The sequence below is a fragment of the Parabacteroides sp. PM6-13 genome, assembly GCF_029892605.1.
In the GTDB taxonomy this organism is placed as follows: Bacteria; Bacteroidota; Bacteroidia; order Bacteroidales; family Tannerellaceae; genus QVMG01.
Genome location: NZ_JARXWF010000012.1, coordinates 57,672 through 112,512, shown reverse-complemented (window position 1 = coordinate 112,512; position 54,841 = coordinate 57,672). Strand labels below are relative to the sequence as shown.

Sequence of the window (54,841 nt, the reverse complement as noted above, 5' to 3'; positions counted from 1 at the left end):
ATATATTGTAGGCAAGGCGTGGATCATCTGGAAAGCGAAAGATCCGTATACGGGGAAGGTGAGGTGGAAGCGAACGGGGAAATTAATTGATAATTGATATTCCCCTACTGCCTGAGGAGGGGTGCCCGTAGGGCGGGGTGGTGGGAGAGTGAGGGCGTAAAGCAATGAATAATAAAAAAACTTGGTGCGACTTCGTGTTACTTGGTGGCTAATATATATATATCTTAAGGAGGTTTTCACCACCAAGTAACACAAAGGCGCACAAAGTAAAGAAATAGAGAGAATGAAAGAGTTAATAGAAGAACAAATAGAGACAAAGAAAGGGGAGAAACATTTCATAATACGCGGAAGTATTGCTGTTTGAGCAGCGAATGATGTTTCTCCCCGGACTTGTCCTCCAAAAGGAAGGAGGTGTCAGGCAAAGATAAGTAAATATTATGTACAATCTGCAGAAGAAGAGTAGGTGGCTTGTAGAGAGAAAAAGAATTAACAATATAAATAAAAAATTAGACATATAAAAATATGAAAAAGAAAATCATAGGATTTGTAATGTTTGCAGCGATAGCGGTTGCTGCAGGATGGAATGTGTATCAGTGTGAGAAGAAAATCACACTATCGGATCTGGGACTGGCTAATGTGGAAGCGTTGGCAGGAGGCGAAGGAAAAACACCCAAATTAGTTAATTGTCGTGAGGGTAAAATTACGGGGGATCCTTATATAGGTAATATGCATTGGATTTGTGGGGCATGTGAATATAGGCTTTCGTACGATTTAGGAAATAGAGCAACATGTACTTATTATTATTAAATTAATCGACAAAATGAGTTGCGTTCGAGCACGATCGTCAGAAAATATTGCGGTTCAACAACAAGACGCAACTCATTTTATTACAATTCAAAAAGAATATGACTTCTATCACTAAGTTACATATTTTTCTGTTATTCATGTTTGCAGCGTCTTCCTGCAAGCAATATAATAAGCACAATAGATTAATAGATGTTATTGAGAACAATAAGGGTGATGTGCGGAATGGCCAATTAGTTTTAGACGAAGACCTATGCCAGTTCTATGATTTATTAATCGTTGATTCTCTCGTGTTTTTCACATCATCAAGAGGAGAGTCTGCTTTTAAAGTGTATTCAACAACTGATTTTAACTTGTTGTATGAATTTGGTTATAAAAATGCAGGACCGGAAAATGTGAATTATCCGATGTTTATGAGAACAAAGTACGACTCTGACTCGATCTGGCTATATGACATAAACACAAGAAGTATCATAAATATATCTTTAAATAAAGACAAGAACTCTTATGATATGAAAAAAGAGTTAATGGATGAGGATCTATGGCCACCAATGAGTCTTAACAAAGTTTCAGAAAATACTTATTTCGCGAATAGTCTTCCTCCTTTCAACAAAGGATTATTTTTCAGGTATAACAAAAGTTCATTAGAAAAGCTATGGATCCCTTTCCTTGAAAACATCAATGGTGACAACGAGGATAATATGAGTGTTTTGAACAGAAATGTTATCTACGCTAACAAAAATGATTCACTGGTTGTTTGCGCTATGAAACATTACAATAAAATATTTGTATTCGATTTTAATGGCAAAATGTTAAAAGAAATCCAAATAGGAAAAAAAACAATTTCGCCTGCTCTTGAAATATCAGAAATTGAAAGATTTACAGACAAAACGGAGGTGTTCTTTACGAGTGTTGTGGGAACCAACAATTACTTTTATTGCTTATGGAATAACAAAAAAGCTAATTCAGGAAAAGAAAATATGGAAAATTCTAAAATATTCGTCTTTGACTGGAATTTCAATCATATAAAAACAATACAAACAGACAAAATTATCAGTGTGATTGATGTTCATCACAGTGACTCTTACCTGTTAGGTATTGTTTTTGACGAAGAAGAAGATACTAAAATTTATAGATATAACATTAACTAACATACAAATCGGCTATTACAGAATATAAGCGACAGGGATCCGCTCACCTATTATGGCTTCAGAACCATACGCGAGGAAAAGAGGAACAGGTGTTCTATATGGATGGAGAGGAGCAGGTGTTTACGGGAAAGAAGAGAGTGGTTAATTATTAATTGTTAATTGAAGATCGTTTAGCGAGCATAATAACAGATAAAAAAACTTGGTGCGCCTTCGTGTTACTTGGTGGCTAAAAAATATATATCTTAAGGAGGTTTTCACCACGAAGTGACACAAAGGCGCACTAAGTAAAGAAATAGAGAGAATGAAAGAAATAATAGAAGTACAAAAAGAGGCAAAGAAAGGGGAGAAACACTTTGCCTTGTCTGACCTGGTATTAGAGAATATCGAAGCGTTAGCTGATAAGGAAACTACAGAAGGTTTTTTTGAAAAAACTGGATGCCATGCCACAATATGCCAATCATTTTGCTATAAAAATGGGGTAAATCATGGCCCTGGTGCTGCAAGTAACAAATGTGCCTGTGACCTTTGTACGGGAAAATAATAAAGAAAATATTAATTATGGCCTGTTATTATGCAATGCATAATAACAGGTTTAATATTCATCAACATGAAAATACATATCATATTAACTCTTCTCTGTGTCGTATTGTTAAATAGCTGCCATAAAGCTATTGATCGCATGGATGTAGAAGCTACTGTTTTAACGGAAGGTCTCTATATGACAATGGTAGGTAATTTCTTATGTTCAGATCAACACCTGATTTTAACACCAAGAAATCTCTCTGAGGAAGGTTTTTTACATATTTTTGATCAGAATGGAGAACTTATTGAGACTATTGGAAATATAGGCAATGGTCCCAATGAATTTATAACGCCCATGAGTATTTTATATAAAGAAAATGCTATATTCACCTGGGATTTGAACAAAAAGATGCAAGCAATTTATTCCATTGACAATAATACCGGATCTTTTCACCAAGAGTTGATATCCGTTCCTTTCTTGGAAGGAAAAACATTAACTGCTATTCAATCTGATATAAATGGAAATTTTATAACCTACGATCCTTGTGCTACAGATATCTTAACCGTTTACAATGCTGAAGGAGAGATTTTAGCTTCATCGGGGAAACTTCCTTTTCCTACAGGTGTTGCTAATGCTATAAGTGCATACCAGGGAAGGATTTATTATAATAGATTCAATAATCTATTGCTCTTATGTTTAAGCAGTTTGCCTTATGTGGCATTGTATGAGATAAAAGGTTCTTCCATAACGTTCTTGCAGGAGAAAATGCTACGTAAAAAAGAATACAGTGTTTCTGATAATATGATTCATTTTGATGAATATGGTAAAGATTGTATGGTTGAGTGTTGTTTAACAAAAGACTACATTGTGAGTGTAAAGAATGATCCCGACTACAAAGGGTCAGTCCACTCACGTACTTCTCCCAAGCGAAATACTGTAGCATTATATGATTTCGAATTAAACTTAGTCAAAATAGTAAATATACATATGTCGCGCTATAATTTAACCTCAAAAGGGGATGACAATTCATTCTATGCAATAGTTCAAAACCCAGAGAACAGCATAGTCAAGGTGTCTTTGTAGAGCCCGGTGAGACTTAGTGGTAAAAAACTCATTATAGCATTATTAACCACGAAGTAACACAAAATCACACCAAGTAAAGAAATAGAGAAAATGAAGGGAAAAGTTTTGATATTAAATCATATCGTCTTTGCAGTCTGCGCTGCACTGATTCTCTTGGGTGTATTCCGGACGGATGCGACGATGGTGAATGGGATGGTGATGGGGAAGGTGGGCTGGTTTCATCAGACCATACCTTTCTTGGCGGGCTGCGTGGCTCTTTCATTGCTGTTTCCCAAAAGGGCGGTGTTCGATCCGCATGCCGCGGATATATGTCTATGGCTGGTGGGCAGTGTTTTTCTACTTACCTATCGCTGGATTTGGAATCCCGAGCCGGAGAAAATTTTCTTTGTCATACAAGTATTGCTGTTATGGTTTCTTCTTCGTTATATCCTACAATGCTACCCCCGCCTGGCGACGGTCTTTATACTCTTGTTGATGGCAACCGCCCTCGGTGAGGCCTTGATCGGTATGCGGCAGTTATATGGGTATGCCTCCTCCGCCCACGCGATGTTTCGCCTGACCGGCACCTTCTATAACCCGGGACCCTACTCCGGCTATCTGGCAACACTATTCCCTGTCTGCATAGGGGTAGTATTGGCTACAAAGGATTTCAAATCCGTGTTGAGAATCATCCATTACTTTGCCTGGGTTTGCCTGGTCGCGATCGTGGTGGTATTGCCCGCGGGCATGAGCCGTTCGGCTTGGATCGCAGCGGCGGTGTCGGGCGCCTGGGTGTGGTGGCGGTATGCCATCGGATGGGGAAGAACGAAAGCGATATGGCAAAAGTATAGTCGTTGGCGATATGCCGTTCTTGCCGGGGTATTACTCTTGTGTGTCGCCGGGGGCGTCGGCCTCTATTCGCTGAAGAAAGAGTCGGCCGACGGCAGACTACTGATGTGGAAAATCACGGCGCGCACCATCGCGCACCATCCGCTGATCGGCCACGGCCCGGGAGGTTTCCCGGCGGCTTATGCCGAGGCACAGGCGGCCTATTTTGCTTCGGGCAAGGCAACCGATCAGGAGAAGCGGGTCGCCGGATGTCCGGAATATGCCTTTAACGAATACCTGCAGATTGCCTCCGAATCGGGGCTACCGACATTGATAGCCTTCCTGGGGTGGATGGGATTCTCTGTCTATGCCGGCATCAGGAACCGCCGGTATGGTGTGGTGGGTGGCCTGATGGCGTTAGGCATCTTTGCTTTCTCCTCCTATCCGCTTCAACTGCCCTCGTTTTGGATCGTATTGGTGTTTCTCTCGGCCTTGACGCAGGTGCCGGGGAGTAGGAGGTTGGAGACAGAGTCGTGGGATAGCGATGAAGAAGAGGATGTGCCCGGTAGTATCAATATGGTAAATAAATTTTTCTTTTTCACGATATTAGCCACCTCCTGTATGCTCTATTGGCACCAAAGGGAGACGGGTGATACCTATCGCCAGTGGAGCAACGTGCGGATGTTCTACCAGACGAAAGCCTACGAGGCGGCTCTTCCGGGGTATAAAGCGTTGTATCAGCAACTAAAACACAAACCGGAGTTTCTGTTTGAATATGGGCAATGCCTGCATAAAACCAACGATTATATCGAGGCGAACTGGATGTTTAAACTGGCGACCCGCTTGAGTGCGGATCCCATGATTCATTATATGAAGGCAAAGAACAAACAGGCACAACAGAAATACGAAGAGGCGGAAGCGATCTATCTGCATGCCCTGGATATCTTGCCGGATCGGATCTATCCCTATTACCTCTTGGTCAAGTTGTATGATGAACCCTGGTTTCTGCAACCGGAGAAACGACAGGCTGCCGCCGACTCGGTTCTCCTGAAAGAACCGAAGGTGATGACAACCGCGATTCGGGAGATGCGGGAGGAGGTGGAGAGAATTGTTAATGATTAATTGTTAATGATGAATTATTTCCTATTCCGGTTCCCCTCCTGCCCGAGGAGGGGGTGGACCGTTGCTTGCAACGGTGGGGTGGTGGGAGAGCGAAGGCGCAGAGCAATGAAGAAATAATATAAAAGAGGACAAAGAAAGGGGATAATTGCTCCATGCGCTTGAAACAGTGAAGCAATCTCCCCGGACTTGTCCTCCTAAAAAAGAAGGAGGCTGCCTATGGGTCAAAAGTAAGAAGAATTAATGAAAATGCAATCTGCAGAAGAAAAGTAGGTGGATTGTAAAAAAAAGCAATGAATTAAAAAATAAAAATTATTATCATGAAGAAAAAAAAAGTAAGTTTGGTTATGGTAGCAGCAATTGCTGTTGCAGCAGGGTGGGGAATCTACCTGAATGAGAAAGAAGTAAACTTGTCAGATTTGGTGTTGGCTAATGTTGAGGCGTTAGCAACTCCTGAATGGATAGATGATTGGGCAAGAGGATACATAACAGGAGAAGATATAAGAGAAGGTGTAAGAATGCCATGTTGTGTCCCATCAGTATATACTGATGCGTGTGATTATAAAAGATTAGGATGTATAAAATATTAAAAATAAAATTATTATCATGAAGAAAAAAATAGTAAGTTTGGTTATGGTAGCAGCAATTGCTGTTGCAGCAGGGTGGGGAATCTATCTGAATGAAAAGGACGTAAGTATGTCAGATCTGGCATTGGCGAATATTGAGGCATTGGCTACTCCTGAAGGACCAGAGTCTTGGGATAAAGGATACAAAACAGGAAAAATTACAGTAGAAGGTATAGAAATACCCTGTTGTGTTCCGGCTTCAGACACTGATGCATGTAACTTCACTGAGATTGGATGCATAAGACTTTAGGGTTTGTAATACAATTTAAAAATTAACTAACCACCTCTTTGTCTGTTTTTATGAGAACAGGCAAAGAGGTTAAAAAAACATTATGAAACAAACATCTATCTTTTTATTGTTTGCCCTGTTATCACTGTTTGCGTGCCAAACAGACAAAAATAAAACAGACAAGAAAGATTCATCCACTGTTACTGTCAACGAAAACGATCAGCAACAGGTTTCTCTTTCCGACTATGTGGATTCTTTTGAATATATCGAGTTAGAGACAACGGATGATAATTTGATCAATCATTTAACAAAAGTGTTCTTTGTGGATGACAAGATCGTTTTGGCAGACAGGTTAGAGCAGCAAATCCTGTTTTTCGATGCGAAAGGAAGGTATTTATACAAAATACACAAACAAGGACAAGGGCCGGATGAATACTTATCGCTGGAGACAGTTCTGATGGATGACGAGGATAGGATAATCGTACATGATTTTCGTGGCCGCAAGTTGAACTATTACACAATGGAGGGGAAATACCTGAAGTCGATCACCGGTTTTTCAGATAATGCGCTGATCCGGTATATGACGAATTTACCCAATGGGAATTTTTTGTGTTATGTGCATGATTTTGTCGTGGAAAAGGTTGGCGAACGGGCTTCTGGTTTATGGGAGGTTGACTCAATGGGAACCTTTGTTCATAGTTATTTTGCATATGAGACGATGTATCCGATACTATATAATGAAGATAATTCTTATTTCCAGACTGTTTCTGACGGAGATATTAAAATATTAGATATTGTGAATCAGAAAATATGCCGGGTCGATGAAGAGGGAGTATCGGATTTTATCTCTTTTGATATAAAAAATGATACCCGGAAAGACTATGCGGGTGAATCATACACAGCTGATGATTATATTATATGTGCCAGTTTCCAGGAAAAGAAGGATTTCTTAATAGCAGATTGGTTTGGCATAGAGGGAAAGTTCTATAGCCTGTTCTCAAAAAAAGATAATAGCACTGTGTTGACCTCTGCCAAAAATTTCTGGAGCAGAAAAAGTGGCCTTCCTCTTGGAAGGAAATTATTTATCGACAGTAATCGCAACGATGTCTTACTTACCTCTTTCTCCGGTCCTGATATTTTAGACATGTTGAAGGAAGACTATATGTCCCCACAGGATAAAAAGAAGATAGAGAAAATAACCCAAGGGAAAACGGAGAATGAGATCTTGGATATGAATCCTGTTTTGCTGTTGCTACGGTTGAAATAAACAATAAACGATGCGAAAAAATCGTAAAATCTCAAACAATATCGGGGTTACGACAACATCGTATTCCTATTTTACTATTTTTGTGCATGGAAAACAAAGTTGATACACTGGGTTATAACTGAAAAATATACTGAATATGAATCACTACAAAATGGTAACCGCCCTATTGGTTCTTGGGCTACTGGCGGGTTGCGGCGATAAGAAAGGGTCGGACACGACAGAGATGACGGTGGAAACGGCCTTGCCGGAAGAGAGAAATCAAGTGACCGTGATGACGCTCGAAGAGGGTGACTTCTATCATGAGTTGGTGAGTAACGGGAAACTGTCTGCCCAGCGAAATGTCGATCTGCGTTTTGAATCGGCTGAACCGATCGAAGCCATCTATGTGAAGAATGGCGACCGGGTGACCAAAGGGCAAAAGCTGGCCACCTTATCGACTTTCCGCCTCAGCAATAAACTGACACAGGCAAAAGCAACGATGGAAAGGGGCAAATTAGATCTTCAGGATGTATTGATCGGACAGGGGTATATGATCGACGATCAGGACAAAGTGCCCGAAGCGACCATGGAACTGGCGAAGGTGAAGAGCGGCTACGACCAGGCGTTGGTGCAATACGAACTGGCCTTGTATGAATATGAGAAGGCTGTGTTGACCGCTCCTTTCGACGGGGTGGTGGCTAATCTGTTTGCCAAACCCTATAACACCGCCTCCGTCTCCGAGGTGTTCTGCACGATTATCGACCCGCGCAGCCTGGAAGCCTCTTTCACCGTACTGGAAAGCGAGTTGCCGCTGATCCGGAAGGGCGACAAGGTAGAGGTTACGCCTTACGCCGCGGCCGACACGCAGGTGGAAGGACGTATCACGGAGATCAATCCGATCGTAGAAGCCAATGGCATGGTGCAGGTGAAAGCCGCCGTAGCCGACAAAGCGAATCTCTTTGAAGGGATGAACGTACGGGTAAAGATCCAGCGCTCGGTGCCCAACCAGTTGGTGGTACCCAAAGAGGCGGTGGTGCTTCGTTCGGGCAGACAGGTGGTATTCACCTTAGTGAAGGGCAAGGCCTATTGGAACTACACCACTACAGGACTGGAGAACGCGGGGCATTACACACTCACAGAGAACCTCAAACCGGGCGATATTGTGATAACCAGCGGAAATATCAACCTGGCGAATGATACGCCGGTGACGGTATTAACAAATGGAGAATTGACAAATGATAATTGATAATGTAACTATTCAGCGAAAGTCCGCAAGGACTTGTATGTGGATAACCCCGTGCAAGCCGTCAGGCGCAGCTCGGGGTGGCTGGCTGTCCCACACAAAACAACCCCGTAGCGGGTTGAACCCACTTCGGGGTTCAGAGATAGTAGCGATCAACTACCCCGGGTTGACACCCGGGGTTATCCAAATGAAACTCCTTGCGGACTTTTGCGGAACCGAAGGTCATCGCTTACGGCAATAGTTGTAGGTTAATTATCAATTATCCATTATCAATTATCAATTATCCATTATCAATTTGAATAATTATGTTGAAATTTTTACTTCAGCGTCCCATAGCCGTCTTAATGGCATTCACCGCCTGTTTTATACTGGGGTTGGTGACCTATTTTACCCTGCCGGTATCGCTTCTGCCTGATATTGCTATTCCGGAGATCACCGTACAGGTGTCGGGGCAGAACACGTCGGCCCGCGAATTGGAGAATACGGTGATCAAGCCTATTCGCCAACAACTGATGCAGGTAGCCCGTTTGCGTGACATACAGAGTGAGACACGCGACGGCGCCGGTATTATACGCCTCAGCTTCGACTTCGGCACCAATACCGACCTGGCTTTTATCGAGGTGAACGAAAAGATCGACGTGGCCATGAACTACCTCCCCCGTGAGTTTGAACGCCCGCGGGTCGTAAAAGCCAGCGCGACCGATATTCCGGTGTTTTGCATGAACCTCACGCTCAAGGAAATGGAAAATGGAAAATGGAAAATGGAAAATGGTAAAGAGAATCATTCTCAACTTTCACCTTTCAATTTTCAATTAGACAACGAAGTCGCCTTCCTCGAGCTGTGCGAGTTTGCCGAGAACGTGATCAAGCGGCGTATCGAGCAATTGCCGGAGGTGGCGATGGTCGATATCACCGGGATACAGAAACGACAGTTACAGATCATCCCCGACCTGGATAAGATGGAGATAGCCGGTCTCTCGTTGAGCGATCTGGAGTCGTCGCTTGCCTCCAACAATATCGAACCGGGCAGCATGACCGTACGCGATGGTTATTACGAATACAACATCAAGTTTTCCACCCTATTGCGCACCCCCGAAGATGTGGAGAATATCTATATCCGGAAAAACGACCGTATCTTCCAGATGAAAGAACTGGCCAAGGTGGCGATTGCCCCGGAGAAGGAGACAGGCCTCTCGATGGCCAACGGGAAACGGGCGGTTACGCTGGCGATCATCAAGCAGGCCGACGAGAATATGGATAATATGAAGGAGGCATTGGCAGAGCTGACGGAGCATTTTGAAAAAATATACCCCGATATCGATATCAATATCACACGCAACCAGACCGAGCTACTCGATTATACGATCTCGAACCTCAAACAGAACCTGGGACTCGGTTTTCTGTTTATCTGCATCGTAGCCATCCTGTTCCTGGGAGATGTGAAGAGCCCGTTAGTGATTGGGCTGAGTATGGTGGTGAGCATCGTGATCAGCTTCTTTTTCTTCTATATCTTTGATATGTCGCTCAATATTATCTCTCTCTCGGGATTGATCCTGGCGTTGGGGATGATGATCGACAGTTCTATTATCGTGACGGAGAATATTGCCCAGTACCGGGCAAAAGGGCATAATCTGAATGAGGCATGCGAGAAAGGAACGAGCGAGGTGGTCACGCCGATGCTGAGCTCTACCTTTACGACGATTGCCGTGTTTGTGCCCCTGGTGTTTATGAGCGGGATCGCCGGCGCGATCTTCTTCGACCAGGCTTTCGCGGTAACGGTGGGGCTGTTGGTCTCCTATTTCACGGGTATTATGCTGTTGCCGGTGCTTTATAAACTGGTGTACAGCATTCCTCCGATGAAGAAGAGCTGGATCAACCGCTCGATCAATAACCCGATCAAAGCGCATACGATGGACAAATGGTATGATGGCGGGATAGACTTTATCTTCCGTTATCGCAAAGTGACCCTGTTTGTCGTAGCCCTGACGATTCCGCTTTGTGTGCTTCTTTTTATGGTGATCCCGACCAGCCGCATGCCGGAAATCGACCAAAATGAACTGATTGCCCATGTGGAATGGAATGAGAATATCCATATCGATGAGAATAGGACGCGCACAAGCCGGTTGTTTGACCAAACAGATGGGCTGGGCGCGCAACACACCGCCTACATCGGGCAGCAGCAGTTTATCCTGAATCGTGACCAGGAGCTGTCGGTATCTGAAGCCGAGCTTTACTTCAAAACGGAGAAGACCTCTGAGATCGCTCCCTTGCAACAGCATATCGAACAATGGATCAAGACACATTATCCGTTGGCGGTGATCTCTTTCTCGCCGCCGGAAACGGTTTTTGAGAAGTTGTTCGTCACGGGCGAAGCCGATGTGGTCGCGGAGTTCTATTCGCGCAACCGGGCAGAGATCCCCGATCCGGTAACGCTTCGTACTATAGAACAGACCCTGACAGAGGTAACGGGCCATGCACCGGTCGGCATAGCGTTTGAAAACCAGTTGAACGTATCGGTCGATCGCCAGAAATTATTATTGTATAACGTCGATTACAACGAGGTCTACCGCGTATTGCGCACCGCGTTCAAAGAGAATGAGGTGGCTACATTGCGTTCCTATCAGCAATACCTCCCGATCGCCCTTACAGGCAACGAACGCACGATCCAGGATATCATGCAGACCACCTTGATCCGCACCTTGCCCGACAAGGCGGGGGCGATCGATTATATGCCGCTGCAATCGCTTGTCCGGGTGACACCGGGTGAAGACCTGAAGAATATCACCGCCGGAAAGAATGGCGAGTTTATCCCTTTCAGCTTCTATCAGGTGAAGAAACCGGCACAGCTGATCGCACATATACGGGAAGCCGCCGACCGACAGCTGCTCAACGGCACGGTGGCGGGAGCGCCCAACGAAGCGAAGTGGGACATTGACTATGCCGGGAGCTTCTTCTCCAACAAGAAAATGCTCAACGAACTGGTGATCATCCTGATGATCTCTGTCCTGTTGATGTATTTCATCCTGGCGGCACAGTTCGAGAGCTTCCTGCAACCGTTTATTGTGTTATTGGAACTGCCGATCGACGTGGCAGCTTCGCTATTGGTGCTTTGGTTGATGGGACATACGTTGAACCTGATGAGTGCTATCGGTATCGTGGTGACCTGCGGTATTATCATCAACGACTCCATCCTCAAGCTCGATGTGATCAATGAATTGCGTAAAGAGGGCATGCCGTTGATGGAAGCGATCCACGAAGGGGGCCGTCGTCGTCTGCGCCCGATCATTATGACCTCGCTGACGACCATCTTCGCCATGGTGCCACTATTGTTCTCGTTCGATATGGGTAGCGAATTGCAAAAGCCGCTCTCTATCGCGATGATCTCGGCGATGTTTATAGGAACCTTAGTCAGTCTCTTTATTATTCCGCTGATTTATTGGTTCATCTATCGGAAAGAGGAGGTTCATAATTGATAATTGACAATTGATAATTGATAAGACACACTATATGAAAACAGGTAAAATACGATTAATAGGCCTATTGCTTGCCATGGCAGGTATGGCGGGGGCGCAATCACTGACACTCACCTTAGACCGGACGATCGCGCTGGCCACCGATAGTTCGCTGGAGGCCTTCCGCAGTAAGAATATGTTTCTGAGGGGGTATTGGGAATACCGCACCTTCAAGGCCGAACGTTTGCCCAGCCTGACGTTGAACCTTACGCCCGCGCAATACTACCGTGACATTACACGCCGGTATGATTCGGGTAACAATATCGATGTGTATCGCAATCAGCAATCGTTCTACGCCGGAGGGAATCTGACTATTGAGCAGAACTTCGATCTGTTGGGCGGTAGCTTCTTTATCGATTCCGACCTGGGGTATATCCGTAACTTCGGCGACGACACCTATAGCCAGTTTACCTCCGTACCCGTTCGGGTGGGCTATTCCCAAAGTCTTTTGGGGTATAACCCGTTTAAGTGGGCACGCAAACTGGAACCGTTGAAGTATGAGAAAGCCAAGAAGGATCTCTTATACGACCTGGAAGAGATCGGTGAAATGGCCACGAATTACTTCTTCACCCTGGCCATGGCACAAACAGAATATGAGATTGCCCGGGAGAAGGTTGCCTCTTCCGATACCCTCTATCGTGTGGGACAGGAGAAGCACAAGATTGCTTCGATCAGCCAGGGCGACCTGCTCACCCTGAAGCTCGATGCGGTGAACGCGCGCAACAGCCTGCAAAATGCGGAGCTCTCGCTCAAACGCGCCATGTTCAACCTGGCCTCTTACCTCAACTTCGATCAGAACACGGAGATACGCGCGGCCCTGCCCAACCGTCCTCGCCATATCATGATACCTGTCGACGCAGCCCTGCAATATGCCCGCGCCAACAACCCCACGTTCTTAGGGTCACAGCAGAATATATTAAGCGCCGAACAGGAGGTCGATCGAACCAAAAAGGAATCGATGTTTAACGCGTCCATCCGGGCGAGTGTCGGTTTCAACCAGGTGGGCGACAGCTTTAAGGATGCCTACCGTAACCTGTTGCAACAGGATATCGTCTCGCTGTCGGTCTCTATCCCGCTGGTTGACTGGGGCGTACGCCGTGGTAAACACAATATGGCGCGCAACAACCTGAATGTGATTCAGATCTCTTCCAAGCAGGAGGAGTTGAAGGTGGAGGAAGATGTGATCATGACCGTCAGCGAATTCAATATCCAGCAGGATATGATTGCCAGTGCCGAGGAGGCGCTCGACCTGGCAGTAACCGCCTATGAAGAGACCGTGCAGCGCTTTATGATCGGTAAGGCGGATATTAACAGCCTCACCCTCTCCCAGAACCGGCAGGAATCGGCTCAACGCAATTATATCTCAGCTTTGCAGAACTATTGGGTCAGCTATTATAAAATAAGAAGACTCACCCTGCATGATTTCGATCTGAACGTGTCACTCGGTGATAAGTTCGATTATGATCATCATCTCTATCAATAAGCGGGAATGGATAAGAAGAAACAGCCCATATCGTCGTTCACTATTATTGTCGCCTTTGTCTGCATTGCCTTGGCGGGGATCGCTTTTGTGCCTTTATTGCCCATTAAGCTCTCGCCCTCGCGCGTATTGCCTCAGTTGACAGTCAGCTATAACTTCCCGAACAATTCCGCCCGTGTCATCGAGATGGAGGTCACCTCGCGTCTGGAGGCTATGCTGGCGCGTATCAAAGGGATCCGTAATATCAACTCCACCTCCGGCAACGGCTGGGGATATATCACCCTGGAGCTCGACAAACATACCGATATCGACGCCGCCCGCTTCGAGGCCTCCACCATTGTGCGGCAGACCTGGCCCAGCCTGCCCGACGGACTGAGCTATCCGGTGCTCGAGATGCGCCGTCCCGATGAGAACGACTCCCGCCCGTTTATCAGTTATACACTGAATGCCGCGGCCACTCCGATCTTTATCCAGCGCTTTGCCGAGGAGCAGATCAAACCCCGGCTGGCCAGCATCCCCGGCATCTATCGCGTGGATGTGAGCGGAGCCACACCGATGGAATGGCGCCTGGAATACGATAGCCGCCAGCTTACCGAGGTAGGCGTTTCCCTGAATGATATTCAACAGGCTATCTCACAATATTATCAGAAAGAATTCCTGGGCATCGCCCTGACCGAAGGTAGCGAATCGTCGGAGGAATGGATACGCCTGGCGTTGGTGCCTGAATACAGCGACAACGGATTTGACGCTACCCGCATCACCCTCACCTCCCAGACGGGTCAGCTGATCCGGCTCGACCAGCTCGTGAAGGTCACTCGCCAGGAAGAGGCACCGCGCAACTATTTCCGTATCAACGGACTCAACTCCATTTACCTCTCGATCCGGGCCGACGACATGGCCAATCAGCTGGATCTGGCCAAGAAAGTGAAAGCGGAGATGGATCATATCCGCACCATCCTTCCGGCCGGTTATGAGGTGCATACCAGCTATGACGCCACGGAATATATCCAGAAAGAGCTGGATAAGATATACCTCCGCTCCGGCTTGACCTTGCTGATCCTCTTACTGTTCGTCCTATTGATCACGCGCAACTTCAAATACCTCTTATTGATCGCCATCAGCATAGCGGTCAATCTGGGCATCGCCGTTATCCTCTACTATCTCCTGAAGCTGGAGATACAGCTCTATTCACTGGCCGGTATCACGATCTCGCTCAGTCTGATCATCGACAACACCATTGTCATGACCGACCATATCCGCAACCGCCATGACCGGGGGGCTTTCCTGGCGATCCTGGCGGCTACGCTTACCACCATGGGGGCCTTGTGTATGATCTTCTTCCTCGACGAACGGTTGCGGTTGAACCTGCAGGACTTCGCGGCGGTGGTGATCATCAACCTGGGTGTTTCCCTCTTTATTGCCCTCTTCCTCGTACCGGCGTTGATCGACAAGATGGGACTATTGCGGAAAAAGAAAAAAACGAAGCAGCCTCGTCGGCGTTTTGCCCGCGCGCGCCGTTTTATGAAACGTTTCCCGGTCTACTTCACCCGCTATTACCAGATACAGATACGTTTCCTGGTGCGTCATCGTGTGATTGCCATCATCGCCATTATCCTATTGTTCGGACTGCCGGTCTTTATGCTGCCCGAAAAGATCGAACTCGATGAGGCGAAGCGGGAAACCATGTCGCCCTGGCAGCTCTCTCTGGCAGAGAAATACAATACGATCGTTGCCAAAGAGACCTATAAAGAGAAGATCAAACCTATCATTGAAAAATCATTGGGAGGCACGCTCCGCCTGTTTGTGCAGAAGGTGTACAACGGCAGCTATTTCACCCGCAGCGAAGAGGTGGTACTAAGCATTACGGCCTCGATGCCCAACGGGACCACGCTCGATCAGATGAATCATTTGGTCAAGCAAATGGAGTCCTACCTGAGTACCCACAAAGAGATCCGCCAGTTCCAGACCAATATAAACAGTCCCCGCCAGGCACGGATACAGGTCTATTTCACCCGCGAAAGCGAACGCACCGGGTTCCCGTACACCCTGAAGAGCCAGGTGATCAGCCGGGCACTCGAACTGGGTGGTGGTAGCTGGAGCGTGTATGGGTTACAGGATCAGGGATTCAATAACGATGTGCGTGAGAGTGCCGGGAGCTATCGCATCGTGATGTACGGATACAATTACGACGAACTGTTTGAATGGGCAGAAAAGCTGAAAGCAAACCTTCTCGGCAACCGTCGTATCAAAGAGGTGATAATCAATTCGGAGTTTTCCTGGTACAAAGATGATTACCAGGAGTTCTCTTTCAACCTGAACAAAGCACGCATGGCGCAGGAGAATATCCTGCCGATCCAGCTTTTTGCCTCCATCCGTCCGGTGTTTGGCAAAGACATAGCCACGGGAAGTGTGATTGTGGATAACGAGACCGAACGATTGAAGCTCAACTCGCGTCAATCCCGGGAGTTCGATATATGGAATATGCAATATGTCCCTCAGCTTGTTAATGGGAAGTATTATAAACTAGCCGAACTGGCCGAGGTCGAAAAGGGGCAGATGCCTCAACAGGTAGCCAAGGTGAACCAGCAATACCGTCTCTGTCTGCAATACGAATATATTGGCGCATCAAACCAGGGCACCCGTATCCAGGAACGGACACTCAAAGAGTTTAACGCCGACCTGCCCATGGGGTATACGGCCGAAAGGGAGGGGTATTCCTATTCTTGGGGGAAGAAAGACAATAAGCAATACCTGCTTCTGTTGTTGATCATTGTGATCATCTTCTTTACGACAAGTATCCTTTTCAACTCCTTCAAGCAGCCGCTGGCGGTTATCTTTGTGATACCCATCTCTTATATCGGGGTGTTCCTCACCTTCTATTGGTTTAAGCTCAATTTCGACCAGGGAGGATTTGCCTCTTTCGTTTTGCTTTGCGGGATCACGGTGAATGCCAGTATCTACATCATCAACGAATACAACCAGCTCCGGGAGCGCCATCCGCAGATGTCATCCCTCAGGCTCTACCTGAAAGCGTGGAATGCGAAGGTGACTCCAATCTTCCTGACGGTGGTCTCCACCGTCCTGGGTTTTATTCCTTTTATGGTGGGAAGCACCAAAGAAGCCTTCTGGTTCCCCCTGGCAGCCGGAACAATCGGTGGACTCATCATGTCGGTCATCGCCATCTTCTTCTTCCTGCCCATCTTCTCGCTCAACAAAAAGGTGGCAGGCGTAAAAGTAAAAAAGAAGAGAGGGAAAGGAGTTAGGAGAAAAGAATCGAAGAATTGAAAATATTGTTATTGTGAAAAATACATCTCCCTTATTGTTTATGTGTCTACTCTCTTTTGCTATCTCCTGCGGGGAGAAAGAAAAAGAGATCGTTTCCGTTGTTTCCCTGGCAGAAAGTGAGCCGCTGGTGACCCATGTGTGGAAGGAAAACTCCTTGGCAAGTTATTCTAAAGACCTATTTGTGACAGACTCTCATCACTTCTTCCTCGATGCCTTGGGGGATACCCTGTTACGGGTGTACCCCAAAGACGATCCGATGACTCTTACTTCGTATGCGTTGAAAGAAGAGGGGGCTTCCATGTTGCAATCCCTTGAATTTGTTAAAGGCAATAGCCGCTATCCGAATAGTGATAAGGGGCTTTGGCTTGTCAATGGTAAGAGAGAATTTGTAGAACTCTCTTACGAGGCATCTCCCGTTGAAATATTGAACCGGATCCCGCTACCGGCCAGGGCTGGTCGTAGCTTTGACTATCACCTGGCAGAAGAGGAGATGTATAGCGTCCCCAGCTTTGGGGATGAAAAGACGGCCTTCTACTTTTTTCATCCCGATTCGGGCTATTACCGGGTGGGGATGGACGATTCCACAAACCAACAATACCAACGTACACGGAATGCCTACCTGAATAATATGAAAGTGAACGAATCGGAAGCGACAATCGTGTGTGCGTTTCGTTTTTTCAACCGCGTGGTTTTCTATGATATGCGGGGAACAATCAAACAGCGTATCACGGTGGGAGAGGAGGCTATCATGCCGGATAACCCGAATAATACAATCAATATGAAGGAGGCGACGAAATGCTTTATCCATCTGGCAGCGACCGATCAATATGTGTATTGTCTCTATGACGGATCCACAGATTACAGCGCCCCGTCCCGGATCGTTATCTTCGACTGGAAAGGCAATCACCACAAGACACTTCAAACAGATCGCTCACTTAAGAAAATAGCCGTCGACCCAACAGATCAATATATCTTAGCCCTGACTCCTTCGGAGAATAACGAAGGACAGGAGGTTGTGAGGTATGAGTTGTAGCAACAACAGATAAAAACTTTGTGCGCCTTTGTGTTACTTGGTGGCTAAAATATATATCTTAGGGAAGTTTTTACCACGAAGTAACTTTTATAATAAAAAAGTATGAAAAATATAATTTTGTTTTTTCTTCTCACTATGACATCGTGTGTTTTTAATAATAAAAAAAACGAAATTGATACGATGGAGTCAAATGTGGATATGTACATTGTGGATATAGACAATGCAAAAAGAGGTGGACTTGTAAAAACATCTTCTATTTTTAAGTCTGTATCCGCAATCCCTTTAGAAACAAGGGAGGATTGCTTGATTGGAAAGATAAACAATGTGCAAGTGACTGATGAATATATATTTATATTGGACGGGGAACATGCTAAATCGTTGTATGGATTTTACAAAAATGGCGCTTTTTTTATGAAATATGGAAATTTGGGGAATGGTCCAGGTGAATATCATTCGACATCTGATTTTACAATAGATAAAAACAGCCATGAGATTCTCATATTTGATAATCACTCTATGAAGGTGCTGTTTTATGATATTAATACTGGCGACTATATTCGAACTGTGGCTGTAGGTGGAGAAGGGTTGACTCGGTTTAATGTGCAATATTATGAAAATAAGATATATATGGACAATTTCTCGTTTGAGTATTTCGATGACGAATCATATTTGATGAATTGTCTTGACTTAAACAACCCGAAAAAAGAATATCAAATTTTAAAATCTGCAGATTACAACAAGGGTTTCAGCGGAGTTATACTTACAGATGGATCCTTTTATTCCCGAACATATGGGAGTCCTAAGTATATCCCTTATTGGGGAGATACTGTTATTTCATTAAATACAAACTCTGTTACTCCATATTTAGTATTAAAAAGTCGTAAGTTTATATCCGTAGATGACCTAAAAGGTTTAGACTTTAAATATGATGATGAGGTATGGGATAAAGTGTTTAAAAAGAATAAAATATATAATATAAGCAATTACTTGGAGACGGATCGATACATATATTTTAAATTCTTAGAAGGTCTTGTAAGTAATACTGTTTTATTCGACAAAAAAGATGGTTTTACTATGCTGTTTGATATAATCATCGACGATATGGTGTATGCAGATCCGGAGAGAGCAGCATTGTACCACAATTTTATTTGTTCGGACTCAAAAGGTTTTTATGCCTATATTTATCCAAGTAAAATGCATGAGTTTTATGAAATAGCTCAAAACGGGTTTTTGTCCAAAAAAATGCAAGAAGAAAATTTCATATCAAATTTAAAGGAAGATTCTAATCCGATAATATTTTTCTATTCGATAGATCAATAAAATGAGCAGGTTACAACACTTAATAACAATAGGGGTATTTGTTTGTTTTCTATATAGTTGCGAAAGCAAGTCTTCAAGAGAGTCTGCCGAAGGAGGGAGTGTCGTCAAATTTGATTTTCAGAAAGAGCTGAAAAGTATACATGATATTGACTTGATACGAGATGTCGATATAATCAGTTTAGACTGCGAAGATGTTATAATCGGCCGTATTGACAAGGTTATAAAATTCGATACGATCATTTATCTTATGGATAAAACTCAGAATAGAAGTGTCTATTTGTTTAGCGATAAGGGTAATTTTATTCGATCTATAGATCACTATGGTAATGGACCTAACGAATACATCCAGCTTACCGATATGTTTATTAACCCGACTGATTCTACGCTAAATATAGTAAGTAGAGCCGATCAAAAAATACTCAAACTCAATTTGGCCGGAAACATATTGTATGAAGTAAAGAAAACAGCTAAATCATTTACGTCCATCTCAAAGACTAATGAAGGATATGTAGCTTATATGGGTAATTATTCCCAAGATAAAGAATATCCATACAATTTATGGAGGTTGAATGAGCATTTCGACCCGATAGAATATCATTTTGAAATAGAGAGTTGGCAGGAAGGGCACTACTCTTCCAATGGATATGCTTTCTCCTCCTATAAAGGCAATAACTATTATATTACTCCAGGGGATTTTAATATCTATTCTTTATCTGACGGACAAATAAAAGTAGCTTATTCGTATGATTTAGGTCGCTTGCACTGGCCGAAGCTAAGTGAACAAGAATGGAGTGACGATAAGAAATTGTTTGAGATGAAAAACAAATACATCTATCATTTCTACCATTTTCAAGAAACAGACAGTCACTTGATAGTAAACTTTTTGTATCAAGGACAATACATTCTGGGGGTATGTGATAAAAAGAAGCGAGAAGCTGACTTGGTAAAGTTAGATCCTTACGAAGGGAAATACTTTTTCTCTTTTGGAGCCATTGTCGGTTTGGATGAAAACACGATTTATACGGTTGTCGAGTCATCGACAATCAAAAGAATTTGGGACGGAAAGGATGAATACAACAACTATGAGGAGAAATTTCCTTCTCAAGTGAAGAACCTGAAAGATAAATTTGATATCGTAAGAGATGATGGCAATCCCTTTTTAATCATGTATACCATTGATTGATATGCTCTTCATAAGATCAGACTTTCCAATCAGCCACAGAAGATCTTATCATTGCCAGGTGGGTGTTTACTAGGAAAATCGTTTAAACTGCTCAACTTTTTTTATCTTTGCGAAAAGTCGTACTTATTAATCTAAACAGAAGATGAAGAGATCATGTATGGGTAGCCTGATTTGTTTGCTGCTCGCCACGTTATCGTTGACCGCGCAGGAGTCGGTTGTGAATAAAATTATTGAGATCGGTCAGACCGACAACCGTACCATGCATCATATCGATGTGTTGACCAACCGTTTCGGCGGGCGCCCGATCGGCTCGGATGCCTATGCGAACGCGGCTGACTGGATGGTGCGCGAGTTTAAAAGCTGGGGGCTTGATGTCGCCTTGGAAGAGGCGGGCACGATGCCTGTCGGCTTCAATCGGGGTCCCTGGTTCGGACGTATGCTGAGCGATGACGGCATGATTCTTCATTTTGCTACTCCCTCTTATACCTCCGGTACGAAAGGGTTGCAGCGGGGGCATGTGTTGATCGAACCGCGCACACAGGAGGAGTTCGACCGCATGAAAACCCGTCTTAACGGCGCCTGGGTGCTTATTTCTGGAAAAAATGAGGGGTGGCCTGTCGACCGCTCGCCTATGGGTGATTCCATTCGCGCGGCTATCAAAAAGGAAAACCAGGAGATCCTGGAAGAAAACCGCCAACGGATGCGTCAGCCCAACTCCGGCACTTCGCCGATGGCGCCCCGAACACTGCGGGAATTCCCGGCTCTTTTTTATAAGGAGATGTGCGAAGCCGGCGTCTTGGGCTTTATTCAGTCTTCGTCTGTGCCTATCCGCGCGCTTTATGATCGTAAGATGATCGATGCCAACCTGATCGATTTCGACCATCTGCCCGAGGTGCCCGATATCAAACTCGATGAACATCAGTTTGCCGTGATCGAACGCATGGTGAAAGAACGGCGCGAGTTTTTGTTGGAATTCGATATCCGCAACCATTTTAAGATTGGCCCGGTGCCCTATCACAATGTGGTGGGATCGATTAAAGGCAGTAAATACCCCGATGAATATGTGATTATCAGCGGACACCTGGATGCTTTTGATGTGGCTACCGGTGGCATCGACTGCGCAACCGGCATCGGTCCTATGATGGAGGCGGCTCGTATGCTTGCCCTTTCGGGAGCCAAACCCAAACGTACGATTCTCTTTGTGGCTTTTGCTGGTGAAGAGTTCGGGTTGCTCGGTGCCCAGGCTTGGGTGAAGTCTCATCCGAAGAAACTGCCGAAAATAGCCAACCTCTTCAACCGCGACGGCGGGCCGACGCCTCCGGTGGGCATCAGCGTGCCCAAAACCTGGTATAAAGATATTGTCAAGATATGCGAACCGATCAAGCGGATCCGACCGGATTATCCGTTTGAGGTGAAAGAGATTGAGCAACCACGCCGTAAACCGATAGCAATAGGCGGTACCGATGCCTCTGTTTTTGCGGTGCAAGGCGTGCCGACCATTGGGTTTAGTACGCAGGATTTCAAGGGCTATGACTTCAATTATGGAGAAATATGGCATACAGAGCGCGACCTGTACACCAAAAACATTCCGGAATACCAGGAGCATACGGCCACCGTTACGGCGATTGTCGCCTTGGGCATTGCCAACCTCGATAAACAGCTGACGCGCGAAGGTGTTTACCAGCCGGAAGAGTGATCGGACGATCACTTTTTCCCGGTATATGGAAAATTTCCTGTACTTTTGTTCTAAAAGAAACCCTGTATGCAACCTGCTCTCTATCTGATCCCGGTGACGCTGGGAGAAACGTCGCATGAACAAGTGCTTCCCGCCTACAACCGGGAGGTGATCATCACGTTGCGCCATTTCATTGTGGAAAATATACGGACGGCTCGTCGCTTTCTGAAGAAAACAGCTCCGGCGATCGTTATCGACGACCTCACTTTCTATGAATTGAATAAACATACGACGCCGGAAGAGGTGACCGGCTACCTGGCGCCTTTGGCTAAGGGGGAATCGGTAGGGATTATTTCCGAAGCCGGTTGTCCGGCTATTGCCGATCCGGGAGCCGATGTGGTGGCGATGGCGCAGCGACAAGGATACCGGGTGGTTCCCTTGGTGGGACCCTCTTCTATCCTGATGGCTTTGATGGCCTCCGGCTTCAATGGACAGAGCTTTGCTTTTCATGGCTATCTGCCGATCGACGGCAACGAGCGGACGCAGATGATCAAGAAACTCGAAGGACGTGTCTATGGTGAGAATCAAACGCAGTTGTTTATCGAAACGCCTTACCGGAACAATAAACTGGCCGAGGAACTGCTTCGCACCTGCCGTCCGGGCAGCCGACTTTGCATCGCCAGCAATATCACCTGCGAAGATGAATCGATCCGCACCCGTACCATCAAAGAGTGGCAGGGGAAACTGCCCGATATGAATAAAAAACCGACCATCTTTTTACTTTATAAATAAGCTATCGTATGGATACTCCCCTCTATTTCGCACATGAGACCGCGGTGGTCGATGCCGGATGCCGCATCGGCGACGGCACACGGATCTGGCATTTCTCCCATATCATGGAAGGCTGCGTGATTGGTAACTTCTGCAATATCGGACAGAATGTGGTGGTCTCTCCGCAGGTGATCCTGGGCGATCATGTGAAGGTGCAGAACAATGTGTCGATTTATACGGGGGTGATTTGCGAAAACGATGTATTTCTTGGGCCGAGCTGTGTGTTTACCAATGTGGTGAATCCGCGTAGTGCCATCGATCGTCGTGGCCAGTATCAGCAAACACTGGTGCGAAGAGGGGCTACGATTGGGGCGAATGCGACGGTCATCTGTGGGCATATGATTGGTGAATATGCCATGGTGGGCGCAGGCAGTGTGGTGACCAAAGATGTTCCTCCATACGCCTTGGTGGTAGGTAACCCGGCCCGTCAGATCGGTTGGGTCAGCGAAGCAGGCGAACGATTGAGCTTCAATGAAGAGGGTATCGCCGTATGCCCGTATGACGGCAGCCGCTATCGCCTGGAAGACAACAGTCTAATCCGCCTGTACGAATAGGCATTTCCTATATATATTGTTGTAAAAGCGTAGTCAATTGGCGGACACCTTCCGAGGCGCCGCTACGGATCACCTGTATGTCTTTGCGGTGGGTCGTCACCTCTTTCGGGTCGATCAGGTAGACCGGAATACCGCTTGGCGCATAACTGAGCAGCCCGGCAGCCGGATAGACATTCAAGGAGGTGCCAATGACCACGAAGATATCGGCCTGTTGTGTAAGCACTATGGCCGGTTCGATCATCGGTACCGGCTCACCAAACCAGACGACAAAGGGACGAAGCTGATGCCCTTTCGCGTCGCGGTCGCCCAGGTGAATATCCGGATTCTCCGGCGGAAGATCGTATGTTGTATGGAAATCCTCCATGGTGCAGGCTTTCATCAGTTCGCCATGCAGGTGTAAGACCCGCGAGCTTCCCGCCCGTTCATGCAGGTTGTCGATGTTTTGTGTGATAATCTCCACCTCGAAATCTTTTTCGAGTGCCGCCAGCCCCTTATGTCCGGCGTTAGGGAAGGTCTTCAATAACTCCCGGCGACGATAATTATAAAACTCCAACACCAGTTTCGGATCGCGCCGAAAAGCCTCCGGCGTAGCCACATCCTCCACCCGGTAACGGTTCCAAAGCCCGTCTGAATCACGAAACGTCGCAATCCCACTCTCCGCACTCATCCCGGCTCCTGTCAATACAACCAGTTTTTTCTTCATAAAGAAATCATTTACGCTATCTGACAAATGTATGAAAAATAATGAGACGAAGTGATATTTGGAGAAGGGAGTGGTTAGTGAGTAGTGAGTAGTGGTTAGTTGAGGGAAGAGGATATTAAATTGTGTAAGATGTGAGTTTTTAGTATCATAAAAATAGTATCAAAATTTCTCCTCCTTAGCAAAGGAGGAGAAATTTTATCACTACTTTTATACTACTTTTGGGATCCTGAATTCCATCCCCTTTTTCTGATGCAAATATGTTCTTTTAAATAATCCTTCACTACCTTTTCACCAAGGTAGGCTCAGGCCCCAGGTAGGAACGTTTCATTCCTCCGAAATCGATCACTACTTTCTGGATCACCATGCCGGGATCACCGCAGAGTAGTTTCAGGGTATGTTTACCGGGTTTTGTTATATTCATGTTAATCGCATGAATAGAACTGTTGCGGGCTACATTGATGGTCCACAGGCTGGAGTATTCTTTCGACGCTGTAGTCATCCAATGCAGCATGCCATTGTCTATCATCACACCATAACGTGTATCCCGTTGAGAATTCACTGGGAAGAGGGGTAAAGCATAGACGTAGACGGTAGCTGTACCGGCGCTGAAACTATAGAAATCATATTCTGCTTTGGGCGCTCGAGCTATATTCCCCGATCGTTGGGAGGGTTTTACCGCTTCGCCCAACTGCACGCACTCTCCTTCATATCCCAACCCTTTGATAGTTCTGATCGTAATATCTTTGTTTTCCTGTTTGCGATGGAATAGGCCGGCCTGGATGGATACATAGCCGTTTTCTTCTACATATAATCCTTCCAAATCGCTTACAGTGGGCGAGGTCGGGTTGAATATCGGCAGATAGACTGTTTCTTTCTTATCGCCGGAAACGATCTCTATCTCACCTGTGATATTTGCGCCTATCGGAGCTTTTTGCCAATCGACATGGACAAGAATGCGATCCTGGTATTGTGTTTTTCCTGACTTTTTATCTAATTGGATCCAGTCGGAAGCGGTTGAGGCTTTCCAATGAAAAGCTTTATCTCCTTTGTTGTAGAGCTCGATAAAAGATCCTTTGTTTGTATAAGGATTTAAACAGGGTAACACATGGATGTTGTCGACCCCATAATCGGTTTGTTTGCCCGGGGTGAAGATACGCATATCTTCGCCGGAAGCTATCGTGATCGTATCGAGGGGAGGCATCTTCTGGTAAGTGGCTGTCCAACCCGGAGCCAGGCTCATCATGCGATTCCATTTGCCATTCAATAATTTATTATAGCGATCGGTATATATCTGGATACTGTCGTGGTAGCTCCGTGCCAGATCCGCGTATGATTGAGTCGCGGCGCGTCCCTGCCGTGCATACCAGCGATTTTGCTGTGCCGTCAGCATCTTCTTATTCATAAGCGTTGCTCCTTTCACCGGATAGAATACTAATTCATAAAAGGCCGGCTTATAGGCTTCGGGCAAGGCATTTAGTATTTCTTGTGCTTTTCCGGCTATGCGATCGTATTCCGCCATCCGTTTTTCTGCTTCGTTGTAGTTGATAAAGGAGAAATCGGTATTAAGAAGTTGGGCCTGCCCATTGGAATGATTCCATTCGAATCCCCAACCCATCGCTTCCGGTTTGCGTTGGAAGCCTAACTGAAAATAGCTATTAAAGATATCCTGCAGATCCTGTTGGTATTTCTCACCAAATAGCGAAGCCAGATACTCGGCGTTGAAAGTATAAGCCTTATCGAAGTCGAAGCGGTCGATGTCCCAGGCCATATCCAGGAAAAACTTCATGCCGATCTCTCCCGGTTTGATATCGCCTACGTTCAATAGCCAGTATCGGTCGGCGCCTGTGTCATAGGCTTTTTTCATCTCTTCATAGATAAGAGTTGGGGGTGTCGTGTTCAACCACAGATAATCATGCGGTTCACCCAAATACGAAATGTGGTAGTAGACACCGGAGCCTCCTTTTCGTTTTTGCTCATTCTCGTCACTTAATCTTTTTATGTATCCATAGTTATCATCCGGCCATACGATCGTGACCTCTTCGGGCAGTTTAAGTCCTTTTTCATAAATGTCTAATACCTCTTTATAGGGAACAAATATTTGTGGTATCTCCTCTATCGGTTTGTCGATGTGTTTGCTAAGGATACTGCGTTGGTCGTGCATGGCTTGTTCCGTTACACTGACTTTCTGGCTGTCGGGTACACCGATCATTCCTCCGTCGTGTATGCCTCTCATGGCCAATACATAGGCATTTTCATACGGGGCTACTTCGGAAACCCGGTTGTCGAGCACCCGGTTGATCCCCTCTTTATTCCGAAGGTAGTTCCATTCGCCGTTTACCTTATTGTCCCACTCGGTTGTATTATTATACAATAGCGGTTCGCAGTGTGACGAGGTGACGACGATAGCATATTTGTCGGCAATCACTTTATTTTCAGGGATCAGGTTAAACGCCGTAGTCTGGGGGTGCATAGCAGGAGCCAACATATTTCCTTTCATACGAAGGATAAGCTCACATACTTTTGCATAGGTTTTAGGACCGGCATTCCCCACTTCGGGTTCCCATGTTTCGGCCGCCCAGGGGCGGAATCCCCAGCCTTCGTCGTTGATGAAAATCCCCCGGTACTTAACCGTTGGCGCTTTTGATGCATAGCTTACCGGCGATATATATAAGGCGTTCTGTTGTTTTACCAGCACATCGGCCCACCAATACAGGGGAGAAACACCGATTGCTTCCGAGACGGCAAATGTGCCGTAAGCTGTTCCCCGTCGATCGCATCCGACAATGACCAATAGCTTATCTATTCCTTTGGCCGGATTGTCTACGGTTTGAATCAGGTATTGTTCCCAGCCATTCTCAATAGACGAAACATCTACTTTCTTTTCTTCAATCAATTTATCAATAAAAGAACTTTTCCCCCATGTGCCGATGACAACGGCTACGTTGGATTTTACTTTTGCAGAAGCGATCACCCGGCTTTTCTTCCCTGTTACCTGCCGGATATCATCAGCAAACAGAGATGCCGTCAGTTTGACTACTTCGTGATCAGCCGGGTCGATATAGATATCCGCGGCCGCCTCTTTATTGACCAAAGGAAAATCACTCCCGGATTGTTGCTGCTTATTGACTTTTACCTGTGAGAACAGAGCTGTCGCATTCATCAACAGGAGGCATATCAATAGAATATTTACTAGTGTTTTCTTTCTCATCGTGCTTAAAAAATTATTGATTGAAGATCCTAAAAAGAACCCATTAGCCGATTGAAACTCGGCTAATGGGTTGATACAATCTTTTAGCCTGTAATTAACTTAACTGTCTTATTCATAACCAGGGTTCTGTTCGAGCACCGCTCCGATATTCGCTTCTATCGCAGAATGCGGTATCGGCCATACATTATATTTCTCCAACATACCCACACCATCACCGTTCGTTGCCGGATTAGCATAATAGGGATTGAAGCGTTTTACGCGATCGTAGAGTTTGCCTGTTCGCATAAGTGTTATTCTTCGTTTTTCTTCGATGCCCAGTTCACGAATGCGTTCATCCAAGATATAATCCAGATCTACTTGCTCGGCGGTAACAGGGGTTGCGTTCGCTCTGTTTCTGACTTCATTTATATCTGCTGCCGCTTTTGCTTTATCGTTTAGAGCCAGATAGGCTTCTGCTCTCAATAAATAGGTCTCTGCCAGACGGAACATATACTGATCGGTGTAGGTTGCTCCTGCACTCGATTTCAGATCACCCCTTTCTTTATTTGAATAGAGCGGATCGGGATGGTTAAATGGAGTGGTTATCTTACTTTGATAAGCATAAAGGAAACGTCCCGGGACTGTCATGCTTCCTCCCTGGCCGACGATTAAGTTGGCGGGTGGATTGTCTACGTCGATGCTATCGATGCCAAATTGCTGTTTAAAGCTTTCGTTATGTACGGCAAATTTGCGTACAAAATTGTGATTCGCATTGCGTATGTCATTATGGAAATCGCTTTCCCAAACGGTGTTGCTGTAATGGTGGGTTGAAATACCCCAACCAATACCACGTCCGCCGGTATAGTCACTCACCGGCCATCGGAAAGGGGTATAATCTTTCCCGTCGACACGCAATTTCACATCTCTGACCATAGGAGCAAAGTTTCTTTCGAAGCAATAGTTGCCGGTTGTTTTAGCTGTTACGGTAGAGCTACCGCCACCGGGTAAATCTGTTTCGTATTGGATCACCCAAATAGCTTCAGTATTTCCTGAACCACGATTCTGATTATTCATGCGGAACAGGTCCCAATAGACATCACCGGGTGTCTCGTTCGCTCGTGAACCGAAACGGTTTTGCATCAGCTTCATGGCTGAGTTATCAATGACTTTACTGGCTGCCGCCGCCGCTTCGCTGTATTTCCCTGTTGCCAGGTATAATTCAGCCAAGAGATGATAAGCAGCAGTTGAAGATACTTCACCATCTTTTACGGCTGTAATATCTTTCAGGTTTTCGGCTGCAAACTTCACGTCAGTGATGGCTTGTTCCAATGTCGCTTCTTTCGTGGCTCTTACGAAGTCGGTCTTCGGAGTACTTATCTCTTCGAGCACCAAAGGCACACCACCATAGAGATAGGCTAATGTTCTGTAAGAAAGTCCCCGAAAAAAAGAGGCTTTGGCTTTGAACAAGGCTCTTGTCTCTGCCGGGAACTCCTCTTTCGTGTCAATACGATCAATCACGACATTGGCGCCGGCGATAATTTTGTATAGGTTATTCCAATGAATTCTGGGGATGGTGGCTGTCGGATGATAAGCCGCAGACATATTGCCATGCTTCTCCGTACCTCCGGGTTCTCCGTCGAATACCAGGTCGGTGCCATAGATATAGTCCATAGGACGATATTCGTCGTATCCGTAAAATTCCCAACGAATCAGGTCGTATAGGTCATTCACCGACATATCGAAATCGGTTTCCGTTTGAAAAGAATTTTCTGTACTCATAAAGTCCAGCGGTTTTTCTCTCAAAAAACTGTCTTCATTGCAACCTGTCAGGCAACAACCCGCCAGAATGCAACATGCGATATATTTTTTCATATGATTCATGCAATTAAAGTGTAATATTTAATCCAAAAGTAAAACTTCTCAATACCGGTCTTCCAAAATAATCGCTACCGGCTTCCGGATCCCATCCTTTCCAGTCGGTGATGGTGATCAGGTTCTTTCCGTTAAGGAATAGGTCCAGGTGTTCAACGCCAATTCTATTGATCCATTTCTTAGGGAAGTTATAAGAGATGTTTACGTCTTGCAGGCGAATAAAGCTTCTGTCCTGGTAGAGCGTAGGAACGAGCGTACCAGACGTAGTTGCCAGTGAATAGGTCGCGTTCGGGTTATTGGGCGACCAATAGGCTGCAGCCATTTCGCTGATCCGGTTCCAACGACGGTCGTTGGCATTACCTCGTGTGATCGCACTGGAGTTGCTCTGCAAATAGCCATCACTACCACCCTGTACGGAGTTGATAAAGAAGCTGAGAGAGAAATCTTTGTAGCGGAACTTATTCATAAGACCAAGCCGATAGGCCGGGTCGCCTTTCCCTACGATGACACGGTCGTCAACCGTAACATCTCCTTCGCCGGTCGTATCTCGGATCTTATAATTCCCCGCATGATATCCTTTGGGTATATCATCGCTCAACTGCCAAATCCCGTCAATGATATAATTGTAGATGGCCGAAGTAGACTGGCCGATAAACAGATTACTTGCAATCAAGTCGTCCTCTTTGCCATCTCCGTCCATATCCTGTCCTAATAAAGAGAGTATTTTGTTCTGGTTCGATGAGATGTTGAAAGTGGTCTCCCATTCAAAGTCTTTCGTTACAATATTTCTGGAGCTAAGTGTCAACTCAATACCGCGGTTCCTTATTTTCCCGATATTCGAACTTACCTGTGAGAATCCGGTCAAGGTCGGAATAGCCATATCATACAACAGGTCTTTTGTTTCTGTTTGGTAGGCCTCGATCGTTCCGTTTAAGCGGTTCTTGAAGAGGTTGAAGTCTACACCCATATTGAAACCGGCTGTTTTCTCCCATTTCAGGTCTTTATTCGCCATGGAGTTGATTTGTTGACGGATTTCAGTAGCTCCTCCGTCTCCGAAAACATATCCCGAAGCTGTTGTTACCTTCGCCTGTGATTTATAACGAGAGGTAAGGTTACCGCTGATACCCCAACCTCCACGGATTTTCAGATAGTCAACCCAGGAAACGCGGAAGAAATCCTCTTCTGATAATAGCCAGGCTAAAGCAACGGAAGGGAAAACCGCGGTTTTATTATTCTCAGCAAAACCGGAGAACCCGTCACGACGCACGGTGGCTGTCATCAGATAACGATCGTTGAATTTATAGTTTACACGGGCCATCTGATACAACAAAGCCTCTTTCCAAGCATCCGAATAGGTGTATTGGTCTTTTCCTAACTCTAAGGCGTTATAGCCCAAGGTGAGTCGTTCAAACTTCTGTGAATCGGCATTCGTATAGCTATACTTACGCTCACTGGCTCCATACAATAACGTGGCAGCAATGCTGTGACGTCCAAATGTGTTATTGTAGTTCAGGATATTATCAATCGTATAGTCGTGGTAGCTGGTATGTCGTTTATAGGCTTGACCTGTCAAGCTTGCTCCATACTCATTTGCCCGGAAACTCTCGTCGATACGGTAATTATTACCAAAATTCACCCGATAGGTCAAGCCTTTTATAGGAAGAGTGATCTCTGCGTAGGTATTGGCAAAGAAGTAATTGTGGCGTTCGCGGTCGCTTACATCCGATCCCATAAACGGATTTGTATCCAATGTTTGGAATGGGTAGGGCACAATATTCCCTTTTTCGTCATACGGTTCAATCAGCGGGTTCTGCGTGATTAATGCCCATACGCCCGGTTCTGCTCCGTCCTGATTGACAAATGAACCAAAAGCCTGCACACCTAATTTGGCCCATGTATACGGTTGGGCATCCAGGTTGATACGGATACTATTTCTTTTGAAGTCATCATTCAGGATATACCCTTCCTGCGTGACGTTTTCAAAAGAGATCAAATAAGAAACATCCTTATTTCCACCCGATACACTCAGGCGATTCTCAAAGATAGACCCGGTACGCGTGCCTTCATCCCACCAGTTATAGTCATAAGGGGAAATGCCATCGCTTTGGCTGTTGTCCAACATCACAATGTCCGGCAAATAGTCTGCCATCTTAAAATCAGGATTAGGCGTTGTGTAATCGGGACCCATATACGCCTTATCATACCATAATTTTTTTGTATAATCAAAATACTCTTCCCGGTTCATGGGGCGAAGGTTTTTTGTCGGATTAGAGATGGAATAGGCTGAAGAAAAAGATACTTTCGCTTTACCCTCTTTTCCTTTTTTGGTGGTGATTAATAGGACACCGTTTGCTGCCTGAGCTCCATATACAGCCGTTGCACTGGCATCTTTCAATATATCGATCGACTCTATGTCGTTCGGGTTAATAGAAGACAACGAGCTGGTATAGATAATACCGTCTAACACGATTAGTACGCTTGTGTTTCCGGACAGCGTATTCTTGCCTCGAATAGAGATAGAAGGTGTTGAACCTGCTGTCGTTGTTTGTCCGATGTTCAATCCCGGCACCGTTCCTTGCAGAGACTGAATGACGTTTGTGTTAGGTGATTTCTCGAAGTCTTTCAGGTTCGCACTTACTACGGCACCGGTCAGGTCCGATTTCTTCATACTGCCATAGCCGATGACTACGACCTCATCGAGTGTTTGGGTGTCTTCCAGTAAACGGATATTCAGGGTGGTTTTTCCATTTATGGCTACCTCTTGTGTTATATAGCCGATATAAGAAAATATCAACACATCGTTGCTTGCGGCCTCTACGTTATAATAGCCATCAAAATCGGTTATTGTACCTGTCGTTTTGTCTTTTATTCTGACATTAACGCCAATAACTGATTCGCCGGAGACATCTGTGACTTGTCCCCTGACTTGTATATCCTGGGCAAACCCCGGGATAGGGAGTGAGAATAGAATTGCTAAAATCCAATAATGAAAATGTTTCATGAATAGTAATGATTTAAAATTGATCACTTTTAGTTAACTCAAATACCCCTCTTGTATAAAGGGGGTTTGGCTGTTGTTTTGTTTTTAATCCGTTGTGTTTCTCATAGGCAGATGAATTTAATTTATAGGGCGAAAATAGAGTAGAATGAGTGAGTCGGTCGTCCTTATTCTATTGAAAGCCGTCGCTATTCTGTCAGTGGAAGAATGGTGGTTGGTTTTTGAAAGAATAGAGTCGGTCGCTGCGATTGCAAATGGTGATTTTTGTAGAATACGATAAACGTGTTAACTTTGATGTAAAGCGACCCGAAAATGATACGACATATTCACTTCAAACTCCTTCTTTTAAGCCTTTCTGTTTTCCTTCAAGCGACTGTTTTCAGCCAGCAGATTCCCACGATTAATCTGGTGGTGAAAGATGGTCTGTCGAGCTATTATGTAACAGATATCACGCAAGATAAAGCCGGTTTTATGTGGTTTGCCACCAAATATGGATTAAGCCGGTATGACGGGGATAAGTTTACGGTTTATATCAAAAAACCGAATGAAGAAATACTGAACAGCAATGATATATACAGAGTCGAGGCAGATACAATCCAAAACAGGGTTTGGATAGGCAACCGATGGTCCGGTATAAACGTGTTCGATTGCGAAACGGAGCTGTTTCTTTCGTTCTTACATGACGCGAATGACCCTGCCTCTTTGATCTCCAATGAAATAAAAGATATATTGGTAACTACGAAGGGTGATGTATGGATTGCCACCGATAAGGGATTGGATAGGTACGATGCTGTGAACGGACAGTTCATTCATTACAATAGTTCAACGTTCGCCGGTTTTCCACCCGAAGGGGTAAACACCCTGGCGGAAGGCACACAAGGACGGTTATATCTTGGACATATCTACGGCGGTTTTTCTATTTTCTCTCCTGAAGAGAAGAACATCAGAAACTTTAAACATATTTCGGGTAACAATAACTCGCTTGCCAATAATATGGTACATTCCATCTTTACGGATGTCGACTCAAGGGTCTGGATCGCAACGGATAGGGGTTTATCTATTTTAGAACCAGCTACAGATACTTTCCGGAATTTTAAAGATGCCAAAGGGCTTCATCATTCGATTGTTGAGACTGTCAATTCTATACATCAGACAAGCGACGGACGTATATGGGCAGGAACGCATTGCGATCTTTGTTATTTCGATGTAAAAGATCTCGAGATGATCTTCTCCGGAGAAAAAGATGTCAACCATATGTTTATACAGGATTTGCATTGGGGTATCTCGAATCCGAGTGTTTACGCTATTTTTGAAGATTCTTATAAAAATCTCTGGATAGGCTCGAACGGAGGAGGCGCCAGCTTTATTAGCCGGACATCCTCTTTTTTTAATAGCTGGCGAATCGACAAAATACCCGGAGTTGTCAACGGATTGAATGATAAAGAGGTATTAACCATCTGTGTCGATAAGGATGAAAATATCTGGATGGGCACCGACGGAGGAGGTATCAATGTAAACCGAAATGGGAGAAATGGAGAGGTACATTCAAGTAAAACCGGCGATGCCTCAAGCGTAGCCTATCATTCTTCTTTGAAAGATTCTAATGATGATTTATGGTTTGGCGGAGTAAACCTTGAAATAGATATTTTTAAAGCCGAAGGAGGAACGGCGCATTACAAACCAAAAGGCGATACTTTTTTTGTCTTTTGTCTTTTCGAAGATGATCAGAAAAATGTTTGGATAGCGACCGACAACGGGCTGGAGATATACAACCTGGAAACAAAAGAGAAGAGATTCCTGCAGAAAGAGAATAGCGATTTACCGACCAATGCGATTCGAGCCGTCTCGCAGGATAAAGCGGGTAATATCTGGATTGGTATGCTAAACAAAGGAATTACGGTTTTTAACCCATCCAGTAAGGAAATGACCCACTTGAATGAGGATACCCCCTTTCATTACAACCAGATCAATCAGATTTTCAGAGATTCGAAAGACAATATGTGGGTAGCCATGACAGAAGGACTGGCTCTTTTCCCCGAAGGGCGACTTGATCAGTATCAACTGTATGACTCGAAGAAGGGATTGGCCAGTAATCAGGTGTGCGCGATAGAAGAAGATGAAGAGGGGAATATCTGGGTGAGTACCAACCAGGGTATTAGCTGTCTCTTGGTGGGAGAGGAACGATTCTTAAACTACGATCATACGGAAGGGGCTTTGTTTGGTACCTATATGGGGCATTCCGTTGCCAAAACCAAAGATGGCACGATCTATTTTGGTAGTATAAACGGCGTCTGTTACTTTAATCCGAAGGATAGACCGGTCAATGTGATTCTCCCTCCGGTGATGTTTACTGAGTTCAGAGTCCATAACAGAAATCCCCACGAAGACGCCATAGACACCTCTTGTCCGATGGGGAAGAATATGGTTTCTCTGACATACGATCAGAATATTTTCAGTGTCTCTTTCAATGTGATGGATAAATCTCTCCAGGGGAAAGTGGAATATGCCTATATGTTGGAAGGGTTGACAGACGCTTGGGTAAATACGGATGGCGACAACCTGGTGACATTCCGCAATATCCCGCCTCATACCTATAAATTGCATATAAAAGCCCGCTATAAGAATCAGGCATGGCAGGAAAACTATTCGACACTCACGATTCTTATTCATCCCCCTTTGTGGCAGACATGGTGGGCGAAGTGTTTCTATATTGTTTGTTTTGTTCTTTTTCTTCTCTTTATCATTCGCTCCTATAAAAGGCGCTTACAACTACGTAACTCATTGATTCTCGAAAAAGAAAAAACAAAAAAGCAGCAGGAGCTGAATGAAGAACGGTTGCGGTTTTACACAAATATAACCCATGAATTGAAGACTCCTCTCACGTTGATCCTGGGTCCTCTCGAGGATTTGCAAAGCGATCCTAAGGTGCAATATGAACACAAAGATCAATTATCGCTTATTCATAAGAACAGCATCCGACTCTTAAATCTGGTCACCCAAATACTGGAATTCCGAAAGACAGAAACACAAAACAAAAAGCTCTGTGTGGCTCAAGGTGATATCTCCGCGAGTATTCTGGAGATGGCGTTGAAGTATAAGGAGCTAAACAGGAATAAGGCGATCGATTTTGAAATCCGAATCGATACAGATAAGACGCAACTCTATTTCGATCAGGAGGTGATCTCCATGATTATCGACAATCTTATTTCCAATGCCTTTAAGTATACCAATAAAGGAGTTATAACGCTTACGTTACGATCTGTGGTGGCTGATGGTATTGATTATACCGAAATCGAGGTGTCCGATACCGGTATCGGCATACCCGAAGAAGACCTCTCGCGCATTTTTGATCGTTATTATCAGGCCAGTAAGAAAAGAAATGTACCTGGCTTCGGCATAGGGTTGGCTTTGGTGAAGAACCTGGTTGAATTGCACGAAGGCAGTATCTCGGTCGATAGCAAGCCGGAGGTAGGTTCTTCTTTTTGTGTTCGCCTGATCACCCATAATTCCTATCCGGACGCCATCCATATAGCCCCGGTTGTCAAAGCAGAGGAGATAGATGAGGAGCAGTTGAACAAGCCGATTGTCCTGGTGGTTGAAGATGAAAATGATATCCGCGACTATATTGCCAATGCGTTGATGAATACCTACGAGATAGTGGTGGCGGAAAACGGAGAACAGGGCTTTCAGATGGCCTTAGAAAGTATTCCGGACCTTATTGTCAGCGATATTATGATGCCGGTCATGGATGGGGTGGAACTATGCCGGCAAGTGAAAGCCCATGTGGCCACCAGTCATATTCCGGTTATTCTGTTGACAGCCAAAGATAGCCTGCAGGATAAAACGGAAGGATACACCGCCGGGGCGGATTCCTATATCATAAAACCATTTAGCGCCTTTCTGTTGAAGAGCCGTATCGCCAACCTGTTGGATGCGCGGAAAAAGATTGCTTCTCAGATCTCATCGAACGCTTCCTTGAAGTTGTCTATCATCAAGGATTCTTTAAACAAGATCGACAATGAGTTTATTGAAAAGATCGTGAAAGTGGTCGAGGATAATCTGACGGAAGAGAAAATAGATATGCCGACAATCGCGCAGGAGTTGTCCATGAGTTATTCGTCCCTATACCGAAAGGTCAAGGCCTTGACAGGGGTGTCGACCGGTGAGTTTGTACGCAAAATACGGATGCGAAAAGCCGAGCAGCTGCTCCTGTCGGGGAAATACAATATCTCTGAAATAGCTTTCCAAGTTGGACTGAACTCGGTATCCTATTTCAGAGAATGTTTTAAAGAAGAATTTGGTCTCTCTCCTTCTGAGTATATCAAAAAGATAAAAGAGGAAAAGGGCTTGGAAGCCGGGAAGTAATACTTACACCGCCTTCAGGCTCATATCCAGGCTCTTGACCGAATGGGTGAGGGCTCCGACGGAGATGTAGTCGACACCGGTTTCAGCGTAGTCGCGCAGCGTGGCGAAGGTGATGCCTCCGGATGATTCCAGTTCATAGCGGCCGGCAACCATCTCAACAGCTTTGCGGGTGTTCTCTACATTGAAATTGTCGAGCATGATGCGGTCGATGCCGCCTACCTGCATGGCCTCCTGCAATTCGTCGAAGTTGCGCACTTCGATCTCTATCTTCAGGTTTTTGCCTTTCTCGCGGAGGTATTCCTGTGCACGGGTGATGGCCTGGGTGATGCCTCCGGCAAAGTCTACGTGATTGTCTTTCAACAGGATCATATCAAATAAGCCAATACGGTGGTTCACGCCGCCGCCAATCTTCACCGCCTCTTTTTCCAACATACGCATGCCGGGCGTTGTCTTGCGGGTATCGAGTACGCGGGTTTTCGTCCCTTCCAAAGCTTTGACATATTTACGGGTGGTGGTGGCTATTCCGCTCATGCGTTGCATCACGTTGAGCACCAAGCGCTCGGTTTGCAACAACGATTGCACTTTTCCTTCCACCGTAAAAGCGATCTCTCCCACTTTTACTTCCGTGCCGTCTTGAATGAAGATGTCGATCTTCAGGTCCGGGTCGAACGCGTGAAAGATACGTTTGGCTATTTCGATGCCTGCCAATACACCCTCTTCTTTGATGATCAACTGGCTTTTCCCCATGGCTGTAGCGGGGATGGATGATAATGTCGTATGGTCGCCATCGCCGATATCTTCGGCAAAGGCCAGTTTGATTAAGTCCTCAATAAAATGATTCATTTGTTATTTTATTCTATTCTGATTGATTGTATAATCGCTTTGTCTCCATCTGCGCGGTAGGTGAGATTGATGCGGAACTCCCCGTTGGCTGTTGGCAATTTGGCCACAAAGAAACCGTTCTCTTTCTTGTCGGCATGATGAAGCAGGTTGAATCCGCTCGGTTTGTTCGCGCCGAAAAAGGTGTTTAGCATCGTTACCGCCTCTGCCGCATTGGCCTTTTTGGAAGATCCCGGCAGGGCTACATCGACCTCCTGATCCATCTGCGCTTGAATGGATGTCGCGTTTCCTTTTTTGAAGGCTTCGGTTATCGGTGTGATGTCGGCGGCAAATACTCCCAATGTGGAGAAGATAAGCACCAGGGTTAAAAGCATTCGTTTCATATTCATGTCCTCCTTTTGCTTTAGGGTGATAGGATGCGTTTCACATTCACTATCTTATGCAAAGGTACGCATTTTTCTTGTACTTTTGCATACTCAATTTCTTTAGAAGAAAACAAATGAAAGTAGCTTTTGTTGTCATTGGAAAGACGGATAGTCCTTATTTCTCGGAGGCGATCCGGGAGTATCAGAGTCGTTTGGGACATTATATCCCCTTTGAAATGCAGGTTCTTCCCGATATAAAAAACGTACGTAACCTCTCCGAGTCTCAACAAAAGGAAAAGGAGGGTGAACTGATTCTGAAAGCGTTACAACCGGGCGATTATTTGGTGTTGTTGGATGAGAAAGGCAAAGAATTCACCTCCATGCAATTTGCTGCTTATATAGAGAAAAAGACCCATACCGTTTCCCGACGCCTGGTCTTTGTGGTGGGTGGTCCCTATGGCTTCAGTGAATCGGTTTATAAAGCAGCTTCCGAAAAGATATCCTTGAGCAAAATGACTTTTTCCCACCAGATGATCCGTGTTATTTTCCTCGAACAGCTCTATCGCGCCATGACCATCCTAAACAACGAACCCTATCATCACGAATAAGAAGCTGTTTTGAATTTTATAAAACTCAAAACAGCTTCTACTTTAGGCGTGAATTATATTTCAAGAAAATCTACTTTGCCATTATCGAGGTGATAAATAGCTCCAACGACCTGTATTTCGCCATTCTCACATTGCTTTTTAAGGATGGGATCGCATTCGCGAAGTTGTTTAACCCCATGAACCACATTGGCTTTCACTGCGTCCATCGGGATATTTTCGCTGGTTCTGAAAACTTCCTGTTCTTCCTCTTCCTCTTTGAGGCAATTCACAATATGAGCGATGTGCCCCGGCACATGTTCATCGTCTTTATGCTCAAGCATGGCATGGATGGCTCCACAGCCGTAATGACCCAGAACAACAACCAGGCGTGTGTGAAGGTGTTCTGTGGCATACTCAATACTACCCAGTTCATAGTCGCTCATGACGTTACCTGCTGTGCGAATAACAAACAGATCACCCATGCCTTGGTCAAAAAGTATTTCAGGTGATACCCGTGAATCAGAACACCCAATAATAACAGCTTTAGGGTTTTGTCCTTCCGTTAGTTGCTTTACATCCTGCATATCCTGATGGATGTGTAAAAGCTGGCCGGATGTAAAACGGTCATTCCCTTCTTTTAATGCCATAAGCGGATTTTCGTTTTCCGTTAAGGTTGTCGCGGTAATACTTGTTTGATCTGAATTTTGAACACTTGCATTTGCAGACTTTGAAGTGCACGAAGAAGTCCCGATTAGCAACCATACCGCAATAAACAGGTATGAAGCGTACAATGAAAATTTGTTCATAATTTGAGACTATTGTTTAAAATAAGGCCGCAAATGTATACACATTTATCTTATTCTCCAAATAAAACAGAAATATGATAGCCAAAACAATGATTTCACTGTCAAAACGACAATTACACAAATATCTGTATTAGAAGGTCAACCCAATTTGTCTCTAAGTGTAAACCGAGTCAACTAAAAACGTGAACCCACATTTTTCTCAGCCCTTAAAAAACCGTGAAAAAAAATTCTCACCCGCGTGAGAAAAAATTCTCATGCGGGTGAGAATAAAAATTGACGCACTGACTTCTTAATCTACATTAAGATTTTTGTCTGTTTCTAAGCTTATTTTTGTCACAAAAGTAGGTTGGGTGTCATTTATCTAATAGGAACCGTATAGAAGCAAATAATCAATACAATTAATTATTCAAAAATAGAAACGTATGAAGCCATGTAAATGTAAGAGGAGCATCTGTATATCAGCCATTGCTCTTGTAGTAGCTCTTGTTCTTCCGGTAACCGCTACGGCACAAAAGAAAAAGCGCAGCTTTCTGGATAAAGTGATCGACGGTGTAGAAAAAACAAGCGAAGTGATCGATGGAGTATTGGGCGAACCCAGCAAAACCAATGCTAAACCGGCTACCAAGTCGCAAACAACCACACGCCGTGTCACCGGCACGAAAGTGGTATCACCCCATCCCGATCTGCAGATTAAGCTGGTTAGTTGCCGGGTGCATGGCACAACCGCTTGGATTGAAATGCTCTTTACCAGCCTGAAGACAGATGCGGAGTTTGCCTTCTCGACCAATTTCCAGACAGACGCCTATGATGACCAGGGCAATCAATACTCAGCACGACAGAAGCAATTTGCCTTTAGCTTTGGCAATCAATCTTTCACGACTAACCAGAGTAAAACCAAATTGCCGCAGGGTGTGGCTGTCAAGTGCAGGGCTCAGATCTACGGTGTGCCCGAAGAGGCCACGGTTTTCAGCCGCATCAACCTCCATGGCTTTAGCCGTGAATTCGGTTCTGTCATTGCCTTGTATAATATCCCCATCGAGCGCCCCGTAGAGGAGGAGATTGAGATGATCGAAACCACTGCCGCACCTGCAACGGGCAGTCAGCTCACAGCCGCCGTTGCCAATGAAGACTTTGAAGCCTTTATGGATGAGTTTATAGGCAATCCGCAGTTTCAGATGTCAAGAATAATCTGGCCATTGGAAGGAGTCGACTGGGAAGATAACGAATGGAGTAAGGAGAATTGGAATATTATGAAAATCAAAGCCTCTTCCTATAAGAACAACACAGAACCCAATCAATATAAGTATGATAAAAAGATGTCTGGTAATATCTGCCGGGAAAAGATTTACCTGGAAGACACGAATACCTGGTTTGAATACACCTACATCCGCAAAGAGGGGAAATGGTATTTGAAGAAGGCGGTGGAGAGCATGTAAAACAATAAAAGGGACTAAACCCCTCTACCCATATAACCCTAATTTGTTGTAAAGGGTATGCGAATTTGTTTCGCATACCCTTTTTCCTTAAAAGAGCTTGAGGATCTCTGCGCCGCCTTTGAGAATGCCTTCTACATCGCGGCCGGAAAGCTGTTGTGACATGGTGACATTGATCTCGCTGTCGGTGATGACGACTTCGTTGTTCTTGTAGTTGACGTCCGTCAATAGGTTACCGCCTGAGAATAGGAGCTTACGGCTTTTGTTTAAGACAGTAATCGAATACTCTCCGAAGTCATCTGTCGTGCCTACATCTTTGAACTCCGTCTTGGGATTGCCCTCCTTGTCCCGTTCGATTCTTCCCTTTTTGTCTATTTTGACATATTCGGCACGGATCCGAACACCGGGGATTGGGTTGCCCGACGCGTCGGTCACTGTCCCGGTAATCGTGCGTGGCATGTTGTCGATGCTCTCCTGGCAGTTGTCGATACGCTCCGCACTGTGCTGGTCGGACTGGTTCAATGCCACAACGCGTTCATAATATCCTTTGGCGGCGACCCAGTCTTGGTTCGTATAGAGATCATCCGCCATCCGCCGGTACTCTCCGCAGTTCATGGCGTCTTCGATTTTCTGTCCGATGATATTCTCCTCGGGCAGATCCGAACACTCGAGCGCATCGAAGTAGGCAATCTGCGCATCGTCGTAGAGGCACTCCTGAAACAGGCGGTTGCCCGCGTTCAGGTTTTGCTGGTAGCAGGTCAGCCCAATCTCTCCGTCGGGGTCGACCACATAAATGCCAACGGGTACCTTGGCTGTCAGTTCCAAGGGGTGGGTATAGGTGTCGAAGCCATAGCTCTTGATCTTCAGCTTTCGTCCCCGGTATTTCGGGAGTGTGCTGAAGCGGATATAGTACTTATTAAAACCACTCTCCTGTTCGGTGTTATAGACTTCCACCGTTTTGTCCATGGTCGACTCAAAGGTTAATTCCAGCGGCGAACGCACGATCACCACTGTTTCGTTCTCTTCTGTTCGTGCTACCGCCAGTCCCAGGTCTTCGTCCTGCACCACCATCTTTTTCTGTGCTGTCGCGCCCAGGGCTGAGCAGAGAAACAATAGAATCACATAAATCATTTTTTTCTTTTCCATCTTGTCTCTATTTATACTATTCGGTTATTATTATGATCAAATCTCGCGATCCGGTTCTCAATTAATGATCTCATCAAAGCTGCCCAGATGGAAGATCTCATCTTTGCTGATATCGCGTCCGTTATATTTTTCCGGTTGCCAGGTACGTACATGAATCAATGGGTTGTTCTCATCGCGGAAGTCGATCATCAGAAAGATATACCCCACATCGCTATAGGTTGAGCTGTTCCATCCCTGCTTGAGGGTCACTCCGTAGATCTCGTCGTAGCGGGGGTGCCGTGCCACTTCGATATCTTCAAAGATAATATTGATGCGTTCGTTGTTTTGGAAGGTCTTACGCAGTGCCGAGATATACTCTTGCTTGGTCTTTATCTGGTATTCGATTTTTTCCTGCGAGAGTCCCCGCATATAGTTGTCTGCCGTAGGTTTGGTACGCACGACGCGTCCGGTAATGATTAAGGCCTCATTGCTATAGATCTGTTCCAGGAAATGAATATCTTTCCGGTTGTAGGCCGTACGGAAGTTCTCCACAAAATCGAGAATCACCTGGCGGCTGCGTAAGTCTTTCACCTCGTTGTTCTCACTGTTGAGGATCGCATAGACCTCATGGGTTGCCAGGGCAAAGAATATATCATAGATATGCCCGTTCTTATCGAAGTTAATGGCGATCTCCTTATACGCCTCATCTTCGGGCAATCCTTTGAGGAAAAGGGGAATGTTGCGTATCTGGTAGCCATTGGGTGTGGGATAGCCTCGCTCAATGATCTCCGTTTCGATACAGCGAAAAGGTGCCATCTCCCACATCGTGAGGATCGATCCTTTTCCATGGTTGTCGAGCCCCTTGATTTGCAAAGAGGGGGTCTTCCCGTCAGAGAAGGAATTATTAAACTCTGTCAGCAATTGTGAAGCCGACTGCTCCATATTCTTTTTCACCGTTGCGTTGGTGATATCGGTAATCGTCACCGAGGTGGCATACTGTGCTTTCGCCTGCCCCCACGGGAGAAGACAAAGGCAGAGACACCAGATCATACATGTTTTCAAACGTTTCATATCGTGTGTGTTTAGTGTAATCAAAGTAATTGGAACCACAGACGCAGGTTCCCTTTATAGATACCCGGCACCGGCATCCGCTCGCCACTGATCAGATCCTGGCGGTCACTGCCTGACCCTCTGTCGAGTAGGGCGATGATCTCTCCATTCGCCTTGTAGACCAGGATATATGCCACCTCGGAGTTGGTAAGCGTGTTCATGCTGCCGAACACCAGTTTGCCTTTCATCTTATTTTCCCGCAATAGCTTATTTATCTCGGTGACCGACCCGGTGCCCACCAGCTCAGCAAGCAAAGCCTGCTGTTCGGTTGTTAGGGCTCCGGTAACCGGATTTGCCTGCTCGGCGGGTGGTGTTGTCGCTTTCTCCGTTATGGTCTCCTTTTGCTCTTCGACGCTTAGGGGTTTCTCTTCCAGCTTAATCGGCTCTTTCTTCGTAGGAGCGGCTGTTGCAAGCGAGGTAAGTAGCGTGGGTAGTTCTGCCTTTTTGAGGAAGGTGATCACGCGTATGCGATTGCCTCGTGGTAGTTCTATTTTCCCGACATGCAGTGATAAGTGCTCTTGAGTGAGCGCAGTCGCGTCGATAGTGCCTTCGCCCTGAATTGTTGCCAACAGTTGTGATAGTGCCATGGTAGCCGCCTGTGTCTTCTCCTTATCGACCGCTTCGGCATAGTGATACAAACCACTTGTTTTAACCTCCCGCTCCAGGGCACGTTTCATCTCTTCGGTCGGCTCCTGCTGTGCCATGATATTGCCATAACACAGGCATAAGAAGAGCAACAGTAAGCTCTTACTTTTTCTCCATGTAGTTGGTGTACGGTTCTCCTTCTTCATATTCTTTGTATAAGTTTCGTATGTTGTGATTCGGAATGTAGGTATAGAGCTGTCCTTTGATCTCTCCTTCGCCCTGTTCGATCACTTGGGGGGCGACTTGTATGTAGAGCATGTGATGCGAATTGAATTCCCGGTTATGAAAGAGCACGGTTAGCAGCATCTTTTCCTTTTCCTTTTCCCACTTCTCAAACCCTATGTAGGCATCGTATTCGTTCTGCAGTGACAGGAGAAAGTCGTAGAGAGAAACGCTGTACTGCTTCTTCTGTCCGCCGTAGGCATGATGCAGAAGAGAAAGCTCCATCTTTTTCGCCTTCTCGCCGGGCTGCAGGAAGAGGTTGATCACCGACTCCACCGGATAATGGCTGTCGTCTACCAAGCGGTATCCACCGGTGGCGTCGGCCGCAAAATAGATATCGTTGTTGAGGGCGCGCGTGTATTTATAATTCCCGGGTTGTACCCACAAGCCATTCTTTGCCAGGAAGAACTCCGCCGGTCGGATCTCTAACTGCTGCCTTTTTCGAGGTGTTTGGAGGGCGAGCATCTGTTGCTCAAACCAATCATCGGCCTCTTTCTTGTCGATCCCATAGATGAGTGAGAAGGTGGCGGGAAATTCTAACGAGATACTCTGTTCACCGGCTTTCCACACCGAAGTCCAGCGAAGGCTGTCTTTGACCAGCGTATAGCCTTCTGCCTCTTCACGGATGAAGGCAACCAGGCGATTGAGGTCTTTCTTCGAGAGGAGCTCGCTTCCCGTCAGTGCTCTCACCTCCCAACGGAGGCTGTATTCCTCGCCGCGCTCATGGATCCCGATGTCTGTCAGTCCGTAGAGTTCGAGAAAGAGGCGCTCGTGGAAGTCACAGATCACATGCCCGAAGTAGTCCTGTTCGTCGGACTGAAACAGCTCGATCCCCAGGTGCTCTACCTGCTGCAAGGCGTTGTAGCGAATCACCAACGGGTATGGGATCTTCGCACAGACGAAGCGTTGCGAAGCGGTAGGCAGCGAACACTGCGCCGTTACCTGCTTCGCCAGCTCTTCGATCTGTCGGGAGAAGTAGGTCTGTGCCGACAATGTCAGCGCTCCTACCCAACATATCACCAGGTATCCGATTCTCCGCATATTTCGCATAGACTCTTATCCGGGACGTCCGACACTAATAACTTCGATCACCTCGTTCTGCCGGTTGAACAGTCTTCCCTGCACCAGTTCTCCTTTGTAGAACTCGCCGGTGATATATTGGCCGGGCTCTGCCTGCCGCTTCTTCATATCGCGTTTGGAGATTAGTGTACGCTCGGTATAGCGGATCGTGCCCAATCCATGAGGCAGCCCATCGAGTGTCTCACCCAGGTATTGCCCGCCTTCGACCGCGATGCCTGAGGAGGGATCCTCTTCCGGTATATAGATCACTTCTACCTCACAGCTCGCCTGCACCTGTGTGCGCAGATCTATTACGCTGATCGTTGTCTTTCCCGATTGGTAGCCGGATACTAAGCCGTTCTCCACCTCGGCTACCTGCGCGTCTGTTGTATGCCACACCAGGCTGTCGGCCAGGGCTGTCAGTGGTGCGAACGTGTATGTCAACTGAGCCGTTTTATTCTCTTCGACCTGCAGCTCGGTGGCATTGAGTTGAATACTTTCTATCAATACCGGAGCAGGTTCGACCTCTTTGCCCAACAGGAAGTAAACAGCGGCTCCACCTCCGGCGAGCACCAACAACGCCAATAGACCGAAAAGCAGCCCTTTGGCAGGTGAACCCTTTTCTTTTATCTCTTTAAGCGCACCTCCGCACTCGGGATTGGGGCAGACAAAATCTTCACCAATCCCTACTTCGATTATTTTCTTTTCGTTTGCATTCGGGCAGTTGCCGATGTTCATGCAAGTGCCCTTGCGAATAACTGAATTTGATGCCATAGCTTTATTGTTTCGTTCTTATAGTTGTTCAATGTTATCCAAGGCTGTTTCTGCCGCCCGACTCCAAAAGAGGAACTGTTCGGAGCCTTGGTTGTTGCCACACTCGGGCAGGATGGTGTTGACCACCAGCTCCTGTACCTTCGCCACCAATTCCTGGCGTTTCTCCACATGGAGATACTCCCCGCGCATGGCTTGCTCGAATTTCTCTTTGAGTCCATCGCCGTATGCCTCGGTGAAAAACTCGCCGTAGATCATATCGGTGAAGCGATTGTCGGAGAGTGGCTTGAGGATCTCCATACCCAGTCGGTTTTTCTCTATCTCGCCGTATGCCTTCTTGCCCGTACCATCGGCACGATCGGCATAACGAATCACGCCCGTGACATACGCCAGGATCAGGTAGGGACTATAGCGCTCGATGCGTTTCTCGGGTGAGAGCGCGTCCTGGACGAAGAGGGCGGGTAGCTTGTCCGAGATGTCTTCGGTATGGAGCACGATGCGATTGAGCGATGCCTCGTTGGATTTCTGAGTCAGGTATTCGTATTTCTCGCGTAGGAACGTTAGGGTGTCGAGCACGCGCAATGGGAAGCAGTAGGAGATGGTCGAGATCGTGATCTCATTCTTCCGTTCACTACTCATGTCTACGCATACCTTGATGCCTCCCTCTACCGCTCCGGTGAGTGCCGCTTGCAGCTTCTCGGCAAATCGCTGTATCTGCTCGTTCCCCTTCGGCTCGGGCAGGTTCACAAAGACGATCTTACGCATGATATTCTGTCCTTGTTCGGGCACATCCACGTTGTTGGGCACGGCTTTGTTGATCTCATTCCGGCTGAAGGTGGTATAGACGCCACTTTGCTGCACGACCTCGGTGGCAAACGTGCGCAGGGAATCCTCCGTAGGATATTCTTCGCTGAGCTGTTCCAGGATATTGCGGTTGATCAATTTCTCATTGTCTTCGAGCAGGGTCGTATCGTGTATCGTGATGGCTTTAGCACGGATAGCGGTATCGAAAAGCTTGGCTATCTCATCGCGGTTGACCGTTGCGTTGGCCCGTGCGAAGGTGTGATCCTGTCCGATCAGTTGCCCCAGTTGTTGGCGAAACTCACGGGCAATCTCCTTTTGCTTGGTGGTGTTCTTGATCACCTCCTGGGTGAATTTGTGTACGGCTTTCTGGTCGTAGAAGCGGATCACGGTCTCTTTCAGGTCGGTGATGCCCCCCTCATCCTGGCAACGGGTCGCCAGTTGATTCTCTACATCATCGAGCGCGGTGGTGATGATGCCGACAAACTTCTCCACGCGGCTCTTCAGGCTGTTGAGTTTCATCTGCAGGGTCGACAGCATACTGATGGCAAAGAGCAATCCTTCACGTTCTGTTTTCTTCAGGTAGAGTTGCTGGAGGATGGTGGAATGGTTTTGAATCAGTTTGTTCTTGAACAATAGACCGCCGATCACTCCTTTGCCGCCATATTCCAAGGCGTTCGACTTACGCGCGTTCTCGAGCTGTTCGAGCTGTTGGTTGTATTTGCGGATCTCACCCTCCGCGTCGTTGCGTTTCTTCTCCGTGGTCTCGATGACGATCTCCATCAGCTCTAAGAGGTTGTAGAGCGAGAGGTCACCCACCATCCATTGGTTGAACATATAGGCTTCGATCAGGCCGCTGATCTCATTGGCATGCAGTTCGCGCGATTGGATCTTGTCTTCGAAGAACTTGGCTACGCCCCGCTTGCGGAAGAACTTATCATAGCCTTCGTTGCAGAAGCGCTCCAATTCGTTGATGGGCGTACTATTGCCGCGTGCCTCTTCTGTCCAGACAGGGATCACATTGTTCCAATAATCGGCGAACCCGCCCCATTTGCCTTTCTCATCTTCCAGGATAGGACTGTCGAGGGTGATGTGTTTGCGTGTCATGCGCCATTTCTCCAACAACTCTTCGATCTCCGAACGGAAGTCTTTGTTTGCCGGACGGTCGCGGAATCCCAGGTCGTCGTTCCAGTTGTTATAGCGCATCTGCAACAGCGCCTGCTTGCCAAAGGAATAGGTGAAATATTCCACGATCTCTTCTTCGGGGATCACGATGCGTTTGATGCCGAAGGAGCTGAATGTCTTCGTGCGCGCAGGCAATGGCTTGCCCTGTGGATCTTTTTCTTTTTCGTGATATTCGATGCGCCAGTCGTTGATATTCTCAAAGCTATAGGCGCGGATAAACTCTTCAGTATTGTCATTCTGGGGTAAGAAGATGCGGTTATAGGTGAAGTCCGCGACGATAGAGGGCAGTTGTGTGAAGGAATCCACTATTCGCCCGTGTTCATTGACATTGCTGTAGACGATACATCCGTCGGCAATACGTTTCACATCCAAGGCGTCGAAGTCGAGTCTTTCCGACTTTCCGCTCACATCGTAGGGTTTGTAGCGTTTGGTCAATAACGCGTTGAGCTCGGTCAGTGCCGCGTAGCCATTGGCATGATAATTACCCGCGTCGCAATTGCCCGGTGGTGTCACTTCGGGAACCATACAGTAGACAACGATGTTGGTGCCAGTCTTGCCGTCCGGATCCAGTTCTTTGCGAAACTGATCGATCAGGCGGGTCTGTGCCACCAGGTCGATAATGGCTCCCGAACCGGTGCCTCCCGCCAAGCCGGCGAAGATGTGGATATTGGTACGCACGGCTCCGCTGTTGTGGTTGATCTTGGTGAACTGTTTCAACAGGGTCGCTTTGTAGTTGTTGATTGAACTGCCGAAGAGAATCCGGCCCGCCAGGCGTTTCTGTGCGGCGGCGGCACCTACCTCTCCGAGGGCTTTGCTGACAAAGGCGCCTTTGGTGAATCCCTTCAAGCCCGGATAGCCTTCGGGGTTTTGCAACACTGCTGCGGGGGTGACCCCTTTGACAAATACAAATTCCTCCTCCAGGAAGCAGGCATCTTGCCCCAGTACGCGCCAATCGGGGCTGCCCGGGGTCATCATCTCTCGGCTGGAGTCGACATAGACATAGCCTACGGGCAACTGCTTGCGCTCTGATTCGTTGTACTCTTGGAAAATTCGTTTGCGGAAGGCTTTCAGTATCTTCCCACCTGTTCCGCCTACGCCGATCAGGATATGATTCTCGTTTAGTTTCATAATGTATTATTTATTGTTATATGTTTCTCTTTTTGTTATACGTTTTTACGTGAAATAATCCATTTGCATCCGGCGCTGCTGCTGGCGTCCTTGCCGTGTGGCATCGTGGCCGAGGAAAACACCTACGACCAGCAAACCGCCCAATAGCCACAATATCCGACGCAGGATATAATAGTTGATCGCCCGATGAATCTGCCGGCTAAAGCGCGCGAGCTGTATGCCTCCTTGCTGCATGCCTCCTTGCCGGATGCCCTCCAGCTCCTTGCGAACACTGCCCAGGAAAGGGGTGACCAGCGGGAACTGTTTTTCTATCTCTTGTTCGATTGCGGCCCATTGGTTCGCATCGAGAGGGGAGGAAGCGTTTATCCCGGCGGGGAGGGCTTTCACCAGTTGCTCGATCTCTTGAGTGGTGGGTACTAATCCTTTGACTTTGATGCCTCCGACCAATAGTGTTGCTTGAAACCAGGCGAATAAGACGAAAACGACAAGCGCTCCGATGCCTGTGATCTCCCAGCGATAGCGCATAACAACTAAGCGTGGCAACAAACAGAGCACCCCCATCAGCACCAGGCTGATGAGACACCCGAAGAAGACAGATGAGAGTATATGACCTATTCCCCACAACACGCTACAAATGTATTTTATCATAAGCGAAGAAATCTTGATGTAGATTAAGAAATTCAACAGCTTTCCTATTTGCCCTACTAAGAAGCGGTTTGTTCTTTTCCCAAAAACAGCTTTCTTTGCAGTATCTATTAAATTATGGGGTGTGATGTGTATTAAAAAGATATTGTTTTTCCTTATTCTATGGGGGATCATCAGTGCCTGTTCGGAGACCGATCCGGATGTGCCGATCATCGAAGTACCGGAGATAGAGAAGACGCTGCCGCAGGTCAAGGCGGAAGTCGTGGAAGTGAATCAAAGAAACGTGCAGCTGGAAATCAGTCTGACAACGGGCAAATATACAGAGCTGACCGGCCTGAAGCTCTGTTATGTCGAAGGCACGACCGCTGCCGATACCACTCATCGGGTGGTGGATCTTTATGCAGCGTATCAGCAAAACCCTGCCTCGCAGGTGGTCACGTTGGAGAACCTCAAAGCCGCCACCGAATACAGCTACCGTCTCTACCTGGAGAACAGCGATAACCAGGATTACAGCAAGCTTCAATACTTTATCACCAAGACACCCAAGAGCGATACGTCGTGGGAGTATGTAGGTGATTTGTCGCATCCATCGCTCTATCTGCCCGGTGGATTTGCCCTCTCTAATCGGTTTTTCGCTTTATCCAGTTATTGTGATGAGGATCAGCCGGGAGGTGACTTGGTGGAATACTCCTTAATCACTAAAAAATGGCTGCCCGCTAAAGAAACACCTCTAAAAAAGCATTTGTATCCGATCTGTATTACCCTAGATGATAAACTCTTCGTTGGCTTTGGAGAAAAGATCAATGAATCGGTTCCTACCACTTGGTGGTGTTATGATCTGACGACTGATAGTTGGACACGAAAAGCTGATATCCCGCACACCTATGTATATAATGTGATGGGCACTTTCGTTTATAAAGAGTTTATTTATGCTGTCTACACACGCTCGATGACCGACAGCTCTGTGCCGATCTATGTGGTGGCCTATAATACGAAAACCGATGAATGGATAAGTAAAAATGATTTCATCGGAAAAAAAACAACTGGCTCTGCCACCTTTGTACTCAATGATAAAGCTTATTTCATAGGAGGTCTGGGGGGATGGGTAGATGATGCACCGCTTTATCGCTCCGAGGTATGGGAATACGATATTATACAGGATCAGTGGATTCGGAAAAACGATTTTCCCAGCAAGACCTTAGAGAAGCTTATTGGTCTCAATAGGGGAGGGGTTGGCTATGCCGGATTCGGACAAAGAAATAACGCTAATCATAATGGTTCCTATAGTGATCCTACCTGGTGGCAGTATGAACCCGAACAGGATGAATGGTATGCTTGTAATACCTATACCGGTTGGACAATTAATCATGTACCCGATTATGGTTTTGTGGTGGATAATGACATATACATAGGCGCGCAATACGGAGGATTATGGAAATGCTTAGGCGAATAAAAAAGACTACGAGGGTTCTCTTTTATCTGTTGTTTACACTTTGGGGGGTGGTGGCATGTGCTCTGACGGATCCCTCTGTACCCAATACGGAGGAAGAAAATCTACAACCGCCGACAATCAACACCTTCATGGTAAAAGAGGTGTTTAAACGACAAGCTGTTATCTCTATCTCACTGGATTTATCGAAGGCGATCGAACCACAAAAATACACTTTGTACTATAGCCGTACTAATCAAATACCCGACAAGACGGATCTCAGCTTAGATTTAATGGAATACTATCAGTCTGGGACTGTTACCGTCACTCTGGCGGATTTACGTCCCAATACACGCTATTACTGTCGCCTGTATATTGAAACGGTGCGTGGAAATATTTATTCTCAGGCACTTGAATTCAATACCCGCTTGTCGACGGAGGGAGGCCTGGCCTGGGAAAAGATCGCGGATATGCCTTTTGTCAATGATTGGTACTCGCATGTACATGTGGTTGGATCGGATGCGGTCTATATGGCCGGATCGATAACCAAAGAAGAGGTCATCGCACCGCTGACTCAACAAGGCGTGTGGCTATTCGCCCCTTCGCAGATGTCCTGGCAGTTTGTCTCCCAAATCGCAGGAAACAAACGCACACAGGCACATGTGTTTTTCTTGAATAACTATGTGTTCTACGGTTTCGGTAATATGACGAATGATAAAACCGGGAATGATTATCAAAGAGATTTGTGGAAATATCTCCCGGAGGCATCAGTATTACGCCTACAGGCAACCTTACCTTATTATGTGGCCTATCCCATGTCGATTTTCCTGCATAAGGGGTCTATTTATTACCTCGGAATGCCTCAGATGGATGAGTACTTGCCGGTTTTTGTCATGGTGTACGATCCTGTTGCCAACAAATGGAACCAGTGTATGGACTTTCCTGGAAAGAAACAAATCAACACCTGCTCCGTCGTTGCCGGTGATCGTGTTTTTATCCTTGGTGGGCGAAATAGTATCAACGACGATGCTGTCTTCTCCAATCGTCTCTGGGAGTATGTGCCTGAGAGCGATACCTGGTTGATCCGCGAAGACTTTCCCGGTGGGGCGCGCTATGATATGCGCGGGTTTGCCATTGGCGAGAAAGCTTACTTCGGGTATGGTATGGAAAGGGTGGATGGGGAGCTGGTTCGCATGAACGACCTATGGGTGTATGACCCGGCGGAAGATAGCTGGGAGGTCTGCTCCTCCTTCGAAGCACTCAACAAAGCGGAGATAACACACAGCTTCGGGTACAACGGCGAAGGATATATTGCGACCTCGCAGCAAGAACTTTGGAAATACACACCTGACAAAGACAAATAAGGTGACTCTTATTGATTATCCTGTTCGAACTCTTCCAGTTCGCGGAGGTTACGCTGGATATCACGGATGTGACGGAAGTAGCGAAACCAGATGATCACAAAGAAGAATACCAAGGCAAGCGATAAATACACCACCAGGAACTCAACGGAGTAGACCCCATCTAACCCGTGGTTGGCTTTGAAAAAGCAATAGAGCCAAACGCCCAGGTAGGTAGGCATCAGGATGCCGGCAAGAATGGTGTGCCTGATGAGATAGGTTCTGTATTTCAGGATAGATCGGGAAACCTCTGTGACCGTCATCCGGCTCATATCGATTTTATCCAGGAAGCCGCATAGCCAGTAAGACCAATACCATAATCCGGCTCCAATGGGGAGCATTGCCAATACCCAGCATATTCCGAAGATATCTCCATGCATCAGGATGGATGCACTCACAAAAACAAAGGCTATGGATGTGATCGGAAGAATCCGTAAGGCCTCTCTCTCATATCGCTTAATACGTTCGAACGCCCCCTTATTGCGGTTGGCTATCATCTCTTTGATCATACTGTCTTTTACCTCTTTTTTAAATGATTCGTTTGTTTGCCACTCTCTTTTTAATGTATCTAAGTCCATAGTATACGTTGCTTTAATTGTTTGACATTTTTTTTAGTTTCTCTTTGATGCGATTGATCTTCGTGGAGACATTGGTAGAGGTGATCCCCATAATATCTGCTATCTCCTTATAGGGTCTGTCCTCCAGATACAGAAAGATAATCGCACGTTCTAACTTGTTGAGCTGATTGATCAGCGCATACAATTCATTTACATAAAGACTGTTGTCTTCGGAAGGCACTTTGAGATCGGGAGAAAGCTCCACATACATGGGTTTGCGACTGCTTTTCCTGAAAAAAGAGATACAGGTGTTGAGGGCAATCCGATAGATCCAGGTCGAATAGGTGCTCTCTTTCCGAAAGTTCGGGAATGATTTCCACAGGTTGAGTACTACCTCCTGATACAAATCATCCAACACGTTCTCTTTGTCGGCATAAAACGACGCTACCTTATAGATAATGCCATTATGTTGCCTGATCATGTCTAAAAAATCTTTCTCCACAATTTCCTTATTACTTGTTTTTTCTTAGTTAGTCGATAGCCGACTCAAAATGTCACAATCTGTTTATCTTTTTTTCTAAATTACAATAAAATGTGGCTCAATCAGAAAAAAGAATATATATTTGTCTATCATTAATATAAAAAGTTGAAATGGGAAAACAATATGAAGAAGTCGTAACAGGTAATTCATACAATACGATATCTGTAGATACGACTATAATTGGGAATGTCATTACTGAGACTGATTTCCGTCTGGATGGAAGAGTAGAAGGTGAAATCTCTTGTAAGGGAAAATTGGTGATAGGAACGAAGGCGAAGGTAAAAGGCATTATCAATGCCCGTAGCGCGGAGGTGTTAGGTGAGATAGAAGGCATGATCATTGCTGAGATTCTGGTGGTCAGATCTTCTGCGGTTATCAATGGTGATATTGTCGCTCAGTCGCTCGAGGTACAGCCCGACGCACAGGTGAACGGTACCTTCTCGATGAAGAAGCAGGCCGGTGTGCAGTATGCCGAGGTGCCAAGTACCCCCTCTTTGGACGAGGTGAAATGGTAAGACATACGCTTGTCGAATCGAATAATCAATTATATTTGTACTAAATCAAATCTTCTATCACAATGGCAAACAGACTATACGACGATGTGGCACCTAATGGCTTACACAACATCATTTCTGCCGGCACAACAATAATCGGTAATGTGATTACCGAAAGTGATTTCCGTCTGGACGGGAAAGTAGAAGGCGAAATAGCCTGTAACGGAAAACTGGTTATCGGGCCAAAGGCACAGGTGAAAGGCAAAATCACCGCTTCTTATACCGAAGTATTGGGTGAGATCGAAGGACAGATCTACGCTGAAAAACTGATCATCAAATCGACGGCGGTTATTCAGGGTGATATTGCTGCCCGTTCTCTTGAAATCGAACACGATGCTCAATTCAATGGTACCTGCTTGATGTCCAAAGAGGGTGAATTACCTAAGATGCCCGAGGTACCCCAGTCCTTTACGCCCCTGACAGAGGGAGAGACGGTGGAAGACGAACTGGATCTGGAAGACGATGAGTTGGCAGACCTGTTGGATGATGACTTAAAAATAGATTAAAGGAGCCTTTCTATGGGGAAAAAAATGAATGAAGAGATAACTCCTCCAGTATCAACCGGGAATAGTGGTATGCTGAATATCATATCTGCCGGTACAATCATCATTGGCAATGTCTATACGGAATCGGATTTCCGGGTAGATGGTGAGATCGATGGTGAAATAGCCTGCAACGAAAAGTTGATACTGGGGAAGACCTCCCGTGTAAAAGGGAAGGTGTCTGCCTCGTATGTTGAGGTCTTCGGCGAAGTGGAAGGCTCTGTGATGGCAGAAACGTTGGAGGTGAAATCCTCAGCCCGCATACAA

Annotated in this window: 42 protein-coding genes (1 of these 42 running past the window's edge); 26 read left to right on the top strand and 16 right to left on the bottom strand. The window is 46.1% G+C overall.

Going from position 1 to position 54,841, the window contains the following annotated elements; genetic code table 11:
- Positions 1 to 522 precede the first annotated feature (522 nt).
- The 18 genes from M2134_RS12310 to M2134_RS12225 all read left to right on the top strand — a co-directional run bounded on the left by M2134_RS12310 (position 523) and on the right by M2134_RS12225 (position 23,704).
- The gene (locus M2134_RS12310) at positions 523 to 807 is read left to right on the top strand and encodes an NVEALA domain-containing protein (protein WP_280751704.1); all 285 of its coding nucleotides are present in this window, start codon (positions 523 to 525) and stop codon (positions 805 to 807) included.
- A gap of 98 nt (positions 808 to 905) precedes the next feature.
- On the top strand, positions 906 to 1,955 hold the full coding sequence (locus M2134_RS12305) for a BF3164 family lipoprotein (RefSeq protein WP_280751705.1): 1,050 nt from the start codon (positions 906 to 908) through the stop codon (positions 1,953 to 1,955).
- 301 nt (positions 1,956 to 2,256) lie between these two features.
- Positions 2,257 to 2,496: a hypothetical protein gene (locus M2134_RS12300; RefSeq protein WP_280751706.1), complete on the top strand. Its 240-nt coding sequence runs from the start codon at positions 2,257 to 2,259 to the stop codon at positions 2,494 to 2,496.
- Between the two features lie 66 nt (positions 2,497 to 2,562).
- Entirely contained in the window at positions 2,563 to 3,561 is a 999-nt protein-coding gene (locus tag M2134_RS12295) for a 6-bladed beta-propeller (RefSeq protein WP_280751707.1), read from the top strand.
- A 90-nt stretch (positions 3,562 to 3,651) separates the two neighbouring features.
- On the top strand, positions 3,652 to 5,490 hold the full coding sequence (locus M2134_RS12290) for an O-antigen ligase family protein (protein WP_280751708.1): 1,839 nt from the start codon (positions 3,652 to 3,654) through the stop codon (positions 5,488 to 5,490).
- Positions 5,491 to 5,807: 317 nt separating this feature from the next.
- Positions 5,808 to 6,077 carry an NVEALA domain-containing protein gene (locus M2134_RS12285; RefSeq protein WP_280751709.1) on the top strand — a complete coding sequence of 90 codons (270 nt, stop codon included), beginning with the start codon at positions 5,808 to 5,810 and terminating at the stop codon, positions 6,075 to 6,077.
- Positions 6,078 to 6,093: 16 nt separating this feature from the next.
- Positions 6,094 to 6,363, top strand: a complete 270-nt coding sequence (locus tag M2134_RS12280; RefSeq protein WP_280751710.1) for an NVEALA domain-containing protein — start codon at positions 6,094 to 6,096, stop codon at positions 6,361 to 6,363.
- A gap of 82 nt (positions 6,364 to 6,445) precedes the next feature.
- Positions 6,446 to 7,609, top strand: a complete 1,164-nt coding sequence (locus M2134_RS12275; RefSeq protein WP_280751711.1) for a 6-bladed beta-propeller — start codon at positions 6,446 to 6,448, stop codon at positions 7,607 to 7,609.
- A 136-nt stretch (positions 7,610 to 7,745) separates the two neighbouring features.
- Complete coding sequence (locus M2134_RS12270) at positions 7,746 to 8,834, top strand: efflux RND transporter periplasmic adaptor subunit (RefSeq protein WP_280751712.1); 1,089 nt, start codon at positions 7,746 to 7,748, stop codon at positions 8,832 to 8,834.
- Between the two features lie 302 nt (positions 8,835 to 9,136).
- On the top strand, positions 9,137 to 12,304 hold the full coding sequence (locus tag M2134_RS12265; RefSeq protein ID WP_280751713.1) for an efflux RND transporter permease subunit: 3,168 nt from the start codon (positions 9,137 to 9,139) through the stop codon (positions 12,302 to 12,304).
- Positions 12,305 to 12,338: 34 nt separating this feature from the next.
- On the top strand, positions 12,339 to 13,826 hold the full coding sequence (locus M2134_RS12260) for a TolC family protein (protein WP_280751714.1): 1,488 nt from the start codon (positions 12,339 to 12,341) through the stop codon (positions 13,824 to 13,826).
- A 6-nt stretch (positions 13,827 to 13,832) separates the two neighbouring features.
- On the top strand, positions 13,833 to 17,108 hold the full coding sequence (locus M2134_RS12255) for an efflux RND transporter permease subunit (RefSeq protein ID WP_280751715.1): 3,276 nt from the start codon (positions 13,833 to 13,835) through the stop codon (positions 17,106 to 17,108).
- Positions 17,109 to 17,121: 13 nt separating this feature from the next.
- Complete coding sequence (locus M2134_RS12250) at positions 17,122 to 18,141, top strand: hypothetical protein (RefSeq protein WP_280751716.1); 1,020 nt, start codon at positions 17,122 to 17,124, stop codon at positions 18,139 to 18,141.
- Between the two features lie 102 nt (positions 18,142 to 18,243).
- Positions 18,244 to 19,461, top strand: coding sequence for a 6-bladed beta-propeller (locus M2134_RS12245; RefSeq protein WP_280751717.1), 1,218 nt, complete (start codon positions 18,244 to 18,246; stop codon positions 19,459 to 19,461).
- A 1-nt stretch (position 19,462) separates the two neighbouring features.
- A complete protein-coding gene (locus M2134_RS12240) occupies positions 19,463 to 20,644 on the top strand; it encodes a 6-bladed beta-propeller (protein ID WP_280751718.1) in 1,182 nt (393 codons plus the stop codon).
- Positions 20,645 to 20,786: 142 nt separating this feature from the next.
- Positions 20,787 to 22,340 carry a M28 family peptidase gene (locus M2134_RS12235; RefSeq protein ID WP_280751719.1) on the top strand — a complete coding sequence of 518 codons (1,554 nt, stop codon included), beginning with the start codon at positions 20,787 to 20,789 and terminating at the stop codon, positions 22,338 to 22,340.
- 66 nt (positions 22,341 to 22,406) lie between these two features.
- Positions 22,407 to 23,111, top strand: coding sequence for an SAM-dependent methyltransferase (locus M2134_RS12230; RefSeq protein WP_280751720.1), 705 nt, complete (start codon positions 22,407 to 22,409; stop codon positions 23,109 to 23,111).
- An 8-nt stretch (positions 23,112 to 23,119) separates the two neighbouring features.
- Entirely contained in the window at positions 23,120 to 23,704 is a 585-nt protein-coding gene (locus M2134_RS12225) for an acyltransferase (RefSeq protein WP_280751721.1), read from the top strand.
- 7 nt (positions 23,705 to 23,711) lie between these two features.
- On the opposite strand, the gene M2134_RS12220 is transcribed toward M2134_RS12225, so the two are convergent.
- From M2134_RS12220 to M2134_RS12205, 4 genes are all read right to left on the bottom strand, one after another.
- Positions 23,712 to 24,407, bottom strand: a complete 696-nt coding sequence (locus M2134_RS12220; RefSeq protein WP_280751722.1) for an NAD-dependent deacylase — start codon at positions 24,405 to 24,407, stop codon at positions 23,712 to 23,714.
- Positions 24,408 to 24,687: 280 nt separating this feature from the next.
- The gene (locus tag M2134_RS12215) at positions 24,688 to 27,567 is read right to left on the bottom strand and encodes a glycosyl hydrolase 115 family protein (RefSeq protein WP_280751784.1); all 2,880 of its coding nucleotides are present in this window, start codon (positions 27,565 to 27,567) and stop codon (positions 24,688 to 24,690) included.
- Between the two features lie 156 nt (positions 27,568 to 27,723).
- Entirely contained in the window at positions 27,724 to 29,373 is a 1,650-nt protein-coding gene (locus M2134_RS12210; protein ID WP_280751723.1) for a RagB/SusD family nutrient uptake outer membrane protein, read from the bottom strand.
- Between the two features lie 106 nt (positions 29,374 to 29,479).
- Positions 29,480 to 32,467 (bottom strand): TonB-dependent receptor, encoded by a 2,988-nt coding sequence (locus M2134_RS12205; RefSeq protein WP_280751724.1) that lies wholly within the window; start codon positions 32,465 to 32,467, stop codon positions 29,480 to 29,482.
- Between the two features lie 309 nt (positions 32,468 to 32,776).
- On the opposite strand from M2134_RS12205, the gene M2134_RS12200 reads away from it, so the two are divergent.
- Positions 32,777 to 36,829 carry a hybrid sensor histidine kinase/response regulator transcription factor gene (locus M2134_RS12200; protein ID WP_280751725.1) on the top strand — a complete coding sequence of 1,351 codons (4,053 nt, stop codon included), beginning with the start codon at positions 32,777 to 32,779 and terminating at the stop codon, positions 36,827 to 36,829.
- Between the two features lie 3 nt (positions 36,830 to 36,832).
- On the opposite strand, the gene nadC is transcribed toward M2134_RS12200, so the two are convergent.
- Together nadC and M2134_RS12190 are read right to left on the bottom strand one after the other, a co-directional pair.
- Positions 36,833 to 37,672, bottom strand: a complete 840-nt coding sequence (nadC, locus tag M2134_RS12195) for a carboxylating nicotinate-nucleotide diphosphorylase (RefSeq protein WP_280751726.1) — start codon at positions 37,670 to 37,672, stop codon at positions 36,833 to 36,835.
- Positions 37,673 to 37,680: 8 nt separating this feature from the next.
- On the bottom strand, positions 37,681 to 38,052 hold the full coding sequence (locus tag M2134_RS12190) for a DUF4783 domain-containing protein (RefSeq protein WP_280751727.1): 372 nt from the start codon (positions 38,050 to 38,052) through the stop codon (positions 37,681 to 37,683).
- Positions 38,053 to 38,168: 116 nt separating this feature from the next.
- Here M2134_RS12190 and rlmH point away from each other — a divergent pair, with 116 nt between their 5' ends.
- Positions 38,169 to 38,642, top strand: a complete 474-nt coding sequence (gene rlmH / locus M2134_RS12185; RefSeq protein WP_280751728.1) for a 23S rRNA (pseudouridine(1915)-N(3))-methyltransferase RlmH — start codon at positions 38,169 to 38,171, stop codon at positions 38,640 to 38,642.
- 53 nt (positions 38,643 to 38,695) lie between these two features.
- Here rlmH and M2134_RS12180 read toward each other — a convergent pair whose 3' ends face one another.
- On the bottom strand, positions 38,696 to 39,427 hold the full coding sequence (locus M2134_RS12180; protein WP_280751729.1) for a carbonic anhydrase: 732 nt from the start codon (positions 39,425 to 39,427) through the stop codon (positions 38,696 to 38,698).
- A 422-nt stretch (positions 39,428 to 39,849) separates the two neighbouring features.
- Here M2134_RS12180 and M2134_RS12175 point away from each other — a divergent pair, with 422 nt between their 5' ends.
- The gene (locus M2134_RS12175; protein WP_280751730.1) at positions 39,850 to 40,863 is read left to right on the top strand and encodes a hypothetical protein; all 1,014 of its coding nucleotides are present in this window, start codon (positions 39,850 to 39,852) and stop codon (positions 40,861 to 40,863) included.
- A gap of 87 nt (positions 40,864 to 40,950) precedes the next feature.
- Here M2134_RS12175 and M2134_RS12170 read toward each other — a convergent pair whose 3' ends face one another.
- From M2134_RS12170 to M2134_RS12140, 7 genes are read right to left on the bottom strand one after another with little or no spacing between them, the layout of a single operon-like run.
- Positions 40,951 to 42,006 (bottom strand): carboxypeptidase-like regulatory domain-containing protein, encoded by a 1,056-nt coding sequence (locus M2134_RS12170; protein ID WP_280751731.1) that lies wholly within the window; start codon positions 42,004 to 42,006, stop codon positions 40,951 to 40,953.
- A gap of 57 nt (positions 42,007 to 42,063) precedes the next feature.
- Positions 42,064 to 43,056 carry a nuclear transport factor 2 family protein gene (locus tag M2134_RS12165; RefSeq protein ID WP_280751732.1) on the bottom strand — a complete coding sequence of 331 codons (993 nt, stop codon included), beginning with the start codon at positions 43,054 to 43,056 and terminating at the stop codon, positions 42,064 to 42,066.
- Positions 43,057 to 43,076: 20 nt separating this feature from the next.
- The gene (locus M2134_RS12160; RefSeq protein WP_280751733.1) at positions 43,077 to 43,886 is read right to left on the bottom strand and encodes a hypothetical protein; all 810 of its coding nucleotides are present in this window, start codon (positions 43,884 to 43,886) and stop codon (positions 43,077 to 43,079) included.
- Entirely contained in the window at positions 43,843 to 45,003 is a 1,161-nt protein-coding gene (locus tag M2134_RS12155) for a hypothetical protein (RefSeq protein ID WP_280751734.1), read from the bottom strand. The genes M2134_RS12160 and M2134_RS12155 overlap by 44 nt, the downstream gene beginning before the upstream one ends.
- Positions 45,004 to 45,018: 15 nt before the next feature.
- Positions 45,019 to 45,795, bottom strand: coding sequence for an Ig-like domain-containing protein (locus tag M2134_RS12150; protein ID WP_280751735.1), 777 nt, complete (start codon positions 45,793 to 45,795; stop codon positions 45,019 to 45,021).
- Between the two features lie 18 nt (positions 45,796 to 45,813).
- Positions 45,814 to 48,906: a tubulin-like doman-containing protein gene (locus tag M2134_RS12145; protein WP_280751736.1), complete on the bottom strand. Its 3,093-nt coding sequence runs from the start codon at positions 48,904 to 48,906 to the stop codon at positions 45,814 to 45,816.
- Between the two features lie 45 nt (positions 48,907 to 48,951).
- Positions 48,952 to 49,554, bottom strand: a complete 603-nt coding sequence (locus tag M2134_RS12140) for a hypothetical protein (RefSeq protein ID WP_280751737.1) — start codon at positions 49,552 to 49,554, stop codon at positions 48,952 to 48,954.
- Between the two features lie 121 nt (positions 49,555 to 49,675).
- On the opposite strand from M2134_RS12140, the gene M2134_RS12135 reads away from it, so the two are divergent.
- Both M2134_RS12135 and M2134_RS12130 read left to right on the top strand, forming a co-directional pair.
- Positions 49,676 to 51,004 (top strand): hypothetical protein, encoded by a 1,329-nt coding sequence (locus M2134_RS12135; RefSeq protein WP_280751738.1) that lies wholly within the window; start codon positions 49,676 to 49,678, stop codon positions 51,002 to 51,004.
- Complete coding sequence (locus tag M2134_RS12130) at positions 50,983 to 52,344, top strand: hypothetical protein (protein ID WP_280751739.1); 1,362 nt, start codon at positions 50,983 to 50,985, stop codon at positions 52,342 to 52,344. The genes M2134_RS12135 and M2134_RS12130 overlap by 22 nt, the downstream gene beginning before the upstream one ends.
- An 8-nt stretch (positions 52,345 to 52,352) precedes the next feature.
- Here the strand turns inward: M2134_RS12130 and M2134_RS12125 are convergent, their stop codons facing one another.
- Together M2134_RS12125 and M2134_RS12120 are read right to left on the bottom strand one after the other, a co-directional pair.
- Positions 52,353 to 52,958 carry a hypothetical protein gene (locus M2134_RS12125; RefSeq protein ID WP_280751740.1) on the bottom strand — a complete coding sequence of 202 codons (606 nt, stop codon included), beginning with the start codon at positions 52,956 to 52,958 and terminating at the stop codon, positions 52,353 to 52,355.
- 13 nt (positions 52,959 to 52,971) lie between these two features.
- Entirely contained in the window at positions 52,972 to 53,418 is a 447-nt protein-coding gene (locus M2134_RS12120) for a sigma-70 family RNA polymerase sigma factor (protein WP_280751785.1), read from the bottom strand.
- 170 nt (positions 53,419 to 53,588) lie between these two features.
- Between M2134_RS12120 and M2134_RS12115 the strand changes: the two genes are divergently transcribed.
- The 3 genes from M2134_RS12115 to M2134_RS12105 form a co-directional block, all read left to right on the top strand.
- Complete coding sequence (locus tag M2134_RS12115) at positions 53,589 to 53,993, top strand: polymer-forming cytoskeletal protein (RefSeq protein WP_280751741.1); 405 nt, start codon at positions 53,589 to 53,591, stop codon at positions 53,991 to 53,993.
- Between the two features lie 62 nt (positions 53,994 to 54,055).
- Positions 54,056 to 54,538, top strand: a complete 483-nt coding sequence (locus tag M2134_RS12110; RefSeq protein WP_280751742.1) for a polymer-forming cytoskeletal protein — start codon at positions 54,056 to 54,058, stop codon at positions 54,536 to 54,538.
- A gap of 12 nt (positions 54,539 to 54,550) precedes the next feature.
- Positions 54,551 to 54,841, top strand: the 5' portion of a protein-coding gene (locus M2134_RS12105; protein ID WP_280751743.1) for a polymer-forming cytoskeletal protein. It continues 114 nt past the right edge of the window; only the first 291 of its 405 coding nucleotides appear in the window; the start codon lies at positions 54,551 to 54,553; the stop codon falls past the right edge of the window.

Excerpts from the sequence above, each read along its gene's own strand:
- M2134_RS12215 (WP_280751784.1), bottom strand. The coding sequence starts at position 27,567 with ATGAATGCGACAGCTCTGTTCTCACAGGTAAAAGTCAATAAGCAGCAA.
- M2134_RS12280 (WP_280751710.1), top strand. The coding sequence starts at position 6,094 with ATGAAGAAAAAAATAGTAAGTTTGGTTATGGTAGCAGCAATTGCTGTT.
- M2134_RS12275 (WP_280751711.1), top strand. The coding sequence starts at position 6,446 with ATGAAACAAACATCTATCTTTTTATTGTTTGCCCTGTTATCACTGTTT.
- M2134_RS12230 (WP_280751720.1), top strand. The coding sequence starts at position 22,407 with ATGCAACCTGCTCTCTATCTGATCCCGGTGACGCTGGGAGAAACGTCG.
- M2134_RS12235 (WP_280751719.1), top strand. The coding sequence starts at position 20,787 with ATGAAGAGATCATGTATGGGTAGCCTGATTTGTTTGCTGCTCGCCACG.
- M2134_RS12245 (WP_280751717.1), top strand. The coding sequence starts at position 18,244 with ATGAAAAATATAATTTTGTTTTTTCTTCTCACTATGACATCGTGTGTT.
- M2134_RS12155 (WP_280751734.1), bottom strand. The coding sequence starts at position 45,003 with ATGCGGAGAATCGGATACCTGGTGATATGTTGGGTAGGAGCGCTGACA.
- M2134_RS12205 (WP_280751724.1), bottom strand. The coding sequence starts at position 32,467 with ATGAAACATTTTCATTATTGGATTTTAGCAATTCTATTCTCACTCCCT.
- M2134_RS12145 (WP_280751736.1), bottom strand. The coding sequence starts at position 48,906 with ATGAAACTAAACGAGAATCATATCCTGATCGGCGTAGGCGGAACAGGT.
- M2134_RS12270 (WP_280751712.1), top strand. The coding sequence starts at position 7,746 with ATGAATCACTACAAAATGGTAACCGCCCTATTGGTTCTTGGGCTACTG.
- M2134_RS12240 (WP_280751718.1), top strand. The coding sequence starts at position 19,463 with ATGAGCAGGTTACAACACTTAATAACAATAGGGGTATTTGTTTGTTTT.
- M2134_RS12125 (WP_280751740.1), bottom strand. The coding sequence starts at position 52,958 with ATGGACTTAGATACATTAAAAAGAGAGTGGCAAACAAACGAATCATTT.
- M2134_RS12160 (WP_280751733.1), bottom strand. The coding sequence starts at position 43,886 with ATGAAGAAGGAGAACCGTACACCAACTACATGGAGAAAAAGTAAGAGC.
- M2134_RS12220 (WP_280751722.1), bottom strand. The coding sequence starts at position 24,407 with ATGAAGAAAAAACTGGTTGTATTGACAGGAGCCGGGATGAGTGCGGAG.
- M2134_RS12210 (WP_280751723.1), bottom strand. The coding sequence starts at position 29,373 with ATGAGTACAGAAAATTCTTTTCAAACGGAAACCGATTTCGATATGTCG.
- M2134_RS12120 (WP_280751785.1), bottom strand. The coding sequence starts at position 53,418 with ATGATCAGGCAACATAATGGCATTATCTATAAGGTAGCGTCGTTTTAT.
- M2134_RS12305 (WP_280751705.1), top strand. The coding sequence starts at position 906 with ATGACTTCTATCACTAAGTTACATATTTTTCTGTTATTCATGTTTGCA.
- M2134_RS12300 (WP_280751706.1), top strand. The coding sequence starts at position 2,257 with ATGAAAGAAATAATAGAAGTACAAAAAGAGGCAAAGAAAGGGGAGAAA.
- rlmH (WP_280751728.1), top strand. The coding sequence starts at position 38,169 with ATGAAAGTAGCTTTTGTTGTCATTGGAAAGACGGATAGTCCTTATTTC.
- M2134_RS12200 (WP_280751725.1), top strand. The coding sequence starts at position 32,777 with ATGATACGACATATTCACTTCAAACTCCTTCTTTTAAGCCTTTCTGTT.
- M2134_RS12255 (WP_280751715.1), top strand. The coding sequence starts at position 13,833 with ATGGATAAGAAGAAACAGCCCATATCGTCGTTCACTATTATTGTCGCC.
- M2134_RS12140 (WP_280751737.1), bottom strand. The coding sequence starts at position 49,554 with ATGATAAAATACATTTGTAGCGTGTTGTGGGGAATAGGTCATATACTC.
- M2134_RS12265 (WP_280751713.1), top strand. The coding sequence starts at position 9,137 with ATGTTGAAATTTTTACTTCAGCGTCCCATAGCCGTCTTAATGGCATTC.
- M2134_RS12290 (WP_280751708.1), top strand. The coding sequence starts at position 3,652 with ATGAAGGGAAAAGTTTTGATATTAAATCATATCGTCTTTGCAGTCTGC.
- M2134_RS12150 (WP_280751735.1), bottom strand. The coding sequence starts at position 45,795 with ATGGCATCAAATTCAGTTATTCGCAAGGGCACTTGCATGAACATCGGC.
- M2134_RS12260 (WP_280751714.1), top strand. The coding sequence starts at position 12,339 with ATGAAAACAGGTAAAATACGATTAATAGGCCTATTGCTTGCCATGGCA.
- M2134_RS12175 (WP_280751730.1), top strand. The coding sequence starts at position 39,850 with ATGAAGCCATGTAAATGTAAGAGGAGCATCTGTATATCAGCCATTGCT.
- nadC (WP_280751726.1), bottom strand. The coding sequence starts at position 37,672 with ATGAATCATTTTATTGAGGACTTAATCAAACTGGCCTTTGCCGAAGAT.
- M2134_RS12310 (WP_280751704.1), top strand. The coding sequence starts at position 523 with ATGAAAAAGAAAATCATAGGATTTGTAATGTTTGCAGCGATAGCGGTT.
- M2134_RS12130 (WP_280751739.1), top strand. The coding sequence starts at position 50,983 with ATGGAAATGCTTAGGCGAATAAAAAAGACTACGAGGGTTCTCTTTTAT.
- M2134_RS12180 (WP_280751729.1), bottom strand. The coding sequence starts at position 39,427 with ATGAACAAATTTTCATTGTACGCTTCATACCTGTTTATTGCGGTATGG.
- M2134_RS12170 (WP_280751731.1), bottom strand. The coding sequence starts at position 42,006 with ATGGAAAAGAAAAAAATGATTTATGTGATTCTATTGTTTCTCTGCTCA.
- M2134_RS12295 (WP_280751707.1), top strand. The coding sequence starts at position 2,563 with ATGAAAATACATATCATATTAACTCTTCTCTGTGTCGTATTGTTAAAT.
- M2134_RS12115 (WP_280751741.1), top strand. The coding sequence starts at position 53,589 with ATGGGAAAACAATATGAAGAAGTCGTAACAGGTAATTCATACAATACG.
- M2134_RS12285 (WP_280751709.1), top strand. The coding sequence starts at position 5,808 with ATGAAGAAAAAAAAAGTAAGTTTGGTTATGGTAGCAGCAATTGCTGTT.
- M2134_RS12190 (WP_280751727.1), bottom strand. The coding sequence starts at position 38,052 with ATGAAACGAATGCTTTTAACCCTGGTGCTTATCTTCTCCACATTGGGA.
- M2134_RS12110 (WP_280751742.1), top strand. The coding sequence starts at position 54,056 with ATGGCAAACAGACTATACGACGATGTGGCACCTAATGGCTTACACAAC.
- M2134_RS12225 (WP_280751721.1), top strand. The coding sequence starts at position 23,120 with ATGGATACTCCCCTCTATTTCGCACATGAGACCGCGGTGGTCGATGCC.
- M2134_RS12165 (WP_280751732.1), bottom strand. The coding sequence starts at position 43,056 with ATGAAACGTTTGAAAACATGTATGATCTGGTGTCTCTGCCTTTGTCTT.